At 65.0% G+C, this 56,175-nt stretch carries 56 protein-coding genes and 7 pseudogenes (1 of these 63 only partly in view); 32 read left to right on the top strand and 31 right to left on the bottom strand.

Annotated features, from left to right (window positions below; genetic code table 11):
• From DB708_RS01410 to DB708_RS01385, 6 genes and pseudogenes are all read left to right on the top strand, one after another.
• Positions 1-424, top strand: a pseudogene (locus DB708_RS01410) (amino acid permease) (it extends 1,032 nt beyond the left edge of the window).
• Positions 424-1,521: an alanine racemase gene (locus DB708_RS01405; RefSeq protein WP_108920177.1), complete on the top strand. Its 1,098-nt coding sequence runs from the start codon at positions 424-426 to the stop codon at positions 1,519-1,521. The pseudogene DB708_RS01410 and the gene DB708_RS01405 overlap by 1 nt, the downstream one beginning before the upstream one ends.
• A gap of 28 nt (positions 1,522-1,549) precedes the next feature.
• Positions 1,550-2,032 carry a RidA family protein gene (locus tag DB708_RS01400; RefSeq protein WP_108920176.1) on the top strand — a complete coding sequence of 161 codons (483 nt, stop codon included), beginning with the start codon at positions 1,550-1,552 and terminating at the stop codon, positions 2,030-2,032.
• A gap of 138 nt (positions 2,033-2,170) precedes the next feature.
• Positions 2,171-2,653, top strand: coding sequence for a lipoprotein LpqH (locus tag DB708_RS01395; RefSeq protein ID WP_108920175.1), 483 nt, complete (start codon positions 2,171-2,173; stop codon positions 2,651-2,653).
• 97 nt (positions 2,654-2,750) lie between these two features.
• Positions 2,751-4,466 carry a hypothetical protein gene (locus DB708_RS01390; RefSeq protein WP_108920174.1) on the top strand — a complete coding sequence of 572 codons (1,716 nt, stop codon included), beginning with the start codon at positions 2,751-2,753 and terminating at the stop codon, positions 4,464-4,466.
• The gene (locus DB708_RS01385; protein WP_201263388.1) at positions 4,463-5,818 is read left to right on the top strand and encodes a CHAT domain-containing protein; all 1,356 of its coding nucleotides are present in this window, start codon (positions 4,463-4,465) and stop codon (positions 5,816-5,818) included. Before DB708_RS01390 ends, DB708_RS01385 begins: the two co-directional genes overlap by 4 nt.
• Positions 5,819-5,821: 3 nt before the next feature.
• On the opposite strand, the gene DB708_RS01380 is transcribed toward DB708_RS01385, so the two are convergent.
• Entirely contained in the window at positions 5,822-6,136 is a 315-nt protein-coding gene (locus DB708_RS01380) for a hypothetical protein (RefSeq protein WP_108920173.1), read from the bottom strand.
• An 83-nt stretch (positions 6,137-6,219) separates the two neighbouring features.
• Here DB708_RS01380 and DB708_RS01375 point away from each other — a divergent pair, with 83 nt between their 5' ends.
• The 3 genes and pseudogenes from DB708_RS01375 to DB708_RS01365 all read left to right on the top strand — a co-directional run bounded on the left by DB708_RS01375 (position 6,220) and on the right by DB708_RS01365 (position 9,744).
• Positions 6,220-7,539, top strand: a complete 1,320-nt coding sequence (locus tag DB708_RS01375) for a hypothetical protein (RefSeq protein WP_108920521.1) — start codon at positions 6,220-6,222, stop codon at positions 7,537-7,539.
• A pseudogene (locus DB708_RS01370) lies at positions 7,536-8,659 on the top strand (hypothetical protein). The gene DB708_RS01375 and the pseudogene DB708_RS01370 overlap by 4 nt, the downstream one beginning before the upstream one ends.
• Positions 8,660-8,688: 29 nt before the next feature.
• Positions 8,689-9,744: an NAD(P)H-dependent amine dehydrogenase family protein gene (locus DB708_RS01365; protein WP_108920172.1), complete on the top strand. Its 1,056-nt coding sequence runs from the start codon at positions 8,689-8,691 to the stop codon at positions 9,742-9,744.
• Here the strand turns inward: DB708_RS01365 and lipL are convergent.
• Positions 9,741-11,042 carry an esterase/beta-lactamase LipL gene (gene lipL, locus DB708_RS01360; protein ID WP_108920171.1) on the bottom strand — a complete coding sequence of 434 codons (1,302 nt, stop codon included), beginning with the start codon at positions 11,040-11,042 and terminating at the stop codon, positions 9,741-9,743. The genes DB708_RS01365 and lipL overlap by 4 nt on opposite strands.
• 105 nt (positions 11,043-11,147) lie before the next feature.
• The gene (locus DB708_RS27160) at positions 11,148-11,315 is read right to left on the bottom strand and encodes a hypothetical protein (protein WP_165839697.1); all 168 of its coding nucleotides are present in this window, start codon (positions 11,313-11,315) and stop codon (positions 11,148-11,150) included.
• 179 nt (positions 11,316-11,494) lie between these two features.
• On the opposite strand from DB708_RS27160, the gene DB708_RS01350 reads away from it, so the two are divergent.
• The 4 genes from DB708_RS01350 (at position 11,495) to DB708_RS01335 (ending at position 14,169) form a co-directional block, all read left to right on the top strand.
• A complete protein-coding gene (locus DB708_RS01350) occupies positions 11,495-11,668 on the top strand; it encodes a CsbD family protein (protein WP_108920169.1) in 174 nt (57 codons plus the stop codon).
• A gap of 156 nt (positions 11,669-11,824) precedes the next feature.
• Positions 11,825-12,325 carry a nitroreductase family deazaflavin-dependent oxidoreductase gene (locus DB708_RS01345; RefSeq protein WP_108920168.1) on the top strand — a complete coding sequence of 167 codons (501 nt, stop codon included), beginning with the start codon at positions 11,825-11,827 and terminating at the stop codon, positions 12,323-12,325.
• Positions 12,326-12,486: 161 nt separating this feature from the next.
• Positions 12,487-13,131 (top strand): cutinase family protein, encoded by a 645-nt coding sequence (locus DB708_RS01340; RefSeq protein ID WP_235616601.1) that lies wholly within the window; start codon positions 12,487-12,489, stop codon positions 13,129-13,131.
• Between the two features lie 51 nt (positions 13,132-13,182).
• Positions 13,183-14,169: an NAD-dependent epimerase/dehydratase family protein gene (locus tag DB708_RS01335; RefSeq protein WP_201263387.1), complete on the top strand. Its 987-nt coding sequence runs from the start codon at positions 13,183-13,185 to the stop codon at positions 14,167-14,169.
• Here the strand turns inward: DB708_RS01335 and DB708_RS01330 are convergent.
• From DB708_RS01330 to DB708_RS01315, 4 genes and pseudogenes are all read right to left on the bottom strand, one after another.
• Positions 14,166-14,558, bottom strand: coding sequence for a hypothetical protein (locus DB708_RS01330; protein WP_108920165.1), 393 nt, complete (start codon positions 14,556-14,558; stop codon positions 14,166-14,168). The genes DB708_RS01335 and DB708_RS01330 overlap by 4 nt on opposite strands.
• 151 nt (positions 14,559-14,709) lie before the next feature.
• Positions 14,710-15,093, bottom strand: a pseudogene (locus tag DB708_RS01325) (PPOX class F420-dependent oxidoreductase); the annotation flags it as partial.
• 163 nt (positions 15,094-15,256) lie between these two features.
• On the bottom strand, positions 15,257-16,705 hold the full coding sequence (locus DB708_RS01320) for an aldehyde dehydrogenase (protein ID WP_108920163.1): 1,449 nt from the start codon (positions 16,703-16,705) through the stop codon (positions 15,257-15,259).
• A 43-nt stretch (positions 16,706-16,748) separates the two neighbouring features.
• A complete protein-coding gene (locus DB708_RS01315; RefSeq protein ID WP_108920520.1) occupies positions 16,749-17,459 on the bottom strand; it encodes an SDR family NAD(P)-dependent oxidoreductase in 711 nt (236 codons plus the stop codon).
• 82 nt (positions 17,460-17,541) lie between these two features.
• On the opposite strand from DB708_RS01315, the gene DB708_RS01310 reads away from it, so the two are divergent.
• The 5 genes from DB708_RS01310 to DB708_RS01290 all read left to right on the top strand — a co-directional run bounded on the left by DB708_RS01310 (position 17,542) and on the right by DB708_RS01290 (position 21,756).
• Positions 17,542-18,507 carry a TIGR03621 family F420-dependent LLM class oxidoreductase gene (locus DB708_RS01310; protein WP_108920162.1) on the top strand — a complete coding sequence of 322 codons (966 nt, stop codon included), beginning with the start codon at positions 17,542-17,544 and terminating at the stop codon, positions 18,505-18,507.
• Between the two features lie 107 nt (positions 18,508-18,614).
• The gene (locus tag DB708_RS01305) at positions 18,615-19,502 is read left to right on the top strand and encodes an enoyl-CoA hydratase/isomerase family protein (protein WP_108920161.1); all 888 of its coding nucleotides are present in this window, start codon (positions 18,615-18,617) and stop codon (positions 19,500-19,502) included.
• The gene (locus DB708_RS01300; protein WP_108920160.1) at positions 19,499-20,803 is read left to right on the top strand and encodes an aromatic ring-hydroxylating oxygenase subunit alpha; all 1,305 of its coding nucleotides are present in this window, start codon (positions 19,499-19,501) and stop codon (positions 20,801-20,803) included. Before DB708_RS01305 ends, DB708_RS01300 begins: the two co-directional genes overlap by 4 nt.
• On the top strand, positions 20,800-21,126 hold the full coding sequence (locus DB708_RS01295; RefSeq protein WP_108920159.1) for a hypothetical protein: 327 nt from the start codon (positions 20,800-20,802) through the stop codon (positions 21,124-21,126). The genes DB708_RS01300 and DB708_RS01295 overlap by 4 nt, the downstream gene beginning before the upstream one ends.
• A gap of 60 nt (positions 21,127-21,186) precedes the next feature.
• Complete coding sequence (locus DB708_RS01290; protein ID WP_108920519.1) at positions 21,187-21,756, top strand: TetR/AcrR family transcriptional regulator; 570 nt, start codon at positions 21,187-21,189, stop codon at positions 21,754-21,756.
• 85 nt (positions 21,757-21,841) lie between these two features.
• Here DB708_RS01290 and DB708_RS01285 read toward each other — a convergent pair whose 3' ends face one another.
• From DB708_RS01285 to DB708_RS01275, 3 genes and pseudogenes are all read right to left on the bottom strand, one after another.
• A complete protein-coding gene (locus DB708_RS01285; RefSeq protein WP_108920158.1) occupies positions 21,842-23,044 on the bottom strand; it encodes a cytochrome P450 in 1,203 nt (400 codons plus the stop codon).
• A 12-nt stretch (positions 23,045-23,056) separates the two neighbouring features.
• Positions 23,057-23,890, bottom strand: coding sequence for a mycofactocin-coupled SDR family oxidoreductase (locus tag DB708_RS01280; protein ID WP_108920157.1), 834 nt, complete (start codon positions 23,888-23,890; stop codon positions 23,057-23,059).
• An 81-nt stretch (positions 23,891-23,971) separates the two neighbouring features.
• A pseudogene (locus DB708_RS01275) lies at positions 23,972-27,245 on the bottom strand (helix-turn-helix transcriptional regulator).
• Between the two features lie 232 nt (positions 27,246-27,477).
• On the opposite strand from DB708_RS01275, the gene lysA reads away from it, so the two are divergent.
• From lysA to DB708_RS01260, 3 genes are all read left to right on the top strand, one after another.
• Entirely contained in the window at positions 27,478-28,860 is a 1,383-nt protein-coding gene (lysA, locus tag DB708_RS01270; RefSeq protein ID WP_108920156.1) for a diaminopimelate decarboxylase, read from the top strand.
• Between the two features lie 110 nt (positions 28,861-28,970).
• Positions 28,971-29,765, top strand: a complete 795-nt coding sequence (locus DB708_RS01265) for a rhomboid-like protein (protein ID WP_338103960.1) — start codon at positions 28,971-28,973, stop codon at positions 29,763-29,765.
• 128 nt (positions 29,766-29,893) lie between these two features.
• Complete coding sequence (locus DB708_RS01260) at positions 29,894-30,106, top strand: hypothetical protein (protein ID WP_108920154.1); 213 nt, start codon at positions 29,894-29,896, stop codon at positions 30,104-30,106.
• On the opposite strand, the gene DB708_RS27925 is transcribed toward DB708_RS01260, so the two are convergent.
• The gene (locus DB708_RS27925; RefSeq protein WP_261859453.1) at positions 30,107-30,229 is read right to left on the bottom strand and encodes a hypothetical protein; all 123 of its coding nucleotides are present in this window, start codon (positions 30,227-30,229) and stop codon (positions 30,107-30,109) included.
• Between the two features lie 169 nt (positions 30,230-30,398).
• Positions 30,399-31,439, bottom strand: coding sequence for a non-homologous end-joining DNA ligase (gene ligD / locus DB708_RS01255; RefSeq protein WP_108920153.1), 1,041 nt, complete (start codon positions 31,437-31,439; stop codon positions 30,399-30,401).
• A gap of 37 nt (positions 31,440-31,476) precedes the next feature.
• Between ligD and DB708_RS01250 the strand changes: the two genes are divergently transcribed.
• The 3 genes from DB708_RS01250 to DB708_RS01240 all read left to right on the top strand — a co-directional run bounded on the left by DB708_RS01250 (position 31,477) and on the right by DB708_RS01240 (position 33,614).
• The gene (locus DB708_RS01250; protein WP_108920152.1) at positions 31,477-32,541 is read left to right on the top strand and encodes an ATP-dependent DNA ligase; all 1,065 of its coding nucleotides are present in this window, start codon (positions 31,477-31,479) and stop codon (positions 32,539-32,541) included.
• 182 nt (positions 32,542-32,723) lie between these two features.
• A complete protein-coding gene (locus DB708_RS27155; protein ID WP_165839701.1) occupies positions 32,724-33,035 on the top strand; it encodes a DUF732 domain-containing protein in 312 nt (103 codons plus the stop codon).
• A 249-nt stretch (positions 33,036-33,284) separates the two neighbouring features.
• Entirely contained in the window at positions 33,285-33,614 is a 330-nt protein-coding gene (locus DB708_RS01240; RefSeq protein ID WP_108920150.1) for a DUF732 domain-containing protein, read from the top strand.
• 16 nt (positions 33,615-33,630) lie between these two features.
• On the opposite strand, the gene DB708_RS01235 is transcribed toward DB708_RS01240, so the two are convergent.
• Positions 33,631-34,911 (bottom strand): cytochrome P450, encoded by a 1,281-nt coding sequence (locus DB708_RS01235; protein ID WP_165839700.1) that lies wholly within the window; start codon positions 34,909-34,911, stop codon positions 33,631-33,633.
• A 79-nt stretch (positions 34,912-34,990) separates the two neighbouring features.
• On the opposite strand from DB708_RS01235, the gene DB708_RS01230 reads away from it, so the two are divergent.
• Positions 34,991-36,037 (top strand): DUF2330 domain-containing protein, encoded by a 1,047-nt coding sequence (locus DB708_RS01230; protein ID WP_108920148.1) that lies wholly within the window; start codon positions 34,991-34,993, stop codon positions 36,035-36,037.
• On the opposite strand, the pseudogene DB708_RS01225 reads toward DB708_RS01230, so the two are convergent.
• The 5 genes and pseudogenes from DB708_RS01225 to DB708_RS01205 all read right to left on the bottom strand — a co-directional run bounded on the left by DB708_RS01225 (position 36,034) and on the right by DB708_RS01205 (position 40,485).
• Positions 36,034-36,938 (bottom strand): annotated as a pseudogene (locus DB708_RS01225) (haloalkane dehalogenase). The gene DB708_RS01230 and the pseudogene DB708_RS01225 sit on opposite strands and share 4 nt — an antisense overlap.
• A 22-nt stretch (positions 36,939-36,960) precedes the next feature.
• The gene (locus DB708_RS01220; protein ID WP_108920147.1) at positions 36,961-37,446 is read right to left on the bottom strand and encodes an NUDIX domain-containing protein; all 486 of its coding nucleotides are present in this window, start codon (positions 37,444-37,446) and stop codon (positions 36,961-36,963) included.
• A 5-nt stretch (positions 37,447-37,451) separates the two neighbouring features.
• A complete protein-coding gene (locus DB708_RS01215) occupies positions 37,452-38,807 on the bottom strand; it encodes a WS/DGAT/MGAT family O-acyltransferase (RefSeq protein WP_108920146.1) in 1,356 nt (451 codons plus the stop codon).
• Positions 38,808-38,963: 156 nt separating this feature from the next.
• Complete coding sequence (locus DB708_RS01210; RefSeq protein WP_108920145.1) at positions 38,964-39,599, bottom strand: maleylpyruvate isomerase family mycothiol-dependent enzyme; 636 nt, start codon at positions 39,597-39,599, stop codon at positions 38,964-38,966.
• Positions 39,583-40,485 (bottom strand): alpha/beta hydrolase, encoded by a 903-nt coding sequence (locus tag DB708_RS01205; RefSeq protein WP_108920144.1) that lies wholly within the window; start codon positions 40,483-40,485, stop codon positions 39,583-39,585. The genes DB708_RS01210 and DB708_RS01205 overlap by 17 nt, the downstream gene beginning before the upstream one ends.
• A gap of 93 nt (positions 40,486-40,578) precedes the next feature.
• Between DB708_RS01205 and DB708_RS01200 the strand changes: the two genes are divergently transcribed.
• Positions 40,579-41,244 (top strand): TetR/AcrR family transcriptional regulator, encoded by a 666-nt coding sequence (locus DB708_RS01200; protein WP_108920143.1) that lies wholly within the window; start codon positions 40,579-40,581, stop codon positions 41,242-41,244.
• Between the two features lie 35 nt (positions 41,245-41,279).
• Here DB708_RS01200 and DB708_RS01195 read toward each other — a convergent pair whose 3' ends face one another.
• Entirely contained in the window at positions 41,280-42,137 is an 858-nt protein-coding gene (locus tag DB708_RS01195) for an SDR family NAD(P)-dependent oxidoreductase (RefSeq protein ID WP_108920142.1), read from the bottom strand.
• 107 nt (positions 42,138-42,244) lie between these two features.
• On the opposite strand from DB708_RS01195, the gene DB708_RS01190 reads away from it, so the two are divergent.
• From DB708_RS01190 to DB708_RS01175, 4 genes are read left to right on the top strand one after another with little or no spacing between them, the layout of a single operon-like run.
• Positions 42,245-43,327, top strand: a complete 1,083-nt coding sequence (locus DB708_RS01190; RefSeq protein WP_108920141.1) for an NAD(P)H-dependent amine dehydrogenase family protein — start codon at positions 42,245-42,247, stop codon at positions 43,325-43,327.
• Positions 43,324-43,833, top strand: a complete 510-nt coding sequence (locus DB708_RS01185; protein ID WP_108920140.1) for a VOC family protein — start codon at positions 43,324-43,326, stop codon at positions 43,831-43,833. Before DB708_RS01190 ends, DB708_RS01185 begins: the two co-directional genes overlap by 4 nt.
• A complete protein-coding gene (locus DB708_RS01180; RefSeq protein ID WP_108920139.1) occupies positions 43,830-44,603 on the top strand; it encodes an SDR family NAD(P)-dependent oxidoreductase in 774 nt (257 codons plus the stop codon). Before DB708_RS01185 ends, DB708_RS01180 begins: the two co-directional genes overlap by 4 nt.
• On the top strand, positions 44,600-45,196 hold the full coding sequence (locus DB708_RS01175; RefSeq protein WP_108920138.1) for a TetR/AcrR family transcriptional regulator: 597 nt from the start codon (positions 44,600-44,602) through the stop codon (positions 45,194-45,196). The genes DB708_RS01180 and DB708_RS01175 overlap by 4 nt, the downstream gene beginning before the upstream one ends.
• A gap of 28 nt (positions 45,197-45,224) precedes the next feature.
• Here the strand turns inward: DB708_RS01175 and DB708_RS01170 are convergent, their stop codons facing one another.
• From DB708_RS01170 to DB708_RS01125, 10 genes and pseudogenes are all read right to left on the bottom strand, one after another.
• On the bottom strand, positions 45,225-45,770 hold the full coding sequence (locus tag DB708_RS01170; protein ID WP_108920137.1) for a carboxymuconolactone decarboxylase family protein: 546 nt from the start codon (positions 45,768-45,770) through the stop codon (positions 45,225-45,227).
• A gap of 6 nt (positions 45,771-45,776) precedes the next feature.
• Positions 45,777-46,622, bottom strand: coding sequence for a TauD/TfdA dioxygenase family protein (locus DB708_RS01165; protein WP_108920136.1), 846 nt, complete (start codon positions 46,620-46,622; stop codon positions 45,777-45,779).
• A 22-nt stretch (positions 46,623-46,644) separates the two neighbouring features.
• Entirely contained in the window at positions 46,645-46,980 is a 336-nt protein-coding gene (locus DB708_RS01160; protein ID WP_235616574.1) for a hypothetical protein, read from the bottom strand.
• 2 nt (positions 46,981-46,982) lie between these two features.
• Positions 46,983-48,251 (bottom strand): aromatic ring-hydroxylating oxygenase subunit alpha, encoded by a 1,269-nt coding sequence (locus DB708_RS01155; protein WP_108920135.1) that lies wholly within the window; start codon positions 48,249-48,251, stop codon positions 46,983-46,985.
• A 21-nt stretch (positions 48,252-48,272) separates the two neighbouring features.
• Positions 48,273-49,016: an SDR family NAD(P)-dependent oxidoreductase gene (locus tag DB708_RS01150; RefSeq protein WP_108920134.1), complete on the bottom strand. Its 744-nt coding sequence runs from the start codon at positions 49,014-49,016 to the stop codon at positions 48,273-48,275.
• A pseudogene (locus DB708_RS01145) lies at positions 49,013-49,276 on the bottom strand (2Fe-2S iron-sulfur cluster-binding protein); the annotation flags it as partial. The gene DB708_RS01150 and the pseudogene DB708_RS01145, both read right to left, overlap by 4 nt.
• 95 nt (positions 49,277-49,371) lie before the next feature.
• A complete protein-coding gene (locus tag DB708_RS01140; protein ID WP_108920132.1) occupies positions 49,372-49,827 on the bottom strand; it encodes a MarR family winged helix-turn-helix transcriptional regulator in 456 nt (151 codons plus the stop codon).
• Positions 49,828-49,841: 14 nt separating this feature from the next.
• A complete protein-coding gene (locus tag DB708_RS01135) occupies positions 49,842-51,095 on the bottom strand; it encodes a metal-dependent hydrolase family protein (protein ID WP_108920131.1) in 1,254 nt (417 codons plus the stop codon).
• A complete protein-coding gene (locus DB708_RS01130; protein ID WP_108920517.1) occupies positions 51,092-51,421 on the bottom strand; it encodes a hypothetical protein in 330 nt (109 codons plus the stop codon). Before DB708_RS01130 ends, DB708_RS01135 begins: the two co-directional genes overlap by 4 nt.
• Positions 51,422-51,426: 5 nt before the next feature.
• Positions 51,427-52,704, bottom strand: coding sequence for an aromatic ring-hydroxylating oxygenase subunit alpha (locus tag DB708_RS01125; protein ID WP_108920130.1), 1,278 nt, complete (start codon positions 52,702-52,704; stop codon positions 51,427-51,429).
• A gap of 329 nt (positions 52,705-53,033) precedes the next feature.
• Here DB708_RS01125 and DB708_RS01120 point away from each other — a divergent pair, with 329 nt between their 5' ends.
• Positions 53,034-53,948, top strand: coding sequence for a PPE family protein (locus tag DB708_RS01120; RefSeq protein ID WP_165839699.1), 915 nt, complete (start codon positions 53,034-53,036; stop codon positions 53,946-53,948).
• Positions 53,949-54,009: 61 nt separating this feature from the next.
• Complete coding sequence (locus DB708_RS01115) at positions 54,010-54,246, top strand: WXG100 family type VII secretion target (protein WP_409347542.1); 237 nt, start codon at positions 54,010-54,012, stop codon at positions 54,244-54,246.
• Between the two features lie 61 nt (positions 54,247-54,307).
• On the opposite strand, the gene DB708_RS01110 is transcribed toward DB708_RS01115, so the two are convergent.
• Positions 54,308-55,552, bottom strand: a complete 1,245-nt coding sequence (locus DB708_RS01110) for an MFS transporter (RefSeq protein WP_165839698.1) — start codon at positions 55,550-55,552, stop codon at positions 54,308-54,310.
• Between the two features lie 355 nt (positions 55,553-55,907).
• Positions 55,908-56,175: pseudogene (locus tag DB708_RS01105) on the bottom strand (arylsulfatase); the annotation flags it as partial.

Here is a 56,175-nt window from a genome sequence, read left to right as displayed (position 1 = left end):
CCCCGCGCTCGGGCTGACCGCCGCCTTGCTGCTGATGTCCATCCCACTGCTCTACGCCGGCGGATCGGTGCTCGAAGCCTTCACGCTCATCACGACGGTGTCATCGCTGCTGTTCATGTTCGTGTGGGTGATGATCATCGCCAGTTACCTCGTGTACCGTCGCCGCCGCGCCCAGCGTCACGCCGAGTCGATTTACAAGATGCCCGGCGGTGTACCGATGTGCTGGGCGATCCTCGGCTTCTTCACGTTTGTGATCTGGACCCTGACAACCAATCCAGATACCGCGACCGCACTGGCGTGGTTTCCCCTTTGGTTTGTCGTGCTGGCGATCGGGTGGCTGGCGGTCCGCCGCCGCCCAGATCGCGCAGGCCAGTATGCCGATTCCAGGCAGAGATGGACCAACCAACTAGACAGGAACCAATGATGACGCGCATTCCCGAGGAGATCGATACACCTGCCGTGGTCATCGATCATGACGCGCTGGAGCGCAACATCGCGCGGATGAGCGCCGCTATCACCGAACGCGGGATCGGGCTGCGTCCGCACGTGAAGACCCACAAGGTGCCCCAGATCGCGCAGTTGCAACTGGATGCGGGCGCAACGGGCCTCACCGTCGCGACCATCGGTGAAGCAGAGGTATTCGTCGACCATGGCGCCGACGACATCTTTATCGCCTACCCACTTTGGATCGGTCCGCGCCAAGCCGACCGCCTGCGCCGGCTGAGCGGGCGTGCCCGCGTCGCGATCGGGGTCGATTCGCCGCAGGCCGCGTTGAACATTGCTGCGAAGTTGGGGAATGACCGTGCGGCAATCGATGTGCTCGTCGAAGTCGATAGCGGGCAACACCGTAGCGGCATCGCACCGCAGCGGGCGGGCGAAGTCGCCAGCACCGCCGTCGACGCTGGCCTGCAAATCACCGGCGTGTTTACCTTCCCGGGGCACAGCTACGGCCCAGGCAAAGCCGCCGAAGCCGCCGCGCAAGAACAGCACGCCCTCATCCAGGCCACTAATGCACTTGCCGCAGAAGGTATTACGGTCACTTGCCGAAGCGGTGGATCCACCCCGACGGCACTCCTAACCGCCGCCGACGGTGCCACCGAAGTCCGCCCGGGCGTCTATGTTTTCGGCGATGCACAACAGCTCGAGCTTCAACGATGCCGATCCGAAGACATCTCGCTGACGGTTGCCGCAACGGTGGTCAGTCGGCACGACACTGCCGATGGCCCGCGCCGGATCATTTTAGATTCGGGCAGCAAGATCCTCGGCAGCGATCGCCCAGCATGGACCAGCGGCTTCGGCCGCCTCATCGACTACCCCAACGCCAGGATCACCGCACTCTCCGAGCACCACGCCACCGTCGCGTGGCCCGATGAGGCGCAGCTGCCACCCATCGGCACACGTCTACGCGTAATCCCGAACCACGTCTGCTCGGCCATGAACCTCATCGACGAGGTCACCGTCGTGCGCGACGATGCCGTCATCGACCGATGGCAAGTCGCGGCCCGCGGCAAGAATAGTTAGTCAAATCCCCTCACCTGAAAGGCTTTTGATGCCCAACATCACCTCGTCGAAGTCCACAGTGGAACGCCGGCTCGCCGAACGGGGTCTGACCCTGCCACCGGTCGCCGCCCCGGCCGGGACCTACGTGCCCGCTGTCGCCGACGGTGCCCACGTGTATACCTCCGGACAACTTCCGCTCGTCGATGGTGCGCTCACACTAACCGGCAAGGTCGGCGCTGACGTCACACCCGACCAGGCGCGGGCACAGGCGCAGATCTGTGCGCTCAACGCGCTCGCCGCGATCCGTGCCGAGATAGGCGACTTGGACCGCATCACTCGGATTGTCAAGGTGACCGGGTTTGTCGCATCCGAGCCCGGTTTCACCGGACAACCCGACGTCGTCAACGGCGCATCCGAGCTTCTCGGCTGGGGCTTCGGACCCGCAGGCGTACACGCCCGTTCAGCCGTCGGCGTCGCCGCGCTACCGCTCGACGCCCTCGTCGAAATCGAGATCGCCGCAACGTTCAACTAGACCGATACCAGGTTTGGTCCCGTTCCCGCGACGGAGCCCGGTTTGCACCCAAAAGTTGGGATCGGTAGCAATTCGGGCGTTCTGTACTTGCTCCCATGACGACGCCAACGGGGCGGAGCATGAAGGAAGGAACCACCAGTGAAACGTCTTCTCGTGGGCGCAATCGGAACCCTCGGCGTGGCAGCGGCCGTGGTGGGCTGCTCGAGCGGCGGCCACACAGCCAGCCCGGCGTCGAGCTCAGCCCCTAGGGTGGCCTCCGGGAGCGGTGCTCAGATCAAGGTCGGTGGTGCCGACTTGGCAGGAGTCAACCCAGCCTCGGTGACCTGTGTGAAGCAGGGCGGCAAGATCGACATCGGTAGCGGATCCACCGGCGGTGCGCAGCAGGCGCTGGCAGTCGTGATGACCGACGAAGCAACTCCGAAGGTCGAGTCGCTGGCACTTGTGGTGGACGGCAACGCCTTGTCGGTCGCCAGCAACATGGGTGCCAATGTCGGGTCGGCCAACGTGGCGGTGGACGGCAAGACCTACACAATCACCGGTCAGGCGCAGGGCGCCGACCTGAAGAACCCGATGGCCGGCATGATCACCAAGGACTTCAGCATCAAGGTGACGTGCGGTTAATCGGCTTCACTCCGGGCGGCGGACGTGCTTCACTCACACGTCCGCCGCACCGGGCTGTCCGGGGCAGACTCCCGGTAAATGGATTTATGATGCAGCCGTGTCGATCTCCGGCGAATTAGAGCGAGCCCGCCGCATGACACTGGACGCCGACGAGACCGGCGCCCGGGATCTGCTGCTGTCGCTGATACCCGCAATCGAACGCGAAGATCGCGACGAGGAGATCCTGGAAGTCTTCGCGCAGCTGGGCGAGATCTATCTGGCGCGAAACGCGAATGACGGAGTGCACGAGTGCATCCGGCGTATCCGCGACTGCCTGGACATCTACTCCGGAATCCTGGCCGGCAACCGGCCGGAAACGACACCGATGCCCGCGGCCGACGTGGCAAACATGATCCGCCGCTATTCGCGCCGAGCGCAGTTCCTGCAGAGCGGCCTGGCCGCCGCACACGGCGATCACGAAGGTGCCGCAACGGCACTGACCGAGTTGAGCCGGGCCGACGACGCGTTCCCCGAGCTGGCCGGCGAGCACACCCGCCTGATCATTCATGCGCAACTGCTGTGCGCGAACGCGCTGTGCGACGACGACCTACATATGCGGTCGGTTCCGTTGTGGGAGCAGGTGGTCGACGCGATCGACCTCCTGGGCGACGACGAATTCGACGACCGGCTGCGGGTGGATGCATCCACCGCGTACGGCAGGTTCTGCGTCGAGACCGGACGCCTGAGCGAAGCCGAGCCGTGGCTGCGCCGGGCCGGGGCCCGGGCGAAGGCGCGTAGCTGGGAATTGGCCGAAGCCAGAACGCAATTGGAGCGTGCGGCCGCGCGTTGGCTGGTCAGTGACCACTCGACGACCGAGCAGCTGGTGTCCGAGGCCTACCCGGTGATCACACGGTATGAGCGCGCACACGACGACGCGCGGTGCTGGCTGTACCTGGGACTCACCCGGCTGGCTCGCGGGGAACTCAAAGCCGCCGACGAGTGCTGGGAGCATGCCGAACGGCACTGGCGCGAGCTGGCAAAGCCCTTGCATTTACATCGAATCCTGTTGCAGCGCAGCTGGATAGCAATATCCTGGAGCAAGTTCGCCGACGCGGTCGAGCTGATCGCCCAGGCCCGCGAACTGCTCGATTCGTCGCCACGCAGCAGTTGGCTACAGTACGCCCAGCTGGACAGCCAGCTCGGCACCGTGTGGCGCGCGGATGCGTTGGCGGACCTCGGCTTCGACAGCTCGGGCGATCCCGACGAACCGCTGGAGGAAACCGAGGCAAAGCATGCCGAGGGACTCGGCATCCTGAAGGGCGAGGTCGGCACGCCCGAATACTGGCGCGGCATGACCAAACTCGAACAGGCCGCCGAGCTCAAGGTGCCGGCCGCGCTGGCGGTCGATTCGGTGCGTTTCTCGATCGCCGACGCCGACGCGAGGGCGCGCTGGGCGGCCAGCATCTCGGCACCGATTCTGGCCGGTGCCTTCGCCGTCGCGTACGAATGGGAGAACACCCAGCTGATCAGCGAGCTCATCGAATATCACAGCGCACGTGGCACTTTCGATACCGATCCGCAGCGGCCGGCCATCGGCGAATGGGCGTCGACGGGCACTGCCACGGTGCTCGTCGACGCCGAGCTCCAACCGGCGCTGGCCGCCGCCGGTCCGCCGACGTCGGCCGGCCGTTCCCTTACCCGGCTGGGCCCGTTGCCTCCGTTGCAGATGCAGCCCGACAGCCCGCCGATCATGAGTCACTATCGCGCCCTGGCGTTGCAGCGCTACGGCCGCGACGTCACCGCCGCCGAGCCCGCCTGGTCGACCTGGCCATGAGCGACCGGCTGACTCTCGTCCTGCGCTACGCCGACCTCGGGATCGCCACTTACGGCAGCTTGCGGATCATCGGGCAGCCGGCCCGGACCGTCACCTGGGTGGTGGAGGAGCCCCTGCTGCTGGCCGCGATCGAAGAACTGACCGATGCCATCCCCGAGCCGTACGGCAGCGAGAGCAGGCGCGATGCGATCGAAAGAGCCTTGGCCACCGGGCCTTTCGCGAATCCGGACGCCGAGCTCACCGTCGCCTACATTCTAGGTGTGCTGCTGATCTCGACGCAGGGCTGGCAGCTACTGAACGAGTGTGTGTCCTCGCCACGCGCCACGCTGTTCGTGGCCCCCAGCGCGCGGCTGGCCCGCGTCCCCTGGGGGCTGCTCGCGGTGCCGACATCGGGACCGAGCAAAGAGGAACTGGTGCGCGCCCGCCAGGACGCCATCACGGCAAGCGGAAGAGTCGCGGCCCGGATCCCCTGGCAACTTGCGAATATCGGCGAACACACCGACGGCCATCGGCTGATGGAGTTGGTGGACGTGCTGATGGCGGTGCCGGCGAACATCATGCACGCGCCCCGCACCCCGGCACGATGGGACGCCCGCCAGGACGGCCCGCCGGTGCTGGTCCTCGACCCTCGGGTGCCCGGACAGCGCCCCGACTCCGCACTCGGGTCGGTGCTGGGCAGACCTTCGACGGAAACCCCACTGGCACAACACTTTGCCGAACTGATCAAGCGACGAGCGACGCTCCCCGCGGTCGACGGGGCGGTCGAACTGTTCCGCCGGCAGGATGCCGACCGCACCTGGCTGGCCAACTTGCTGGCCCAGCACCCGAGCAGGCTGCTCTACGTCGGTCACGCGAGTTCTGCTGACGCGCAGCCAGATCACGCCGCCCAGGCCGACCGCGCGGCCCTGCACCTGGCCTGTACGGCGGCGAGTCGCGGCGATGCCGACACCATCGGCGACCACCGTCCGCTGACGGCGTCGGACCTAATGGCGTTGCGATTGCCGATGCCTCCCCGGGTGGCCCTGCTGGCCTGCGGGTCGGGCGGCGACTATCGATTCGACGAAGCGACCGGCTTGGTGGCGGCGATGATTCTAGGTGGCGCACAGCTTGTCACTGCCACGCTGTGGTCGCTGCCTACCACGGCCGCCTACCGTCAATTTGCCAGTACGGACGCCGATCCGATGACCGATGTCGTCGCCGCCGTCGACCGCGCCCACGAAGGCGACGATGCGGGCTGTGCGGTGAACCGATGGCAGCGCGAGCAGATGCGGCGCTGGCGCGATGGAAACCACGCGGCCAGCCCGCTGTATTGGGGCGCACTGGTCAGTTTCGCCGTCGACGGCGCGCGCTAGTACTCAGACCGCGGCCAACCACGACGCGTGTACCGCCAATACATCGTCGGGCAACGAAAGTTCCTCGCGGGCAGCCGGATCGAAGGCCACCAGAACGACAAGGCCGGGCCGCAGCGTCGACACGTCGGGACCGTCCCCGCTGCGCGCCAATCTGCCGATGAATGTCTCACCCGATACGGCCACCACTTCAACGAAAACCTGTCGCTGACCGGCGACCGCGCGCACGGTACCGACGCCGACAGTACGACCTTCGGCATTCGGGTGCCGCCAGAACGCGAGACGCTCGACGGCCGCCAGCAATGTCCTCAGCTTGTTCATGCAACAAGGATCTGCGTGCCGGCCGGCTACCGAACCCAACTTTTTGGCTGCCGGTATCTTCCGAAAGCCCCTATCCTGTGCTGATGAGCGCGGATCCGCAGCTGGCCACCGCCGTGGCAGCAGGCCATCCACGCCGGTCGGTGATTGACCAGGCGTGGCGGGCCATCGGGCCCGGCGTCGAGGTGCTCAGCAGTGACGATGGCGGTCCGCTGACCCGGACCGTCAAGCGAATCATCGACCCGTTGGTTCTGCGGTTGCGGTCGAACCCGCAGTATTCGGCCCCGGTGGTCGCCCCGGATACCGCCGCGGCGATGCATGAACTGATCATCGGCGGTGCATCCGAATTACGCTCCACCGCAGCATGGTTCGCGGTTCTCAAGCTCGAGCGGCGCAGGCAGCGGATCCGCGCCGGAAACGCCCAGGAGCTCTACTTCCCGGCGTGTTTCGAACTCGCGGTCACCAAAGGCTCACCGGCGCCCGAAGATCGGGAGACCGCGGCCACCATCCTCGGTGAGATACACCAGGGCCGCGACCGTGCCGGTATCGAGGTCCTGCACCACTACGTGGCCAGTGCGGATGTCGTGGCCGCCCTGACCGATCAGCTCGAAGGCAGTTGGGCTGACGTGCGGGCAGGTGAGACGGTGACGGGTCCGTTCCTGGCTGAGCTTCCCACCGTGCTCGGGCCCGCTCACGGGCACCGTGCCGCGACCACCCGGCAGCGGGTCTGGGAGGCCATGATCAGCGACACCACCCCGTACAACCTGGGTGCCCTGGCCCGTGTCGGATCGGCAGAGCTGCCCTGGTCGATCGTCGGGCTGGGACTGAGTTCGGTTGCACCGCAACGTCCTCCACCCATTGCCGGCGGGGCGGACGGCGACCGTCCGCTGGATCGCACTGTGGTGGACCGGGTCCGGGCGACCCTGCGTCGCGCCCTGGACCGCGACGCCCTGCCCGACATCCCGCTGCTCTGCGAAGAGGAGGTCGACCGCGCCTGCGCGCCGTGGGGGCTGCTATCCGAAGACAAGCAAGCCACGCTGGTAGCCGGCATCGAGGTCGCCGTCGAGCTGGCGCCGCTGGACCGAGCCGTGGCAAGCCGTTACGCGCTGGCGGCGCAGATCCAGGCGCGGCTGCGCAAGGAGGCGTACGTGCTGCACGCCCGGCGCTATCTCGCCGAGGGCGGCCCGATCCATCCCCGGCAGCGACAAGTGGTCGACGACCTGGCCGCGTACGCGCCGCCCTACCTGAGCCGGCTGTGGGCCCGGCTGCACGGGCGCGACGTGTGGCAGGAGCCCTGCGAAAACGTCGACGAGATGCGGTCGCTACTGGAGGGCGTCGCGCGCTCGGTGAGCCTCGATCACCGCCAGCGGATCAAGTCGATGCTGGAATTGCAGGTGGCCCGATGAAATTGGTTGCCGATTCCGGCCTTTGGACCCTCGGACCGGTTAGCCCCGAGTCACCGCTGGCCGCGGTGCTGGAAGTCAGCGGCGCCGTGCTGTCCTGGACGGTCGACGATCCGTCCGGCGACGGGCGAGCCCGGATCACCTTCACCGATCTGTCCCGCACCGACTGGCTTTGGCGGGTGTTCGGCGAAGCCGGGCATGTCGCGCTGGCGGGTGCCGCGGCCGCGATGGACGGCGCGACCAGCATCGAGCTCACCGGCGTCGACATCGTGGCGGGGTCGATGGATCCGCTGCGCCGGCTGGCCATCGGGCATTGGCTGCGGCGCTGGTGGCCGGCGAGCCGCCAGGACGGCATCGCCGGCCTGGATCGTGCCTTGCTCGACGTCGAGATCGCGCTGCTGACCGTCGGGGCGCAGGGCTTCTTCACCGATGACACGCTGGATTCGGATGCCGCCGAGTTGCTGGCGCCGCATGCCGCGGCGTTGTTCACCCATGTCCGCAGCGACGATCCGCGCATCGCGGACCTGGTACGTGCCGGTGCCGGGCTTGCCGAAGAGATCGGCGTGGACGACGACGCGTGGGCGGAACTGCTTGCCGTTCTTGATGATTCGGCTAGCGAACCAGCGATGCCGAGCGAACGGCGCGACGACTACGCGCTAGCCGCCGGTGCCGGCGCGGGCCCAGGGGCGCGACTGAAATCGCCAGGGGCATCGCATCCGTCAACTGGACCGCGGTGCCCCCCGCGATCTTCGATGCGGGCGAAGACACCGTCGAGTGGACGGTCGAGGCGGGGGTCGCCGCCGTGGTGCGGGCGGCGATTGTCGGACCCGACCCGGCCACCGGTGTCCCGGTGCGGTTGCAGTCCGGAGCCGTCAGCGGGGCCGGGGTGCTGGACGGCGATGGCCACGCGACCCTTCCCCTTCTCGACGCCGAGGCGCGGCCGCTGACCGAATCCGCGGCCTGGGATCACGATTGGTCGCAGACCGCGGTGATCGTCGGAGCCGACACGGCCGAGCCCCGCGACACCCGCGAACGGATCCGCCGCTGGGTGCACGCCCGCCTGGACCGGCCGCCCGCGGACGCATTTCTGGCCGAGATTTTGGCTTCCGAATCCGCCTACTAAGCCCCACTAAGAACCCCTATGCTGAGCGAGTGCCAAACAACTATCGAGTCGTTCAGTGGAACACCGGGAACGTGGGCAAGAGCTCGCTCAAGTCGATCGCCGACAACGCCATCCTGGAACTGGTCGGATGCTTTGCCTGGTCGCCGGAGAAGGTCGGGCGGGACGCCGGCGAATTAGTGGGCATCGCTCCGCTCGGGGTCGCCGCCACCAATGACGTCGACGCACTGCTTGCCCTCAAACCGGACTGCGTCGTCTACAACCCGATGTGGATCAGCGTTGACGAGCTGGTGCAGATCCTGTCCGCGGGAGTCAACGTGGTGACCACGGCGTCCTTCATCACCGGGCACAACCTGGGCGAGGGCCGCGACCGCATCCTCGAGGCCTGCGAGAAGGGCGGGTCAACGATCTTTGGCTCCGGGGTCAGCCCCGGCTTCGCCGAACTGCTGGCGATCGTCTCGGCGATGGTGTGCAACCGGATCGACAAGGTCACCGTCAACGAGGCTGCCGACACCACGTTCTACGACTCGCCCGAGACCGAGAAGCCGGTGGGCTTCGGTCAGCCGATCGACCACCCGGACCTGCCGGCGATGGCCGCCAAGGGGACCGCGATCTTCGGCGAAGCGGTGCGGCTGGTGGCCGACGCGCTCGGCGTCGAACTCGACGAGGTCAAATGCGTCGCTGAGTTCGCCCAGACCACGGCCGACCTGGAAATGGCGTCGTGGACGATCCCGGCCGGACACGTCGCGGGCACCTACATCAGCTGGCAGGGCATCGTGAACGGCAAGACCCTGATCGACCTCAACGTGCGGTGGAAAAAGGGTCAGACCCTCGAGCCGGACTGGCAGATCGAGCAGGACGGCTGGGTCATCCAGATCGACGGGCAGCCGACGGTGACGACCAAGGTCGGCTTCCTGCCGCCGCCTTACTTCGAGGCCACGACGCTCGAGGAATTCATGGACCTCGGCCACATCATGACGGCGGTGCCCGCCATCAACGCGATCCCCGCCGTTGTCGCCGCGGCGCCCGGAATCGCCACCTATGCCGATCTTCCGCTGACGCTCCCGCGCGGCTTCGCGAAGATCTAGTCCCCCGACGCGGCCCTGGCCGGCGTGGCCGCCCGGCGCCGGGCGGGTTTGGCGTAGGCCGCACCCAGCTGGGGCACCTCGATCGGGCCCTGGTGACGGGCGGCCTCCATCGCGGATCGCAGCGGACCCGCCAATCCGGCGAACGAGCCCATGTCGAACACCCGGGACGTCAGCAACCGGTTGTGCACGTAGCCGAATGAGCCGCCGACCTCGGGGTCGGCCCAACCCAGCGTCCCGCCAAGGCCCACGTGGCCGAACCCGTGCAACAGACCCGGCACCGGCGACTCGTGGTAGCCGAGGTGAAAAGGCATGGGCACCACCATGTTTGCGTCCGGCCACTTGATTCGAGCTTGCCCGGCCAGCCCGCGTGCCAACTCCTCGGACAGGTACTTCTTGCCGTCAATGCGGCCGCCGTTGGCCAGCACGGCATACATCTTGGCCAGGCCGCGACCGGTGACCACGCCGTTGGCTGCGGGGATCTCACCGTCCAGAAACGGGGTGTCCCCCTGCATCAGCGACATGATCCCCGGGAAGTACATGGCGCCCAGCGCGCCCGAGTACCGCATGTTGGCCACCCGCGGCGCAATGAAGTTGAGCACCGGGGTCGGCATGATTCTTTTCTGCGGCATCAGGATCTGCGCCGGCGTGGTGGGCGAGCCCTCCGGCGGGCGGCCGAGATGCAGGCCGTCGGTGTTGAGCGGACGCGCGACCTCCTGACGAATCAGTTCTCGCATGCCTTTGCCGGTGACCGCCCGGGCCAGCCCGGACAGCAGCCAGCCGTACGTCAGCGCGTGATAGGCCTGCACACCCCGCAGGTGATCGACGGGCGCCGCGGCAAGCCGCTCCTCCATCGCCAGGTGATCCATCAAATCCGTCTTGGTCACCCCACGCAGATGCGACAACCCGGATCGGTGCCGCAGCACGTCGCGAACCGTGATCTCGTCCTTGCCGTTGGCCCCGAACTCCGTCCAGTACTCGGCGACCGGGTCGTCGTAGGACAACAGGCCACGATCGGCCAGCCGGTGAATCACCGTCGAGGCGACGCCCTTGGTCGCCGAGAACACCATCGCGCCGGTGTCGGCGGTCCAGGGCTGGGTGCCGTCCCGGTCCGCCCACCCCGTCCAGACGTCGACGACGGGAATGCCGTCGACGTAGACGCTCAGCGCTCCCCCGCCCAGACGCCGCCCCGGGAACTGCTGGGCAAATTTTTTGACGACGTTCGCGAAATGCGGATCGGCGGCGCCCGACACACCGGGCGGCAAGCCGTCGTCGGTTACGAGCAGTGTCGACGGTGTCATGGTGCCCCCGGGCTTGTGCGCATCGGCAGCAACCGCCGGAGCGGCCCCTCGCCGATGAGGTGCGATTATCAGAACGAAGCTATCAGTCGAGCAGAGGCCAGAAAATCATTCGGGCAGATCGCGTTCTGGAGGCTCACCGACATCCGCACCAGGCAAATGCCCGGGAGGCGACTCGTTCAAATACTTGCGCAGCCGAAGCAGCTGATTGATCACGATGCCGAGGCCCAGCAGCATCAGCACTACGACTATCGCCACCACCGTTGCGGTGCTCATGGGATCCATTGTGATCCATCCCATGCCGAATGGACGAACTGGTTATTTGCCAGCCTGACCTCGTAACGCGGGCAACCGCTCCGGCCGGGCGGCGGCCCGATCTCGATGCAGGGTTTTGAAGTCGACGGTTCGGGGGTAGCCGAATCGATAACAACATCGTGCGAGGAGGAAGCGAAACCATGAGCGCCGAAGACAAGATCAAGAACAAAATCGAGGACCTCGGCGGCCGGGCCAAGGAAGCCATCGGCAAGGCCACCGGAGACGACGACACCAAGAATGAGGGCCGCGGCGATCAGGCCAAGTCCAGCCTGAAGGACGCCGGCGAGAAGGTGAAGGACGCCTTCAAGAAATAGCTTTCACTCTCGACCAGCAGGTTTACTGAAGCCAACGGTAAACCTGCTGGTCGTCTTTCTCGGGAAAGCAGAACGGGCACCGGCACTCAAGCCGGTCCGCAAGCAGGTTGCACGGAAGCTACCCGCGCACCCCTAGGTCGGGATTATCGTCGTTTCATGTCGCTACCCCATGTCGACCCGGAGCGCCACGTTTCGGCTTTCAACCGCACCATGACGAAGTTTGCTCGTAGTGGGCTGGGGAAATTCCTCGCCCAGCACGTCGCCGCGAAGACCGATCCGTGGCTGATGCGGGTGTCCCGCGATAAAGTGTCGTGGGGAATGTTTGCTGTGCCGTCGGCGACGCTGCACATGAGGGGCGCTAAAACCGGTGAGCCACGTCAGGCCCAGATCTCGTACTTCCACGACGGCCGCGACGTGATCGCGATCGCCTCCAACTTCGGCGGCAGCTCGCACCCGAATTGGTACTACAACCTCAAAGCGCATCCCGACTGTGAATTGGGCGGGGAGAGCTTCCTGGCCGCGGAGGTCCTCGATCCCGCCGATTGGGCGCGGCTCTACGGCCTCGCCGAATGCTCGTACCCTGGCTACAGCGACTACCGCGCCGCGACCGTGGCGATCGGCCGCAAGATCCCGGTATTGCGCCTGGTTCCCCGGTAGCGATTGAGAATGCACGGTTTGGGCAATCCGTATCGCCGTCTGCATCGAATACAGACAAAAGGGAGACCTGGACTCGACTGGGTGGGATGAAGGTGAACGTCGTGAAGTTGATCAACACTCGGATGCGCAAGCTGGCGGCGGCCGCCGGGGTCGCCGCGCTGATGACGGCCGCCGTCCTGTTCAGCAGCCACGCGCCGTCGGCAGATGCCGAGCCGTGTCCCGACGTCGACCTGGTATTTCCCCGTGGCACCAGCGAGCCGCCCGGTGTCGGCGGCATCGGTTCCGGCTTCGTCGACGCACTGCGCGGGCAGATCGGTGGCCGGTCGCTGGCGGTGTACCCGGTGAACTACCCAGCCAGCAACGACTTCAGCAACCCCGATTTCCCGGCGACGTTCATCGACGGGATTCGGGACGCCACCTCGCACATCGAGTCGATGGCGGCAAGCTGCCCCAAGACCCGGGAAGTGCTGGGCGGTTTCTCGCAGGGCGCGGCGGTGGCCGGTTTCGTCACCTCGTCGGCCGTCCCGAAGAACGTTCCTGCGGCGTCGGTGCCGGCGCCGATGCCATCCGACGTCGCCAACCACGTCGCGGCCGTCATTCTGTTCGGCACGCCGTCGAATCAGTTCCTCGAGCATTACGGCGCACCGGATATCGTCATCGGCCCGCTGTACCAGCCTAAGACGCTGCAGCTGTGCGCTCCCGGCGATCCGATCTGCGGCGGCGGCAACGACGGCGCGGCGCACGCCTCCTACGTCGTCAACGGAATGACGGGCCAGGGTGCGAGCTTCGTCGCCAGTCACCTGTAGTTAACGCCCGCCAGGTTGCCCCGCGAGCGACAAGCCTTGCAGAATCGCTGCGTGCGGATTCTGATAACGGGCGGTACTGGACTTGTCGGTGGGTGGACCGCGAAAGCCATCGCTGACGCGGGACATTCGGTTCGGTTCCTGGTGCGTAATCCCGATCGGCTGCACTCCTCGGTCGCCAAGCTGGGTGTCGACGTATCGGACTACGCCGTCGGGGACATCACCGTTCGTGTCTCGGTGCGGGAAGCCTTGCAGGGATGCGACGCCGTGGTGCACAGCGCCGCTCTGGTGGCGACCGATCCGCGCCAGACCAACGAGATGCTGACCACGAATATGCAGGGCGCTCAAAACGTGCTCGGTCAAGCAGTCGAGCTCGGTCTGGACCCGATCGTGCACGTATCGAGCTTCACCGCGCTGTTCCGTCCGGATCTGGAGACGCTGTCGGCGGACTTGCCGGTGGTCGGCGGGGCCGACGGCTACGGAACGTCCAAGGCCCAGGTCGAGATCTACGCCCGCGGGCTGCAGGACGCCGGCGCGCCGGTCAACATCACCTATCCCGGCATGGTTCTCGGGCCGCCGGTCGGCAATCAATACGGTGAAGCCGGCCAAGGGGTGAAGTCGTTGCTGGACCTGCATTTTGTACCCGGGCGAGGAGCGGCCTGGTTGATCGTCGACGCCCGCGATCTGGCCGCGCTGCACGCGGCGCTGCTGGAACCCGGGCGCGGACCGCGACGCTACATGGCGGGCGGGCACCGCGTCTCCGTCAGCGAGCTGGCGAGCATGTTCGGCGAGGTGGCTGACACCACGATGGTCGCTGTGCCGGTTCCCGACACCATAATCCGCGCCGCGGGAGCGGTTCTCGACATTGCGACGCCATATCTACCGTTCAACACGCCGTTCACCGCGGCCGGGATGCAGTACTACACGCAGATGCCGGCGTCGGACGATTCACCCAGCGAGAAGGAGCTCGGCATCACCTACCGGGATGCTCGCGACACCGTGACCGACACCATCGATGCGCTGCACGGCACCGACAGCTAAGGCTGCCTGCCCCTTCCGAAGCTACGGACGAAGCCGCGCACACCCGCGCCGACGAACGGCACGGGCGCCAGCGTGGCGATCATCGCGCTCTTGGTACCGACGAGAGGCCGGCTGCGCAGCCCCAGCAGCAGGTCGGCGCTATCGCTGATCAAGCCGAAGGCCGCCCAGCGCCGGAACTCGGTGTCGCCTCCGCGTAACAACGCGGCGCACGCACCCGACCCGATGACCAGGTCCCGGATCCCGATCGTCTGCATCAGCAGCGTCTCGGTACCCGACTCGGGTTTGAAGAATCGATCGGGCGCCAGCAACATCGCGGCTCCGACGCCGACGCGCGCCGCCGCGACCAACACCAAAATCGGCGATGCCGTGCGGGTAAATTCTTGTGCCACCGGTCAACCCTAACCGCGGCGTCGCACGCCGGGAAGCGTTGGTGACGGGCGTCTGCGACTGCCGAGCGCCCGGCTGGCGGGGCGCTCGAACTCCTGGGCCGGCTGGCCGGGCGCTCGGCGAGAATGAGTGGACGAAAGCCGGGAAGCGTTGCTAACTGGCGGGTTTGATCTCCAGGCCGACGTGGACCTTGTCGATACCGCCGCGCACGATCGAGTGCACGTAGAACCACGGCGCGTGATACCAGTACCGCTTCAGCACGGCGTTGTAGACCCGCTGCGTCTCGGACTTCGGCAGCACGCGGGCGACGCCCTCGACCTCTTCGCTCTTGGGTTTGCCCAGGACCCCGCTTTTAGCGATCGTCACGCGCGGCGTGTTGTTGATCCGCTTGGTTTTCCACGAGCCGCCGTCGGTGATGACGAGCAGCTTGTCGCCGTCGGGCACCCCCCAGATCGCCGTGGGCTTCGGGCGACCGTCCTTGGTGAAAGTGGTCAACAACAGGTACTTGGACTTGATGACGTCCTGAAAACTCGAAGCCGCGCGTGTTCCTTATCTGTGGATGGTTCCCAGGACCATTCCCCGATCAGCGATTCCCTAACCATGGCGATCATCACGCGGCTAGCCCGCGGCCACGTCCTGACGAGCGTGAAGCCAGCTTCACGTTGGGCGTCGAGCGCGCGGCTAGCTTCACGCTCGACGATCAGCCTGCGGTCGAAATAGATTGGCTCACAGTGTAACTGTCGATTCCCTCGGTTCCGAGCTCGCGACCGTATCCGCTGTTTTTGACGCCGCCGAACGGTGCGGCCGGGTCCATGATGTAACCCTCGTTGACGCCGAAGGTGCCGGACCGGACCCGGGCCGCGACGCCGTAGCCCCGCTCGACGTCGGCGGTGAACACCGATCCGGCCAGCCCGTATTCGGAGTCGTTGGCAATTCGAAGCGCCTCGTCCTCGTCACGGTAGGAAATGACCGTCAGCACCGGACCGAAGATCTCCTCGCGCGCGATGCGCATGTCGTTGGTCGCGTCGCTGAACAGTGTCGGGCGCACGTACCAACCGGTGTCGAGTCCGTCGGGCATCTCGGCGCCGCCGGTAACCAGCTGCGCCCCTTCGCTTTTGCCCGATTCGATGTAACCGCGGACCCGCTCCTGCTGGCGCTGGGCCACCAGCGGACCGATCTGGGTGTTGGCATCGGCCGGGTCACCGACGGTCATCGACGCCATCCCGGCGGCCAACGCGTCGACGAATTCGTCCTTACGCTTCTGCGGCACCAGAATCCGGCTCAGCGCGTTGCAGACCTGGCCGCTGTTGGCCAGGCTGGCCATCTGGATGCCGGTGGCGGCGTCCGCGGGATCGGCGTCGTCCAGCACGATCGCCGCCGACTTGCCACCCAGTTCGAGGCTCACCTGTTTCAGTCCTTCGGCACACGCAAGGGCGACTTGCCGGCCCGCCGCCGTGGAGCCGGTGAACGAGACCTTGTCGACGCCGGGATGGCGCACCAGCAGCTCACCGACTTCCCGGCCTCCGGGCAGCACGTTCAGCACGCCCGGCGGAAGATCCGCTGCCGCAACCAGATCGGCGAGCAGCTGCGCATCGAGCACCGACTCGGGGGCCGGCTTGAGCACCACCGTGCAGCCGGCCAGCAGCGCGGGCACCACCTTGGTCACGGTCAGGAACTGCGGCATGTTCCACGGCACCACGGCGGCGACGACGCCCACCGGCTGCTTGCGGATCCGGATGTTCTTGCCGTACAGCCCGGGTCGTTCCTGCTGCCATTCGTAACCCGCGGCGAAGTTGCAGAACGCGGACATCATCGTCAGCGGCAGCCGAACCTGCGCCATCTTGGCGAAGGCGATCGGAGCACCGATCTCGGCCGAGATCAGTGCGGCCATATCGGCGCGCCGCTCCTTATAGATGCCGGCCAGCCGGGTGATTGCCTCGATGCGTTCCGCCGGTTGCATGCGCGGCCACGGTCCGGTGTCGAAGGCTGCCCGGGCGGCGTCAACCGCGCGGTTGACGTCGGCAGGTCCGGCGCACGCCGCGTGGCCGATGACGGCCGCACTGTGCGGGGAGACCACCGAGATGGCTTCCCCGCCCGAAGCCGGCGCGGCCCACTTCCCGTCGATGAAGAGTTGGTCCCTGTCGTACATCAAACTCCTTGGATCTATTGGGATCTGGCCGAAAGCGTCGGCGTCAGGTATTGCGGCCGCCGTTCACGCCGAGAATCTGCCCGGTGATGTAGCCGGCCTCCTCGGAAGCGAAGAAGGCACACGCGGCGGCGATATCCTCGGGCTTGCCCACCCGGCGAACCGGTGTGCGAGCGATGTGGTCCTCCACGGTCCCGCCGAGGAGATGCCGGCTCTCGGCGCTGCGCAGCATCGGTGTGTCCACGAATCCCGGCGGCACGGCGTTGACGGTGATCCCGCTCGGGCCGTACTCGAGGGCCAGCGACTTGGTCAGCCCGTTGACCGAGGACTTCGCCGCGACGTAGTGGGCCATGAACGGTTGGCCGGAATGCGTGCTGGACGACGAGATATTGACGATGCGTCCCCAGCCGGCCTCGACCATGTCGGGCAGCACCGCCTGAATCGTGTTGAACACGCCGTTGAGGTTCACGTCGATCACCTTCGACCATTCCTCGAACGACATGCTGAGAAACTTCTTGAAGCCCTCCACCCCGGCGGCGTTGACCAGCACCAGGATCGGGCCCAATGCGTCGCGGATCGCGGCCATCGCCGCGTCGACCTGCGCGCGGTCGGTGACGTCGGCGACGTGGCCGAACCCGTCGTCGGTGGGTGTGAGATCGAGGACGGCCACCTGAAATCCGTCTTTACGCAACCTTTCGGCGCAGGCACGGCCAATCCCCGAGGCACCGCCCGTCACGACCGCTGTCTTCGCGCTCAAGCCGTCATCCACCTTTCCTGAGCGATCGCTCAAACGGTTGGCTTCACATGCCTATCACCCGGTATCGATTACGGTCAAGCCTATGGACCGGCCTCCGTTTCGCTTCGCGGTGCAAGCGACCAACGCCACCGGCGGGCGCGAATGGCGCGATACCGTCCGCAAAGTCGAAGATCTCGGCTATTCAACGCTTTTCCTCGCCGACCACTACCTCGGCCCGGGACCCGCGCAGCGAGCCGCACGCACGCCTCGCCAGGACCTGGCGCCGATCGCAGCGATGGCGGCAGCCGCCGCCCACACCGAGACGCTGCGCATCGGCTGCCGGGTGTTCTGCATCGACTACCACGTGCCGGCGGTGTTGGCCAAGGAAGCGGCGACACTCGATCTGCTCTCCGATGGCCGTCTGGAGCTGGGCATCGGCGCCGGCTGGAGCGAAGTCGAATACACCGCGATGGGAGTGGAATTCGACCGTCCGGGTCGTCGAATCTCCAAGCTGGCCGAGGCCGTCGCGCTGATCAAGGCGCATTGGGAGGGCGAAGAACTGGACTACGCGGGCGAGTTCGTTCAGGTCCGCGGATACGCGGGACGGCCGCGGCCGGTGCAACAGCCGCATCCGCCGATCATGATCGGCGGGGGTGGGCAACGCGTGCTCTCGCTCGCCGGCCGCGAGGCCGACATCGTCAGCATCTCCGGCGTTCCGTTCGTGGCTCGCGATCCCGACGGCCTCGATCCACAGGCGGTCGCCGAGCGTCGAATCGGCTTCGTACGTACCGCGGCCGGTGACCGCTATCGGCGACTCGACGTCGAGAGTTCGCCGTACTTCACCGAGATCACCGCCGATCCCGAGGCGGCTTTGGCCGACATCGCGAAAACGACGGGCATCTCGGCCGACCTGCTCCGCGACCATCCCAACGTCCTGATCGGCACGCCGGAAAGCGTTGGGGAATTGCTGCGTTCACGCCGCGAAAGCCTCGGCGTCAATTACGTGACGGTGCAGCAGTCGCAGATCGAATCCTTCGCACCCGTGGTGGCGCTGCTGCACGGTCGCTGAACCTTGACCGCTGCTGGCTGAGGTGCAAGCATGGCAGCTACCTCATTTGGGCGATCGCTCAAATGGTGCCGGCGCCACTTTCACCACCGCGGAAATGAGACAGCTCAATGGCAAAGCGGACGAGATTTAGCGAGTACCAGAACAGCTATGCCAACTACAAGTTCGAACTCACAGACGACGGAATCCTGTTCATGCAGTGCCACACCGACGGTGACAGCCTGGTGTGGAGCTGGAAAGCGCACGACGAGATGTCGGATGCGTTTGCCGATATCGCGGGCGATCGCGAGATCAAGGTGCTCATTCATACCGGCACGGGCGAGAACTACAACGCCAACTGGGGTCGCCTACCCAACGGCGAACCCCCCGAACACCCCATCTATCAGGCTATGCCCAACGACCGCGGGACGCACAAGCTCGACGAGAAGGCCTGGTACGCACGCCATCTCATCTTCAATGTGCTCGACGTCGACGTACCGATGATCAGCGCGGTCAACGGGCCGTGCAACATGCACTCTGAGGTGCCGATCATGGGCGACATCGTGCTGGCCTCCGAGGACGCCTACTTCCAGGACGCCTCCCACTTCCCGCGCGGCCAGGTGCCTGGCGACGGTCAGCATGTGATCTGGAGTGTGCTCGCCGGGCACAACCGCGCGCGCTACTTCCTACTCACGGGTCAGAAACTCAGTGCGCAGGAGGCCAAGGAGTGGGGCGTGGTCAACGAGGTGCTGCCCAAGGACAAGGTGTTGGACCGAGCCTGGGAGCACGCTCGCGAACTGATCAAGCGACCACCGCTGACACTGCGGTACACGCGACAGCTGTTCACCAACCCGCTCAAGCGGGCCTTCGTCAACGAACTCGGCCACGGCCTGGGCCGCGAGACCTACGCCCAGCGCGTGTTCTTCCCGTTCGGCGGCGAGATGGCCCCGCTGGATCGGGCATGGGACCAGGAGCCCTGGAGCAATGGCGCACCGTCGCATGAAGGAGTCCCCTCGTGACCAGCATTCAGCAACGACTGTCGACCGGTCGGGGCAAGTTCACCACCGACTATCCCGAACTGGGCACCGCCCCGGTCAACTACGAGGACTCGATCTCCGAGGAGTTCTTCGCGGCCGAACGCAAGGCCGTCTTCGAACGAAACTGGTTGTGCGTCGGGCGTATTGAACGCCTACCCCGCAAAGGCTCCTACTTCACCCGCGACCTGCCCGGCCGCCTCGCCTCGATCGTGATCGCCCGCGACGCCGACGACACCGTGCACGCCTTCCACAACGTCTGCGCGCACCGCGGCAACAAGGTTGTCTGGCAGGAACACCCCGGCCGGGAAAGCTCGGGGACCTGCCGGGCGTTCTCCTGCAAGTACCACGGCTGGCGGTACGGCCTGGACGGCAAGGTCAACCACATCACCAACGAGGACGAATTCTTCGACCTCGACAAGAGCATGCTGCGGATGCCGCGGGTGCACTGCGACGTGTGGGCGGGCTTCATCTTCATCAACCTGGCCGAGGACCCGGTGCCGCTGCGCAGCTTCTTGGGCGACGGACTGCTGCCGATCGAGGGGTGGCCGTTCGACAAGATGACACAGCACTACGGCTTCTCCACCCGGATCAACGGAAACTGGAAGTTGGCGGTCGACTCGGTGTGCGAGTGGTATCACCCGCCGTATGTACACGGGCGCTTCATCGATCCCGATGTGTCCAAGGCCGAGAAGATGGTGCCGCCCGTCGACTCGTACCACTACGAATTGTTCCGGCCGCACATGCTCACCTCGGTCCCCGGGCCGCCGCCCCTGCCGGCCCGCGACCCGGGCACCGCGGGACCTGCGCGCCAGGACCAGCGCTGGGTATACAAGCTGTTCCGGGCCGGGCTATTCGGGCCCGATGACGTTCCGGATCTGGGCCTCGACGACGAGAGCGCCGCTTTCCTCAACCGAGGCAATATCGCCTCCTGGGGCAACGACCAATTCTGGCTATTCCCAAATATTTCGGTCCAGCTCTGGGCGCGCGGCTACTACATCACCTACACCTACTGGCCGGAGACCGTCGACTCGCACATCTACGAGATCGACATGTACTTCGTACCACCGGAAAACGCACGGGATCGGTTGGCGCAGGAGTTGGTGGTGGACAGCACAATCGAGTTCGCGATGCAGGACGTGAACACCATCGAAGCGACACACTCGGCGCTGAAGACACGGGCGCAAAACACCTTCCACCTCAGCGACCAGGAACTGCTCATCCGTCAGTTCCACACCGTCATCCGTGACACGGTCGACGCCTACCGGTCCGGGGAGTCGTCATGACACTGCCCGAAGGTTTCGCCGATCTCGAGCCGTTTGTCGCCGATTGGGCTCTGCCGACCCGGGCGCAACGCTACGAGGCGCGGCTGTCGAAGCCCTACGACGAGCTCGTCACGTTCTACGACGCCATCGCGCTGAGAGCCGAGGCGGCGATCGCCCACCTGAATACCCTCGACATCAACGAGTTACCCGAGGACGCCGAACGGCTGCTGCACCTGCTGTATTCGATGATTCTGGTCTCCTACGCCGTCAACGTGTTCAAGCAGAACCGCATCCCAGACTCCGGTGCCGCGTTCTTCGACATGGTCGCCGAACCCGCGGTGTGATATGACCGGACTGTGACCGCATCCGAGCGACCTAAGGCGCGCGACTCCACGACGCGCGACATGCTGGTGGCCGCGACGAGTCAGATTATGGTCGAGGAGGGCTACGCCGCGGCCACGTCGCGACGGGTGGCCGCCAAAGCCGGCGTCAAGCCGGCGCTGGTGCACTACTACTTCCCGACGATGGACGAGCTGTACCTGGCTGTCTTCCGCAGCGGTGCCGCCGTCTACCTGGAGCGTCAGCAGCAGGCGTTCGCCTCCGACCGACCGTTGCACGCTTTTTGGGAGACGCTGATCGCACCCAAGGACACCCGGTTGCTGCTGGAGTTCATGGGACTTGCCAACCACCGCAAGGAAATTCAGGCGGAGATCGCGGCCTGGTCGGATCGGTGGCGCGAGCAACAGATCACCGCGCTGAACTTCATCATCCGCGAACACGACATCGATACCGACGAGTTCCCGCCCGCGGCCATCGCGGTTTTCATCGCCTCGATCGGCCGCACGCTGATCTTGGAGCAGGGGCTGGGTTCCTCGGGGGGTCACGAAGCCGCCGTCGCGCTGGTCAACCGGCTCCTGGATCGGTTCGAGATGCCGGAGCCGAAGGCGCGCCGCGATCGCGGCAGGCAGGGCTGAGCCATACGCTAATCGCCGAACGTCGACTTATCGGGCAATATCGGGCGGAATCGCAACAACAAGTCGACGTTCGGCCGATATTGAATTAGGGCAGTGCGACCCGTAGTCGCTCCCAGCCGCGCACGGTCGATGTCGGGCTGAGTTGTGCTGTGTCGTAGTCGATATCCCATTCCGGCCAGCGGTTGAGCATCTCGTCCAGCGCGACGCGACCCTCCAGGCGGGCCAGGTTCGCCCCGAGGCAGTAGTGCACACCCTTCCCGAAGGTGATGTGCGAGATGTTGTCGCGGTGGATGTTGAAGGTGTCCGGGTCGGTGTAGCGACGGGGGTCGCGGTTGGCGGCACCGAACAACAGCAGCATCGCGCTGCCGGCCGGAATGGTGGTGCCGTAGCACTCGAAATCCTTTGCCATCCAACGTGCTACGTGCGGTCCGGTGGGTTCGAAGCGCAAGGTTTCGTCGACGGTGCGGTTCAGCAGGGAGCGATCCTGGTCGATTTCGCGGCGCTGGTCGGGGTATTCGGCCAGCACCTTGGCCAACCAGCCGATCAGCCGACCGGTCGTCTCGTTGCCCGCGCCGGCGACCACCTGGGTGTAGTGCAGCACCTCTTTGCGGGTCAGCTTTCGGTGCACCCCGTCCTCGTCGTCGAACTCGACGTTGAGCAGTGTGGTCATCAGGTCGTCGGACGGGTTCTTCGATCGCCATTCGACATAGTCCGCATAGATGCGGCCGTCGGCGATGGAGTCTGCGTTGGCGACCTTCAGCGGCGCACCCGGTTTGGTGCGCAGATTGGCGTCATTGGCGTCGCGAACCGAGATCTGCTCGGACTCAGGGATTCCCAACAGCATGCCGATCACTCGCATCGGCATCATCGACGCGAGCTCGGCAATGATGTCGAATCCCGATGACCCGACGTGTGGATCCAGGCAACGGACACAGTATCGCCGGATCTGGTCTTCGATTTCGGCCATCCGGCGCGGGGTGAACACCCGCGACATCAGCCCGCGCAGCATCGTGTGCTCGGGCGGATCCTGGAACATCATGACACCGCGGGGCATATCGAACTTCGACTGGACCAACTCGAGAATATCGCTGCGACGGTTCGAGAAAGCCTGCCAGTTGGCCAGCCCTTGTTCGACATCGGAATGCCTTGATACCGCCCAGAAATCGTATTTCTCGTTGTAGTAGAGGGGGGCCTCCTCCCGCAACCGCGCGTAGGTCGGGTACGGGTCGGCATTGATGCCTACGTCGTAGGGGTCGTAATAAACCTCAGTGTCATTGGTGACAGTCATCGATGCTTTCCCTTACTTCAGGCAGCTGCCGGCGTCCACCGGCAGCGCCACGCCGGTGATGTAGCGCGCTTCGTCGGAGGCCAGGAACAACACTGCGTTGCTGATGTCTTCGGGCTCCACCCACGGGATCGGCAGATAGTGAAAGCTCTGACACACCGGCGCAAGATCTTCGGGCCCAGGGTTTTCCAGTTCCGGCCGAAAGGCGCGGTAGGTGGCCTCGTTCAACAACAGCGGTGAACCCACGTGTGTCGGCAGCACGGCATTGACCCTGATCATGTGCTGCCCCAATTCGACGGCGAACGAACGCATCAGGCCGATGACACCGTGCTTGGCCGCGACGTAGTGGCCCACATGCGGATAGGCCTTATTTCCAGCAACCGAAGACGTCAGGATGATCGCACCGCCGCGGTCTCCGGCCAGCACATGCGGCACTCCGGCTTTCACGGTCTTCCATACGCCGCTGAGGTTGACGTCGATCATCTCTTGCCACAGTGCCTCTTTGGCCTTGTGCAGCTTGCCGGCGGTAGTCCCGATGCCCGCGTTGGCCACGATGACGTCAAGGCGGCCGAGCTGCTCGACGCCACTGTCCACGGCGGCTTTCAATGCGTCGAAATCCCGCACGTCGACTTCGGCCGTCACGACGCGCCCGCCGGCGTCCTTGACCATTCCGGCGGTCATGTCCAGGTCTTCCGGCGTCGCACCATCGACTGGGGAGTTCTCGAAGTCGCGGCAGATGTCGACGGCAATGACGTCGGCCCCCTCCCGCGCGAGCCGAACCGCGTGGCTTCTACCCTGCCCGCGCGCCGCACCGGTTACGAATGCGACCTTGCCGCCCATCCGGCCCATGGCAACCTCCACCGAATCCTATTTGAGCGATCGCCCAAATTAGTGACGCAGGCCATGTCTAACAGCCCCGGGACGAGGTCGTCAAGAGTTCGGCGAAGCCTGGGCGTGCCGGGCTGCTTCCTGGGCGAGCTGCACGCGAGAGGTCAAGCCCAGCTTGGTGTAGACGTGCGTGAGATGGGATTGCACGGTACGTGGTGAGACGAAAAGTCGTGTGGCGATGTCACTATTGCCCAGCCCTTCGCTGACCAGCCGCACCACGTCGCGCTCAGCCGGAGTCAGCGCATCCCAGCCGCTGGCCGGCCGCTTGCGCGCCCCCCGACCGCGCTGCGCGTAGGCGATCGCCTCCTCGGTGGACAGCACCGCACCCTCGGCCCAGGCCGCTTCAAAATCCGCCTCCCCCATGACCTCTCGCAGCGCAGTCACCGAGTCCTGGTAGGCGGCATCCCAAGTCTTGAACCGCACGGTGCCGATGCGGTCGCGGATAGCGGCGGCCGCACCAAAAATCCGAACCGCCTCACGGTGGCTGCCCTTGCGACCGGCCACGGTGGCCGCGCACTCGAGGGAGTCGGGGATGGCCAGGTGCGGGTAGCCCTCGGGGATGCAGGCCAGCGCATCGTGAGCGTCGCATTCGGCTTGCTCCGGCTCGTCCTGCGCGAGCGCCACCCGCGCGCGTGGTCAGTGCATACGTCCGGAGCAGCCACTCGGTCGACACCGCGACGGCTTCGTCGGCCCAGCGCCGGGCCGCGGCAAGGTCACCGCTCGCCAGTGCGGCCAGTGCGATGATCGGGCGCTGATGCACGCCGTACCCAGGCACCTGGCTCCCATACTCCCAGGCCGCCACGGCCGCCTGCTGCGCTGTCGCGGCATCGCCGGCGGCAAGAGCGGTTTGTAGCAACGCTATCTGACACAGACCGGCGATGACGGGGCCGAATTCCAGGCCGCATTCGAAGCTTTTGTCGCTGGCGATTCGGGCTGCGTCCGTCTTGCCTTGCCACGCGAGCGTGCTCGCCTGGTGCGCATAGCTCCCCGACGCGAGAATCCCGTCATGTGCCGCGTCGGCCTCGGCGGCCACCCGCTGCAATTGGTCCAGCCCACCGTCCAGGTCACTCGCGTACAGCTGTGCCAGAGCGAGAGCCACGCGGGAGTGGCGTGAATCGAACCGGTCACCGAGGGCATCCGCGAGCTCGCGCCCCTCCTCGGCGGCTACCCGCGCGGCTACCGGGTCACCGGCAACGAGCACTGCGTGCGCCTGCCAAGCCAGCATCTGGGCCAGCCGCCACTTGTCGTTGGAAGTGCGGGCCAGCTCGATCGCCTCGGCGAAGTACTTCTCCGGCAGCTCGCCACGGTAGGCGGCCGTAAAGCCATAGGCGGTCAGCGCCCTGGCCAGCACGGCGGCGTCATCGATGTCACGCGCGAGATCGAGTGCCTGCCGCGCGTGATCCACGTTCTCGGGATGGCCAAAGGCCGTGGCCAGCACGGCCTTATCGGCCAGCGCCCGGGAGCGTACCGCCGCCGGCACCTCGTCGTCGTGCGCCACTTCATCGGTGAGGACTGAATTGAACCAGGCGAGGCCTTCCAGGACGCGTCCGCGTGCGAACCAGAGCGGCTGCAGCGACGACGCCAGCGCCAGCGCACGCTCGGAACCGGAGTTTTCCCGGCTCCACGCGAAGGCGGCCCGCAGATTGTCGATTTCCAACTCGGCCCGCTCGACGTGCTGTTCGTAATCGCGGCCCGCCGGCGCGTCGACGGCGACCGCAATCGATGTGTAGTAATCGCGGTGTCGGGACCGTACGGCATCGGCCTCGCCGGATTCGCCGAGTTTTTCCTGCGCGTACTGGCGCACCGTTTCCAACAGCCGATACCGGGTGCGGTCCCGGCTGTCGTCGGCCAGCAGCAGAGATTTGTCGACCAGCAGGGTGAGTTGGTCGAGCACCTGGTAGCGCTCCACGTCCCCGCCGCCGGCGACCGCTTGGGCTCCTTCGAGGTCGAAGCCCCCAGAAAATGCCGCCAGCCGGCGGAAAAGCACCCGTTCGGGTTCGGTCAACAGCGCATGCGACCAATCCACCGAGGCACGCAACGTCTGCTGGCGGCGCACGGCGGTACGAGCACCGCCGGTCAACAGCCGGAAGCGGTCATGCAAACTGCCGAGAATTTCGGGCAGCGACAGCGCCCGCACTCGTGCGGCCGCCAGCTCGATCGCCAGCGGCAAGCCATCGAGGCGAGAGCAGATCTCGGCCACAACGGGGGCATTGTCTTCGGTGACAACAAAGTCCGGCCGGGCACGCCGTGCCCGATCGCTGAACAGCTCGGTGGCTTCACCGCCGAACGACAACGACGGCACCCGCCAACCCACTTCACCGGCCACCCCGATCGCCTCGCGGCTGGTCGCCAGCAGCGTCAACGCGGTACCGACGCCAAGGAGTGCGACCATCACCGCCGCGCTGGCATCCAGCAGGTGCTCGCAGTTGTCCAGCACCACAAGCATCTTGCGGTCGGCGACGAAGCGGCTGATGGTGTCCATCGTGGAGCAGCCGGGCTGATCGGGTAGCTCCAGCGCGCGGGCCACCGCGATGGGCACGACGCCGGGATCGGTGATCGGCGCCAGATCCACGTACCACACGCCACCGGGGAACTCGGTTGCCAGCTGCCCCGCGATCTGCACCGCCAGCCGGGTCTTACCAACCCCACCCGCGCCGGTCAGGGTCACCAAGCGGTTGTCTGCCAACAGCTTTCGGACCTCGGCCAGCTCGGCGTCACGGCCCACAAAGCTGGTCAACTGCGCCGGAAGTCGCTGCGATACAACGGACGTGGAGATCCGCAACGGCGGGAATTCGTTGACCAGATCCGGATGACACAGCTGCACCACGTGCTCGGGGCGAGGCAGATCGCGCAGCGGATGCGTGCCCAGATCCGTCACCCACGCATCGTCCGGGAGCCGGTCGACCACCAACTGCTCGGCCGCACCGGACAGCAGGGTCTGGCCACCATGCCCCAGGTCGCGCAACCGCGCGGTCCGGTTGATCGTCGGACCCATGTAATTGCCCTCATCGCGCAGCTGAATCTCCCCGCTGTGGATCCCGAGCCGCAGCCGGATCGGCGCCAGGGGTGCACGCTGCAACTCCAACGCGGCCGCGACCGCATCGGAGGCACGAGCGAACGCCGCCACAAAGCTGTCGCCCTCACCCTGCTCGACGGGGCGCACCCCGTCATGCGCGGCGAGGATGTCCGACACCGCCTGATTCAGGCGGGCGATGGCCGCGGTCATCTCCGCGGGCTGGGTTTCCCACAGCCGCGTCGAGCCCTCGACATCAGCCAACAGCAACGTCACCGTGCCGGTCGGCAGCAGCCCGCTCACGCCAAGTTCACTCCAATCCACCAGCGGCTCCCCCGCACGTGGATCAATCTCGCTCATGCTAGCCAGGATGCGGCGTCCATGAGCAGCAAAACATCAGCAGAAACGCGCAGATTGCCGCGCGCCGTAGCGGAGATCGCGTCGACGGCGCGAAAATCGTGAAGATTGATCACCCCGGTGTGAAAAATTCGTTAAGACCGTGGCAGGACAACGCCGCAGACCTCAACTTGGAAACATGACGCTGTTCGAGCTGCTTGGATCGGCACAGCACGAACTGCGCCCGCAACTCGATCGCACCATCTGGCCGTTGAGTACCTCCATCGACGAACTGGGCCGGATCTGTGTCGGCGGGGTGGCCGCGACCGACATCGCCGCCGAGTTCGGCACCCCCGCCTATCTGCTGGATGAGCAGGACTTTCGGGCCCGCCTCCGCGGCTATCGCGCCGCGCTGCCCGGGGTCGAACTGGTCTACGCGGGCAAGGCACTGTTGAGCACCGCGGTGGCCGAATGGGCCGCCGCCGAAGGTGCCGGCCTGGATGTCTGGTCGTCGGGAGAACTGGCCACCGCATTGGCCGCCGGGGTGGCACCGTCGCGGATCATCCTGCACGGCAATGCCAAGACCGCCGCCGAGCTGGACGGCGCGGTCGACGCCGGAGTAGGCCGCATCGTCATCGATTCCCCGAACGAGATCGCGCTACTGGCCGCGCGGGTTCGCCGTCGCCAGGGCGTGCTGATCCGGGTAATTCCCGCCGTCGAGGCCCGCGGCCAGCGCGACGACGGCTTCGGCTTCACCGTGGCGGACGGCCTGGCCACCGGTGCCGTCAAGCGCGCGCTGGATCAACCGTCGCTCAACCTGCTCGGATTGCACTGTCACCTTGGATCACAACTCACCGACGCGCAGCTCTACGGTGCGGCGATCCGGGAATTGGTGGCCCTGATGGCGCAGGTGCGCGACCACCGCGGCGTGGTACTCGGCGAGCTCAATCTCGGCGGCGGATATGGGGTCCCCTATGTTTCCGGCGATCCCGACTTCAGCCCGTACACACTCGCCGCAGTCATCGAGGCCGCGCTGGCCTCCGCCTGTGCCGACTACAGCTACCCGCGGCCGCGGATCGTGATCGAGCCAGGCCGGGCGATCGCGGCGCGCGCGGGAATCACGCTGTACCGGGAGATCGCCGTTAAACACCAGCCCGAGGGGCGCACCTTCGTCGTCGTGGACGGTCAAATGGCCGACAACCCGCATGAGGGATTGCGCGGCATGAAACATACTGTGGCGCTCGCGAACTGGCACGAACAAACCTCAACCACACCCGTCACGATCGTGGGCCGGCATTGCGAGGCCGGGGAAGAGATCGCGCGTGACATCGAGCTGCCCGACGACGTCCATCCCGGCGATCTGCTGGCGGTGGCGTGTACTGGCGCCTATCACTATTCGATGGGCGCCGCCTGCAACTTGGTGGGCCGCCCGCCCCTGATCGCGGTCACCAACGGCCGGCCTCGCGCACTGGTGCGCCGAGAAACCCTCGCTGACCTGCTGGTCCGTGACTGTGACTGGTCTCACCCGCCACACCGCTCCGGCTCCGTCACAATGGATATCGACGACGCGAAGGGGGAATAGGCATGTCTGACATGGCTGTTGACCCGTACGGCGGCAGTTGGCCGCCGATCGCAACCCGGAACACCCACGAAGGTGCAACCACAGTGCTCCGCGAAAATCGTTGGACGACGATGAGATCGCGGCTGGTGTCGGTGGCGGCGTGGTTGCCTGTCACCATCGGGTACGCGGCCATGCTGCTGGGGGTGTCTTTCCTACTGACGGCGCTCGGCCCGCACACACACGACGTCGCGGTGAGTGAGATGAGCACCAACGTGCACAATCTGGCGAACGGCCACGTGGCCACGTTGGTCGGCAGCGCATTTCTCAGCGACGGCGGACATGTGCTGCTTTGGCTGCCGGGCCTGGTGTGCTTACTGGCCCTGGGCGAACTGATCTGGCGCAGTAAGGGTTTGGTCGTCACATTCACACTCGGCCACATTGGCGCTACCTTGGTCGTCGCCGCTTGGCTGGCCACTGCGCTCACGGCCGGCTGGTTGCCGATGTCCTTGGCGCGCGCCACCGACGTGGGGATGAGTTACGGCGCGGTGTGTGTCCTGGGGGCGCTCACCGCGTCTATACCGTCACGCTGGCGGCCCATCTGGATCGGTTGGTGGCTCGGCAACGCCATCGCCGCAGCCTTGAGTGCGGACTTCACAGCCGTTGGTCACGTGGTTGCGCTGCTACTCGGCATCGCGTTGTCGTTCCGGCTGCGCTCGATCTTGAGCTGGACACTGCTCCATTCGGCTTTGCTTGTCGTCGGTTCGGCCTTTGGCTACATGGTGCTGTGTGGACCGGCAGGGCCGGCGCCGGTGGCCGGCGCGACCGGTGCGCTGATCGCTCTAGTCGCCGCCTGGGCGTTGCCGTCGCGCAGCGGCGCAACCCTGGTGAGCCACCGGGGGCTGCTGCCGCGGCCGGCACAGTCGTAGTCGGCCAGCCGACAACAACGGACCCGGAAATGTCCCCGTTATCTTTGAAGCCGCGCTGACCATCGCACCTTGATTTAGTGAAAGTGTTGTGCAACAACACCTTTCAACGCAAGCGTAGAGTCGGGTGGATGAACTTGGTCGATTCAATCCAACGCGGCCTCAACTGGCTTGCAACCCCGCACTACCTCGAGCCCCACCTGGAGATGGAAACCCGCCCGATACGGCAGGCGCCGCTGGAAATGGAAATCGTGTACTGCACGCTCTCCCGCGGCAGCGCGGCGCTGAAATTTCCGGTGACGATGATGATTCTGCCGACAGGCGCCTCGCCCGTCAGGGACTAGTTAGCCCAAAGAGCAGGTGAAAGTGCCGCAGTCAACCGTGAAAGGCACCGTGCATCCCGCGGTCGCGGTGGCGGCAGCGGTGAGGATCGCCGCGAGGATGAGCTTGCTCTTGAGACCAGACATGCCGCTCCATTCGTTAGGCCCCCGGCCGTCGTCGCGTAGACCGCAGTAATTCCCGTACCACGGCGATACGCGACGATTTGACGACAGAATGCCAGAATGTGGCATGCACGCGGACGGTAATTGCAGAGGTTAATCACCACCGGCATGCGCACCTATCGCGCAGCTTCATTCAATTCGACTTATTTTTCCTGGTCAGATCGGTATCCCGACTCGGCTGCACTCGTTTCGGTTCGCCGGGCATTTTCGGGTAATTCGGCGGATAGGGCATATCGCCCAGGCCGCGCTCTTCATCGGCCTCGACCATGTCCAGCAACCGGGTCAGGGATTGCACCTTTTCGTCCATGCCGGCCCATGGGTCGTCGCGGCCCGACACCAGGTCGGGCACGGTCGCCATCGTGTAATCGTCCGGCTCCGCGCCGGCTAACTCGTCCCACGTCAGCGGCATCGACACGGTCGCGATCGCCGTGCGTCGCACGGAGTACGGCGAGGCCATCGTGCGGTCCCGGGCGTTTTGGTTGAAGTCGATGAAGATGCGCTCGCCGCGTTCCTCTTTCCACCACGACGTGGTCACCTCGTGAGGCGCACGGCGTTCGACCTCGCGCGCCAGCGCGATACCCGCCCGGCGGACGGCGATGAAATCCCAGTCCGTGGCGATCCGGAGGAACACGTGGATCCCGCGCTCCCCGGAGGTCTTGGGATAGCCGACCAGGCCGAGCTCGTGGAGCAACGGCCGCAACACATCGACTGCAACCGAGCGCGCCTGCTCGAAGCCGACGCCGGGTTGCGGATCCAAATCGATGCGCAGCTCGTCGGGGTGCTCGGTGTCGGGGCAGCGCACCTGCCACGGGTGCAGCGTGACCGTGCCCATCTGCGCCGCCCAGACGATGGCCGCCGGGTGGGTCACCATCAGCGCGTCGGCGGTCCGTCTCGACGGGAAGGTAACCCGGCAGGTCTGCAGGTAGTCGGGATGATGCTGCGGTATCCGCTTCTGATAGATCTCCTCGCCGTCGATGCCGTCCGGAAACCGCTGCAGGTGGGTGGGCCGGTTGCGCAGGGCGTCCAGCATCGGGCCGCGCGCCACCGCGAGGTAATACTCGACGAGCCGCCGCTTGGTGCCGTTGGATCCCAGTTTCGGGAAATACACCTTGTCCGGGTTGGAGAGTCGCACCGAGACGCCGTCGACGTCGAGCTCTTCTGCTGCCGCAGCCATGTCTCGATTCCAGCACGGCGCACGTCAGAATGAACCAATGGACTTGCCCGTCATGCCACCGGTTTCGCCGATGCTGGCCAAATCGGTCAAGGCAATCCCGCCGGATGCGTCGTATGAGCCCAAATGGGATGGATTCCGATCCATTTGCTTCCGCGACGACGATCAAGTTGAACTGGGCAGTCGCAACGAGCGCCCGATGACCCGATACTTCCCCGAGCTGGTCGCGGCGGCCCGGGACGAGTTGCCGCAGCGCTGCGTGATCGACGGTGAGATCGTGATCGCCACCGATCGCGGCCTGGACTTCGAGGCGCTGCAACAACGTATTCACCCGGCCGATTCGCGAGTGCGAATGCTCGCCGAGCACACCCCGGCGGCATTCATCGCGTTCGACCTGCTGGCCCTCGGCGACGATGACTTCACCGGGCGCCCGTTCAGCGAGCGGCGCGCCGCCCTCGTTGAAGCCTTGACGGATTCCGGGCACTCGTTTCATGTCACACCGGCGAGCACCGATTTGCACACCGCACAACAATGGTTCGAGGAATTCGAGGGGGCGGGTCTCGACGGGGTGATCGCGAAGCCGCTGACCGTCACATATCAGCCGGACAAGCGCGTCATGTTCAAGATCAAGCACGAGCGGACGGCTGACTGCGTGGTCGCGGGTTATCGAGTGCACAAATCGGGCGGCGACACGATAGGGTCCCTGCTGCTCGGGCTTTATCAAGGTGACGGCCAGCTCGCGTCGGTCGGCGTGATCGGCGCGTTTCCGATGGCCGAACGGCGGCGGCTGTTCACCGAGCTGCAGCCACTGGTCACCAGCTTCCAAGACCACCCGTGGAACTGGGCCGCATCCGAAGCCGGCGAACGAACCCCACGCAAGCACGAAACCTCCCGGTGGAACGCCGGCAAGGACCTCTCATTTGTCCCGCTGCGGCCCGAGCGGGTCGTCGAGGTCCGTTACGACCACATGGAAGGTCGGCGGTTTCGCCACACCGCGCAATTCAGCCGGTGGCGTCCCGACCGCGATCCGCGCTCATGCAACTACGAGCAACTCGAGCAACCAGTCAGCTTCAGCCTCGGCGATATCGTGCCGGGCCTCGGCTAGAGCCGGTTGCGTTCCCGCAGCTCGGGCGGGCTTCACTACACGTTCGGAATCCGCGCGGGAGGCCACTTCGCGCGAGGTCCACACAGCGTTTGCACAGCTACCTAGAAGCGAAAATCCGTTGCAGTGCCCGCGGCGAAAGCGGATCGTTGATGTCTAGACGGTTAACGGAAAGAAGTCAACGGATGAACTCATCGACATTCATGAGGTCCTTGCCCCTAGGAATCTTGGCGGCCATCGCGCTTTCGTCGGGCACCCCGGTCGCACATGCAAGTGGCACGGATGACTTCCTTCGACAGGTCCGCGCAAATGGAGTTGGGCTGCACAAATCAGATGCCGCCTTGGTTGAGGACGCCGAGGAAGTGTGCGCCATGCTCGACTACCAAGAGTCGGCCTACCAATACCTTGACCAGAACTCCGGTCTGAACGACAAGCAATCCGCCATGTTCGTGGCCGTCTCGGTGCAATACTTCTGCCCGCAATACACCCCCGGATAGGCCCCGAGCAGCAGGTCACATTTAGCCGCAGCGACATCTTCCCGGGCCTTGGATATAAGCGGCGGGATCGAAAGCCGCTAACCCATGCCGAGCCGTGCCTTTTGGCAGGCAGGCAAATGGCGTCGTGATAGGTCATAATTCTTTACCGCTTGTTTGGTCCACGTGCACTGAGGCCGCTTATGGTCTCCCTCCGTATTGACCGGCGGTGGAAGCAGATCCTTGATCGATAGGCCGAAAGGAAGTCAACGAATGAACGCTGCGGCGGCCGTGCGGAAGCCCCTGGGAATCTTGGCGGTTAGCGGGCTCGTGTTGGTAGGGGCGGCGCCGGTCGCGCAGGCAACTCCAACGGATGACTTCCTCCGTCAGGTGCGCGCAAATGGGATCGGGGTCAACGCACCGGATGCCGCCGTGATCGAGGATGCCCAGGAAGTGTGCGCCATGCTCGACTACCAAGAGGCTGCGTACCAATACCTTATTCAGCACTCCGGTCTCGACCGGAATCAGTCCGCCTTCTTCATCGCCGCTTCGGTCACCTATTACTGCCCGGAGTTCGCGCCCAGACTAGGCCCGGGTCACTGATCGCAACCCGCAGCTTTCAGACGGCCACCGTCAGCTCCGATAGTCCGCGCAGCGTGACGTTCGCCTTGTACTGCGGCTCGCTGTCCAGGCGCGCCTGCGGAAAACGCGCCGTCACCTCCGATAGGGCAATGCCGGCTTCCATCCGCGCCAGCGAGGCGCCCAGGCAATAGTGGATCCCACACCCAAAACCCAAGTGCCGCAGTACTCCCCGATCCGGGTCGAAGATGTCGGGCCGATCGAATTCGGTGGGATCCCGATGCGCCGCGGCCAGTAGCAGCATCATCACGTGGCCTTCGGGCACCTCGGCGGTCCCGATTGTCATGTCTTCGAGGGCAGTTCGGCCAACCATCTGCACGGGTGGGTCGTAACGCATGGTCTCCTCGACGACCGCCGAGGCTCGGGTGGGGTCGGCGCGCAGCGCCGCCCATTGCGCGGGTTCTCGCAACAGCGCCAGGATGGCGTTGCCGATCAGGTTGACCGTGGTCTCGTGACCGGCGACCAGCAACAGCAGGCAGGTCGAGACGATTTCCTCCTCGGTCAGCTGATCGCCGGACTCCTCCACCGCGACCAGACCCGACATCAAGTCGTCGCCGGGCTGCGAGCGCCGCCGATCGATTAAGCCGTGCAGGTACTCCCGCAACCGCGCTCCAGCATCGAGGCTCTCCTGCAGACCGTCGGAGACCGAACCGGTGAACTCGACGAACGGGTCCAGTGATTGTGCGAGTAGTCCTGATGCGTGGCTGAATTGCGGTTCATCTTCCAGCGGCACGCCGAGTAGCCGGCAGATGACCGCTACCGGCAGCGGATAAGCGAAATCTTCGACGACGTCGAAGCGCCGCTTCTCGGCGATCCCGTCGAGCATTCCGTCCACTAGATCGGTGATGTCAGGTTGCAGCGCATTGACCACTTTCGGTGCGAACGCCTTGCTGACCAGTTTGCGCAGCCGGGTGTGGTCCGGGGGATCGAGGAACAGAAATCCCGGCGGGACCTGCGCGGGCTGCGGCGCACCGGATGCGGTCAGTTCACGGATCTGCGCTTCAATCTGCTCGCGAGCGCGCGCCGACTTCATCCGGTCACTACTCGACGACGGGTGCCGCAGCACGTCGTCGCAGTCGCGGTAGGTCGAGAAGACGGCGAGGTGGGACTCGGGCAACAAGATTGGTCCATGCTCACGAAACTGGACACCCAGCCGATAGGGATCGGCCCGGTTGGCCGGATCGAGGAACTCGAACAGCAACTTTTGTAATTCGGCCTGCTCGGCGGGTTCTGGGGGCTGCTGAATCGACGCAGTCGTCATGCTCACATTGTGCATGCCGCACCCTAATGCGCACTGAGAACGGCGTGACCGTACCCGCTTCAGCAACTAGCATGTCGCCATGAAGGTGCCTCGTACATGCGGGTTGGGCCTGATCGCCGTTTTCTTGGCTACCCTGGCCAATGTGGCCGTAGCTGCTCCGGGTCATGCCTGTGCGTGCGGTGCGGTGGTCCCTCCCGCCGGCGGCCAGGCCACCATGAATCACGAAGTGGCGCTGGTACATTGGGATGGATCCAGCGAGACCGTCGTCATGCAGCTCGCCCTGAACGCCGACACGAACAACGTCGCCCTGGTAGTGCCCACCCCCGCGCCGGCGACCGTCACGGAAGGCGACAAGGCGACATTCACCGAGCTGGATACCCTCACCGCCCCTCGTGTCCAACAGCGCCGGCACTGGGTGCTGGGGCAGACGGGTTCGGCTGCGCTCGAGGCCGCGGCTCCCAGGGGACCCACGGTGGTGAACCAGGTCCACCTCGGGCCGCTGGAGGCCATCACGCTGGCCGGGGGTGACCTGAGCGGATTGCAAAAGTGGTTGGGCGACAACGGTTATGCCATCAGTCCCGCCGTGTCGGAAGCACTGGGCCCTTACCTACGTGACGGCTGGTCGTTCGTCGCGATCCGGCTGACCAGTTCAAACCCCATCGTGGGTGGCCTCAACCCGGTGCGGATGACCTTTCCATCGACGCAATTGGTCTATCCCATGCGCCTTTCCGCGGCCGCCGCGGGCCCACAACAAGTCACGATCTTCACGCTGTCCGATCATCGACAGCAGCGCACCGACGCCGATGCCTCAGCCCAGGCCGTCCAAGTTCAGTTCGCGGGCAACATCGCTGCCGCTGTTCAGAATTCGCTGCTACGTGAATTGACGGCGAATCACGGCGGCTATCTGACCAAGCTAGCGGTGAATATCCCTAAGCCGGAACGAATCTCCTCAGATTTTACGTTCGGCAACGCCACCAACGATGACACCTACCGGCAAGTGATCTACGTCGACCACGACGTCGTCATCCCGATCGAGCTCATTCTGTTTGCCGGATTCGTGTTCGCGGCGATCGCGGTAACGGTGATCGTTCTCGTGGTCCGTCGCCAGCGGCGCCGCAGCGCTTAGCGACGCAGAAACTCCACGATGTGGTTGGCCAACTCTTCGCCAGCATCCTCCTGTAGGAAGTGCCCGGCCCCGAGAATCAGCGGATGGTCGACGCCCTGCGCGCCGCGCATTTCGCGTTGAAAGATCTCGGCCATCGGCCCCGTAATCGGATCGCTGTCGCTGAACGCGACCAGCATCGGCGTCGGGCTTTCCGAAAGCGCCGCCCAGGCGGCCTTGTTGGCCGGCGACGCGGGATCGTCCGGCGCGGTCGGTACCAGACCCGGCATGGCGCGCGGCGCGGCGCAGTATTTGTCATCGGGGAACGGCGCATCGTAGCCCGCCCGCACCTGGTCGCTCATCCGCTGGCGACAGCCCGACTGGACGAACGAGCCGATGTTCAGCTCCGGCACCGTCGTGATGGCCTCACGGAACTGCCACCAGACATCGGCCATCGGCTGTTCCCCATTGGGTAGCCCGGTGTTCGCGACGACCAGCCGGGCAAACCGATCGGGATGCTCTGCCGCCAAACGCAATCCGATCAGCCCGCCCCAATCCTGACCAAACAGGGTCACGTTACGAAGGTCGAGCACGTCGAAGGCCAACGCCCGCATCCATTCGACGTGGCGCGCATAGCTGTGATCTTCACGACGGGTCGGTTTATCCGAACGTCCGAACCCGCCCAGATCGGGGCACACGACGCGGTGGCCGGCAGCGACCAGAACCGGGATCATCTTGCGGTACAGGTACGACCAGGACGGCTCGCCATGCAGCATCAGGACGGGATCGGCGGTTTCCGGCCCGTCTTGTACCCAGGAAACCCGAAGCGTGCCGCCGTCATTGTCGGAGACATCGGAATACCTTGGTGCATAAGGAAACCCGGTAAGTCGTCGAACCGATCGTCGGGTGTTCGCAGCGTCTTCACGTCTGGAACATCCTTCCGCTCGTCAAACCCCTTCGGTGCAGCCCGTCAACTCTCGATGCGCCATCAACGCATCGAGATAGGCCAGCTGTCCCTTGAGTAGTTTCCTGCGTGCCTGCGCCACCGGGAACCACCCGACCCGATCGACTTCGGGGAACTCCCGCATCGTGCCCGAGCCCTTCGGCCACTCCAGTTCGAAGGTGTTGCTGCGGGCTTCGGTAACGTCGAGGTCGCTGCGGACGGCGAAGGCGGTGACCACCTTGCCGCTTGGTTGTTTGAGCGTGCCGAGGTCGAGGCGTGGCCCATCCGGAACGGCTAAGCCCAGCTCCTCGGAGAACTCGCGCTGCGCCGCGGCCCAGGGATCTTCGCCGTCGGTGTACTCACCTTTCGGAATCGACCACGCCCCGTCGTCCTTGCGGGCCCAGAACGGCCCGCCCGGATGCGCGATCAAAGCTTCGACGACACCGTCGCGGATCCGGTACAACAACACACCCGCACTGAGTTTTGGCACCGGGCTCAGACTCCGACGGCGCGTTCCAGATCTTTCAGCGACGACTCCAGGTGCGCTAGCAGGCGCTGCATGTGCGGGACGCTGCTCCGACACCCGACCAGACCGAAATCCAGCTTGTCGGCGTTGCTGACCAGGGTGATGTTCAGCGCTTGGCCGTCGAGAATCGCAGACAGCGGATAGCTGCCGTCCAGGCGGGCACCGCCGTAGTACATCTGCTCACGGGGGCCCGGCACGTTCGAGATGATGACGTTGAAAGGCGGCGACGTCGAGCTCACCCATCCGGGAACCATCGACATCGCCAGCGCACTCATGTTCACCGCGGAAAGCGCCAAAGCTTGAACTCGCGGCAACTGGGCGAACACCGTCTTGTTCTTGTACATCGACTCGCTGACGGTCTCCAGCCGCTTGGCGGGATCGTCGATGTCGGTGGCCAGGTTGCACAGGATGGCTCCGACCAGGTTGCCGCCGGCGTCGGCCTCGTCCTCGTGACGCAGGCTCACCGGGACCATCGCCAGCAGCGGTGCTTCCGGTAGGGCGTCCTGCTCTAGCAGGTAGTACCGCAAGGCGCCCGAACACATCGCCAGGACGACATCGTTGAGCGTCACCCCCGCCGCGCTCTTGACGTTCTTGATTCGGTCCACCGACCATGACTGCGCCGCGCAGCGGCGGGCGCCGCCGATCTTGACGTTCAGCATGGTGCGCGGGGCTCCGAACGGCAGCGTGAGCTGCTGTTCGAACAGCGCCGCACGGGCCAGTGACACCGTCGACGGGGCAAGTGCGGCAAGCGATCCCGCCGTATGCATCAGCGAACGCAGCCGCGACGACGGCGCAGCGTCCGGTTTGGGTTTGCGCAGGCTCCAGGGTGCCCGGATCTCATCGTCGTCGGGGTCGTTGGACAGTGCGCGCTGCATCAGCTTCAGTGCCGACACGCCATCGATAAGGGCGTGGTGCATCTTGGTGTAGATCGCGAAGCGGCCGTCCTTGAGGCCTTCGATCACGTACGCCTCCCACAGCGGGCGGTGGCGATCAAGCAGGCTGCTGTGCAACAGCGAAGTCAACTCGAGCAGATCGCGGACCCTCCCGGGAGAGGGCAGCCCGGAGCGCCGAACGTGATAGTCGAGGTCGACATCCTTGTCGTAGGACCACCCGAGGTTGGCGATTCCGCCAAAGAAAGTCGCCGGGCGCTTGAGAAAGGTGGGCTGGAAATCCTGCTGCGCGACGAGGCTGTCGTAGAACTCTCGCACGAACTCCCGACCGGCGCCGGCGGGGGGCTCATATAGCGACAGACCACCGACGTGCATCGGGTGCTCACGGGATTCGCCCAGCAGAAATACCGAGTCGGTGGGGTTCATCAGTTCCATCCGCCAATTAGACGCCCACCGGGGCGCGACCCGCCACCGCGCCCCCGGTCGTGTGCGGGTACGGCTCCGAGCGTGCGCTGCGGGTGGACTCGGTCGGCGTGTCACCACCCGAGACACACAGTCAACTCCGACGGCGCACGCCGCCGTTATGCGATCTCACATTCGAGACGAAAGTACTGCGACGCCGTCGCCGCTCAGGTGCCGCAGCGCCCAGGGTCTTCCCGCGAGAACGGATGCGAGGTGGGCGGCTTGCCCGGTGACCGCGGGCCCATCGGCGCGACGAGACCAGTCGGCGTCGCTGGCAAGCAGATTGAGGCCACGAGCCCGCGCTGCTGCCGGGACGAAAGGGTTGGGCACCCGAACTTGAGTGTTCAGCACAGCGACGACGGTCGATACGGGCACCGCCGACGCTCTGCCCAACGCATACGCGATATCGAGTTCATGGATGACGTGGTCGCCCAGCAGCAGCCGCCTCGGGAAAAGGCGGCCGATTCCTCGGGGTCGGCGCGCCAGCTGCACAAAGTCGCCGAGCAATTGGTCTGGACTGCGCCGTGCCGCCAGGCCATGGGCCAGTTTGGTGTTCGCGGCGTCGAACGAACCGCGATGCCGCAGCATGCTCGCGGCAACCGAGGACAGCGCGACACTGTATCCGATAACGAGATGAGCCAGTACTTCGTGATTGGTCCACTCGGTGCACAGGCTCGGTTCTGCCCACTGCGTCGCGCTGATATCGGAAGCCAATTCCGCGAGCCTTGTGTCGTTGTCCCGCAACGCGTTAGCCGACTCGGACACCCAAGTGCTCCTGTAAAAAGGCGGTCTGATCGGCGAGCAGCTCGCTGCGCAGCGGCGGGTGATAGATCTGGAAGTGATCACCGTCGTAGTGCCGCGCGATTCCGCGTGGTGCCGCAGCGGCGACGTCTTCGGCGTGGCGCGGGTCCATCAAGGTTTCCCGACGTGAAACGCAAACCAGCAGCGGCACTTTAATTTTCGCTGCCCCGCGTTTCGCGCTGCTCGACGCGATGCCGAGCACGTCCATCGCCGCCATCCGGTTGTCGAACGTGCACCCGGGCGACACGGTGGAATACCAGCCGTCCAACGCGCCCGCGCCGGTCACCGCGGCCAAGCCGCCGGGCTCGCCAACGATGGGGACGTAGGTTCGGCCCATCCTTCGAATCCGGCCGATGGCGTCGGCGACGATCGCCGGCGTGAGCCGCAAGGCGGGTAGCAGGCCGCTTCGCAGCAGCGTTCCCGGACCGTGCACGATCGGGCATTGCACCACCACCGCCGCGACGTCGAGCCCGTGTTCCGCCGCCTGTAGCACGTGCATCGCACCCAGGCTGGTTCCCCACAATCCCAGCCGGGCAGCGTCGATATCGGCGTGCCCGCGCAGATAGTCACAGGCCGCGGCCACGTCCTGCCGCCCGCGCATGCTGAACTGCTGACGCGGCTCACCGTCCGACTCGCCGGTGTAGCGATAGTCGAACACCAATGTTGCGACCCCGGATCTCGCGAAATGCTGCTCGTACCCGGACAGCGACATGCCGTGCGTGGCGCCCAGGCCGTGGGCCAGCACCAGGCCAGGATGCGGCCCAGGCCCGTCGGGAAGAGTGAGCCAGGCCGCGCAACGGTTGCCGCGCGACATGAAGGACACCCGGGTGGTGTCGTAGGCAGCGGTCATGTGAGATCCTTCCCTAGATACGTACACCGTACGTTTTAACTTACGTACGGTGTACGTGTCAATGGGTACGCGTAATGAGGAGGCCGGCCGCAGATGCGGGCACGATTCACTCTCGCCGAGGTGCGGGCGCAGGCGATTTCCATCGTCGACAAGGATGGACTCGCCGGCCTGAGCATGCGATCGCTGGCGGCCGCACTGGGCACCGGGCCTATGACGCTCTACAACTACGTCAAAGACCGCGAGGAGCTCGAGGGCCTCGTCGCCGAAGCGGTGCTCGCCGACATCCGCCTGCCACGCCATTCCGACGATTGGCGTGCCGACGTCAAAGCCATCGCGACCGCCTGGTGGCTGGGCGTGCGTCAGCACCCCAATGCCGCGCTGCTGGTATTGACTCGCCGCACGGTATCGGTCGCCGGCTACCTTCCCGCCGAACGCCTCGTCGAGGCGCTCCGGCGCGCGGGATTGAGCGACCTCGATGTGCTCGCCGCGTTTCGCGGAGTGCTCAGCCTCGTAATGGGCGCTGCCCAAGTCGAATTGGCCGGCCCGCTCGCTGGAGCCGACCGCGAACAATCCAATGCGGCGGTCGCGAAGCGCATCGGCGACCTCGCCGGCGCCGAGCACCCGCACTTGGCCGCGCTGTCCGAGACCAGCCGGCGTTCGACGATGGTCGACGACTTCGGCGGCGCCCTCGAAATGCTGCTCACCGGCATCGAGGCCCGATCGCATGCCGCGTCACGCGCGCCCAAACACCGACGGTAGCCGTTGCGGGCCTTGGGAACTCGCCGTGCGGAGGACTAGAGCAGGTCGGTGATCGTCTTGAGGCCCGCGTCGTAGAGCACGCCGGGCAGCATGCCGCCGTCGCATTCGATGGTCGTGCCGTTGACGTAGTCGGCCTGCCCGCCGGCCAGGAAGACGCAGACCCGTCCGACTTCCGCGGGCTCGCCGGCCCGGCGCAACGGAACGGCGGCGAAATACTTCTCGCCGGTCGGATCGTCTTTGGGCAACACGAACGACCGGAAGTTCTCGGTCATCGTCGGGCCCAGTGCCACACAGTTGACCCGGACCTTCGGCCCCCACTCCTGCGCCAGTGACCGAGTCAGGTGGTTGAGGCCGCTCTTGGCCGCGCCGTAGGAGACCAAGGTGGGTGATCCCGCCGGGTGCCCGGCGCCGCTGGAGACGTTGATGATGCACCCGACACCATCCTGCGTCGACATCTGCCGGTAGGCGCGGATGGCGAACCAGAGCGGGCTGATCAGGTTCATCTGCACCGCGAACGCGTGGAACAGCGCGGTGCGTTCGTAGTCGTCGTCGCTGGGCGGAGCGCCCTGAATGCGTTGCACGAGTTCGGGAATGTCCTCCACGTGTGGCGCCGGGACGGTACCGCCCGCGTTGTTGACCAGGATGTCGACGCGACCGTGGGTCGCCACCACCTCGGCGATTAAGGCGTCGATCGAGCGGCAGTCGCCTTGATCGCAGACTCGTTGCGAAGCACGCGCCGCCCACTGCGATTCGATGCCGGGAATGGTGTCCAGCGGCCCGCGCGAACAGCCGATGACGGTGGCGCCGGCGCGCAGCAGTTCATGGGCGATGCCGACGCCCACGCCGCGGCTGGTTCCGGTGACTATCGCGATCTTGCCGTCCAGGTCGCTCATGCACAGGCCCTTCCTACCCGAAACCATTGTTGACAGTCACTGCCAGCGGGTCATACTGTGCCATTTCGATCGTTGACGTGTAAAGGCGTGCAATCGAAAGGACAGCGATGAGTAGTTCGTCCAAGCTTCGCGTAATTCAATGGGCGACCGGCGGCGTCGGCAAGGCCGCCATCGAATGCGTGCTCAACCACCCGCAGCTCGAGCTGGCGGGCTGCTGGGTGCACAGCGCGCAGAAGAATGGTGTCGACGTCGGCCGGATCATCGGGACTACAGACCTTGGTGTCACCGCTAGTTCGAGCATCGAGGAGATACTCGCGCTGGACGCCGACTGCGTCATGTACAGCCCGCTGGTACCCAACGACGACGAGGTCATCGCGATCCTGCGGTCCGGCAAGAACGTGGTCACCCCGGTCGGCTGGGTATACCCCGATCCGGGCAACGCGCGGCACCAGGCGGTCGCCGACGCCGCGACGGAAAGCGGTGTGACGCTGCATGGTTCAGGCATCCACCCCGGGGGCATCACCGAGCGCTTCCCGCTGATGATTTCCTCGCTCTCGTCCGCGGTCACCCATGTGCGCGCCGAGGAGTTCTCCGACATCCGCACCTACAACGCACCCGATGTGGTGCGCCACATCATGGGCTTCGGCGGCACCCCGGAGGAAGCCACCCAAGGGCCAATGGCCAGCCTGCTTGAAGCCGGCTTCAAGCAGTCGGTGCGGATGATCGCCGATCACATGGGATTTCTGATCGATCCCAACATCGTCACCATCCAGGATGTCGCCGTGGCGACCGCCGACATCGACTACGAACCCTTCCCGATCACCACTGGCACCGTGGCCGCACGCCGGTTCCGCTGGCAAGCTACCGTCGACGGCCAGCCGGTCATCACCGCGGCGGTGAACTGGCTGATGGGTGAGGAAAACCTTGACCCGGCTTGGAATTTCGAGGGGCGGGGCGAACGCTTCGAGGTGGAGATCACCGGCGACCCCGACGTGAGCCTCACCTTCAAGGGGCTGCAACCGGAGACGATCGAAGAGGGACTGGTGAAGAACCCGGGCGTGGTGGTCACCGCAAACCATTGCATCAACGCCATCCCGGACGTCTGCGCCGCCGAACCAGGCATCAAGACCTACCTGGATCTACCGCTGTTCGCCGGGCGCCCGGCTCCCAATCTCGCGAAGCCATCGTGACCGGCGAAGGCGTCCTCGACGATGTGTCGTTCTGTCACCTTGTCGTGGGCGTCACGGACATGGACCGTGCACTGGTGTTCTACCGGGACCTGCTCGGTATGGACGTCGTCTTCGAATCCCTGATCTCCGGGGAGCCTTTCGACGCGGTACTGCACGCGACCCGTAAGCAGGAAGGCCGGGTGGTCGGCGGTTTGTTGGGCGGCCTGATGATCGAGCTGCTCTCCCTGGGCAATAAGCCAGCTGGGGAGCAGCAGCCGACCCATCGGGGTATCACCGGGATCCACAACGTGTCGTTGTCGGTTACCGACCTCAACGACATCCATCGCCGTGTCGTCGACGCCGGCTACACGCCGGACCAGGATCCGTTCGAAATCGGCGGAGTTCGAATGTTTTTCGTCAAAGACCCGGACGGGACGCCGGTGGAGTTCATCGAACTGCCGGGCGGTGCGCGCAGCACTTACGAAATGCACCGCGGCGTGCAGCTGCAGATGGGACCCGTCAGATGAGCTACAGCCATCCCGATTCGATGCGCGGGCACGCCGCGATCGTCACCGGTGCCGCTCAAGGCGTCGGCAAGGGCGTTGCGACCGCACTGCTCGAACGCGGCGCGCAAGTCCTGTTGGTCGACATCCAGGAAGAGGCCCTGGGCACGACCACCAGGGAGCTCGAGGCGATCGGACGGGTGGAACAGTTAGTCGCCGATCTGCGCGACCCGGACAGCGCGCAGCGGATCACCGCCGCCGCAGTCGGTGCCTTCGGCACGGTGCACGGCCTGGTCAACAACGCCATCGCCACCAATGAGCCCAAGGCATTCGTCGACATCACCCTCGAGGACTTCGCGCTCGGCCACGACGTCGGTCCCCGCGCGACCTTCCTGCTGATGCAGGCCGTGCACCCGCTAATGGTCGAAGCGGGCGGCGGGTCCATCGTCAACCTCGGCTCGGGGACGGGAACAGGTGGTGAACCCAAGTGGGGCGGCTATGCCACCGCCAAGGAAGGCATCCGCGGCCTGTCGAAGGTCGCAGCGCTGGAATGGGGACGCGACAACATCCGGGTCAACGTCATCTGCCCGTTCGCTGAATCCGACGGCGTAAAGTTCTGGAAGTCGTTCGCGCCCAAGGAGTACGACAAGGCCGTGGGGCGTGTTCCGATGAAGCGCATCGGCGACGTGCACACCGATGTGGGGGCGCTGGTCGCATTCCTGCTCGGCAGTGACGCGACATTCATCACCGGTCAGACCATTCACGTCGACGGTGGGATCGGCTGCTTCCGGTGACCACCGAAAGCGAGTCGCTCCGGGATCGCCAGCGCGCACAGATCCGCGCCGATATCCGGCGAGCGGCCTTTCGGCTGTTTGTCGAACGCGGATACGACGCCGTTACTACCGAGGAGATCGCCACTGCTGCAGGCGTTTCACCGCGCACCTTCTTCCGGCATGTGCCGACTAAGGAGGAGCTGCTGCTGGCACCCGTGCGCTATGGCGGTGCCGCGATCGTCAACCACTTGGAGAAGCGGCCCGCCAGCGAGTCACCCGATGTCGCACTGGTCAACGCCATCATCACGCGGACCCGGTCATTCGACCGCGCCGACTGCGAGGAGTGGCGGGCAGCGCTGCTGGTCGCGCCCGGCCTGCTAGACAAGGCAACGATCCACACGCCCGCCGACAAGGAACGAGCGATGAAGCTCGTCGCCGAGCGCATGGGTGCCGACCCCGAGACCGACATGCGTCCCGGTTTGTTGATTCAACTCGCTTTTGGTGCAGCCGATTTCGCCTTCCAGCAGTGGGTGTTGCGGTCGACCAACCGGCAGCCACTGGATCGCTACGTGACCGAAGCCCTTGAAGCGGTTAAGAACCCATACTGGAAATAGTGCCTATCGGGACTTGTTAGGCCGAGTGTCACAGTTCCTCATCTTCTATGCCAAAGGCGTTGACCGCCATGGCCAATAGGCAGTAACCCCCAACGGTGAACACCAGGTCCATGCGCTGGTCGTCGGCGAAGTGGCGACCCAACTCACGCCAGGTTGGCGTGCAGATGGTGCCCTCGTCAATGAGGTCGTCCACTGTGGAAAGCACCGACTGATCACTGTCGTCGGCGAGTTGACCGTCGCGAATGGCGTCGATTTCCTCAGCGCTCAACCCGGCTCGCTGCGCGATCGGGAGATGATGAGACCACAGGTAGTCGCAGCCGCGCCGATGCACCACACGCAGCAGGGCCACCTCGCGCACCCGCGCCGACAGCGTGGAGCCGTTGAGCAAGTAGGTATTAAACGGCAGATACGCCCGCGTCAGATCGGGATGTCGCACCAGGGTCGACAAGATATTGCCAGCGCCCATCGGGTTGGCCCGCTCAACGGGTATCAGCGAGGCGATTGCGCGGCGGCTGCGGTCGTCCCATTCGTCGGCGGGCAGCGGGGCAAGCCGCGGCGAGTGCTGGTCGGTCACCGGGGTCTACTGAATCGGCTCGTCACCCAGCACTGTGGTGCGCAGCATTTCGCGCTCCGAGCTGGAGTCGTAGGGAGCGGCCCGGTGCAGCACACCGCGGTTATCCCAGATGACGGTGTCGCCGATCGACCAGTTGTGGCTGTAGACCAAGGCGGGCACGGTGGCGCGGTCCAGCAGCTCCGCCAACAGGGCACTGCCTTCCTCGCGGCCCATGCCCACCACGTAGTCGGCAGAAGCGCCGAGCACCAACGACTTACGGCCGCTGCGGTGCGTCCATACCAGGGGGTGTTCGTGATTGCGGCGGGACCGCCACTGCGCCAACTGCTTCGGAGTCGGGTCGGGGGTGATGCGGCGCTGAGATGCCTCCAGCGAGTGCACTACGCGCAATGCGCCGTAGCGGTCCCTTTCGTCGTCGGTCAGCGCATCGTAGGCCGCGTATGAGGAGGCGAATTCGGTTTCTCCGCCGCGCTCGGCGACCTGCTTAGCCGACAGGACAGTTGCTTTTTGCGGATAGTCGTCGCCGGTGGGGGTGCAGCCGTCGATATGCCAGTCGAAGGTCGCCTTCAGATAGGCGGCCGAGGAGTTCTTCGACTTATCCAGCGTCACCGGGTAGATGCCGGCGACCGGATGATGACCGTCCGAGGAGTGGTCGATGGCGCCGAGGCGGCGACAGAATGCGACTTGGGACTCGGGGTCGAGATGCAGCCCGCGGAAGACCAGAACACCGTTGTCCTCCAAAGCATCCAGGATGGTTTCACCCACTGGATCGTCGGCGGCCAGGTGCGCGGGATCCAGGCCGGTGACCTCGGCGCCGACGGAGTCGCTGAGCTTGGTGATGGTGAGCAGACTCACGGTCTGTCCTTTCTTGTGGATATCAGGGAGCCGGCTCGACGGTGCGGATCATCACCGCATCCGCGGCGTCGGTCGGGACGGGTTGATGCATGACCTCCACGGCCATGGCGACCATGATCAGCGAATAGATCATGTACAGCAGGTTGAGCGCATCGCCGGGCAGGTCCTCGAGCGTGAACTTGTCGCAGTAGTCGATGGCCTCTTCGAGCCGCGGGAAGAAAGCGTCGTAAAACTCGTGCATTTCGGCCATCGTGCTGGCCATCCGTGCGTTCCAGCGTTCGGTTTCAGTGGCCAGGCACCAGACGCGGGCGTAGCTTTCCAGCTCGGCGAATCCGGTGGGCAACAGGGCATCCGGCACGATCACACTCCCGCCGGCGCCGGGACATTCTCGCGTCGGTATGCCTCGACCCAGTCGACGACGACCTTGTGCAGGTGGCGGACCAGAATCTCTTGGTCGTTGAGCGGAAACTCCTCGACGATTCCGTATTCCAGCGCGGCCTGCGTCCCGCCGAGCATGCCCGCGTCTTGCAGGGCAAATTCCTTGAGAACCACTGCGGCGACTTCGTGTTCGATGCGCTCACGCACGCTGCGCGCCGGGCTGAAGTAGGTGTAGGCCTCGAACCGGTGCGTGTTATGCGAGGTGGGCCAGTAGCGGTACAGCAGGTACCAACCGCCGTATATCAGTATCTCGGTGTTCGGGAAGATCTGGAAGTTGCTGATTCCCCAGGGTTCAATGCCACCGGGGTTGAGCCCCGCCGGTAGTTCGCCGATGTCCGGAGTGCGCCAGGGCCCGACCAGCCCACTCTGGGTGGCCCGCTCGATCGGATACATGTACTCGTGCGGCAGCAGCCAACGGCGCCTCCCCGCGGTCGACACCAATCGGTGTGGCCCGTCGAGTTGGAAATGGCCGCAAGTGAATCCGGCCTTCGGGTCACGCACCTCCGGGGGTACCTGCTGCGGGTGCAGCGACGGCACGTGGTAGTACTCCTGAAATGCGTCGGCGAAGATCTTCCAGTTGCTGTTGTTGTGCGCGACCCACTCGTAGCGTTCGGTCAGTTTGTCAAAGGGATAACCGTCCAGGCCGGTGACCATCGGGCCCAGGAACTCGCACAGGCTCTGCCGCGGCTCGGCGTCAAAGTTGATGAAAATGAAGCCATTCCAGATATCGCAGGACACCGGTCTCAGGCCGTAGTCGGCGACGTCGAGGTCGAAGAACTCCGATTCCTGCTGTACGAATTTCAGTGCACCCTCCAGATCGTAGCGCCAGCCGTGGTACTTGCAGGTGAACTGACGGCATGTCCCGTGGGTTGGATCATTGGGAAAGTCGTTCCACACCAGCTTGTTTCCACGGTGCCGGCAGACGTTGTAGAAGGCTCTAATGTATTCGTCTCGGCCCTTGACCAGGATCACCGAAGTCCGGGCGACCTCGATTTCCTTGGTGAGATAGCTGCCGATGCGCGGCAGCTCTTCGACTCGGCCAACGTTGAGCCATGCACGTTTGAAGACCGCTTCGCGTTCGTCCTCGAAGAACTCTTTGGAGGTAGAGTCGGCGAAAGATATATCGCCGGTGCCCAGTTCGGGATAGTGCTCGGTCCAGGAGCCCTCCGGGGGCCTACCTTCTCGCGTCATCTGAACCTCCTCGTCTCACAGTCACATCACCGCTCCGCCGTTGACACCCAGCACCTGGCCGGTGATGAAGCCGGCCTCTTCCGATGCCAAAAACCCGACCGCCGCCGCGATGTCGGCTCCGGTACCCAAGTGGCCCAGCGGGATATTGGCGGCGATCTCATCGTTGGACTTGAGGTGCCCCTCGGCTTGCGCCTGGTGCTGCATCGGGGTTTCGATGCCCGACGGAGGAATGTTGTTCACGGTGATTCTGTGTGTGGCGTATTCGCGGGCCAGCGACTTGGTGAGGGTGATGACCGCGCCCTTGGATGCCGCATAGTGCGCAGCAAAGGGCGAGCCACGCTGGGCGCTGGACGACGAAATCATCACGATCCTGCCCCAATTCGCGGCGACCATGTCGGGCAGCGCCACTTGGCAGCAGTGGAACGTACCGGTCAGATTGACATCGACGATCTTCGACCAGGACTCTGGAGTGATCTCGGCGAACGGGGAGAACCCGAACATCCCCGCGCTGGTCACCAGCACCACCACCGGCCCCAACTCGCTGCGAACTTTCGCGAACGCCTGCTCAACGGCGGCCCGATCGGTGACGTCGGCGCCGATACCGATTGCTGTGACCCCGCCCGCGCGCAGATCTTCGGTAACACGCTGCGCTGCTTGCTCATTGATATCGAGGACAGCGACGTTGAGCCCACGGCGGCCCAGCTCGTGGCACGTCGCCTCACCGATGCCAGAGGCGCCACCGGTCACCACCGCAACCCTGTTCATTCGTAAACCACCCGTACCGTCGGGCTCGTCGGCAGGGCCTGGCAGGTCAGCACCCAGCCGTCGGCAACCTCGTCGTCTTCGAGCGCATCGTTATTGAGCATCCGCGCACTTCCCTCGGTCAGCCGGGCCATACACGTTCCGCAGGAGCCGACTTCGCACGACGATGGCGGAGACAGGCCTGCCATCCGCGCGGTCTGCAGCAAGGTATCCCGTGCGGAGTAGACCACCGTCGTGGTCGACCGATCCAGCTCGATCATCACCTTTTCGGTAGCAACACCGTCGCCGGCAGGTCCGGCATACGACGGAGCGCGGGAATCCTGCATGAGGACAGAGTATCAAGTACTTGTCATTCATCTCAAGTACTAGATATATCGCGCTGAGTGAGCTCGTGGCCGGTGCCCTTTTCGACCACCCGGCCCAGCAATTCGCGCAGCGTCTTCTGCTCCTCGGCAGTCAGCACGCCAAACACCTGCTCGTGAGCGGCGATTGCATCACCGAGTACCTCGGCCACGACGTCTCGTCCCTGATCGGTCAGGTAGGCCCGCAGGATGCGCTTGTGCTGCGGATCTTGCTTTCGTTCCACCAGGCCGCGCCGTTCGAGCGCCGTGACAGCCAGTTGCACGCCTTGCGGGCTGATCAGCAGGCGCCGGGCCAGTTCGGCACCGGACAGTCCGGGTTCGTTGGATAGCTGGCGCAGCACGCCGATCTGCGCTGTGCTCACACCGTGCGCGCTGATCGCGTCGTTAACGGTGGTCAGCGAGAAGTAGAAGGCCTGCTTGAGCAGCCACAGGATGTTCTCGGTGAGTTCCATACCCGCGCTCCGGTCTACGTAGTCGGTGTTTTGTAGATCTGGCCATCCTTCATCACAAACGACACATCGAGGGTGGCGGCGATGTCCGCCGAGGGATCGCCCGGGACGGCGATGATGTCGGCGAGGTAGCCGGGCGCCAGCCGCCCGAGTTCGTGGTCGGCCTCGATGAGTTGGGCGGCCACCACCGTGGCGGCCCGGATCGCCTGCATGGGGGTCATCCCGCGGTCCACCAGAGCCCGGATTTCCTTGGCGTTTTGGCCGTGCGGAATGGCCGGCGCGTCGGAGCCGCATGCGATACGCACACCGGCGGCAATCGCCTTGGGCAGCATTGCTTTTGCGCGGGGGAATACTTCCTCGGCCTTTCTGCGCAGCTCCGGTGCGATCCGGTCGATCGCCATCGCCTCCGTCAGATATGTGGTCGAGACCAGGAAGGTGCCGTGATCGACCATCATCTGAATCGTGTCGTCGGTCGCCAGGAATCCGTGTTCGATGCAGTCGATCCCGGCGCCGATACACGCGCGGATCGCGGAGTCGCCGACGGCGTGCGCGGCCACTCGCACGCCGGCTCGGTGAGCCTCGTCGGCGATGGCGGCGAATTCCGCGTCGGAATATTGCTGGGCGCCCGGGGCGGTGCTGTGCGACATCACCCCGCCCGATGCCGACACCTTGATCAGCTTGGCGCCGTGACGAATCTGGTAGCGGACGCACGCGATTACGTCGGGCACCCCGTTGGCGATGCCCTCGGCGACCGACAACGGCATGATTCCCGGCGCCAGCCGCTGGAACACCGTGGGATCCAGGTGTCCGCCGTAGGGCGTCACCGCATGCCCGGCCGGATAGATACGCGGGCCGGCGTGCCAGCCCTGGTCGATAGCCCGCTGCAGCGCGACGTCGAGCAGATAGCCGCCGGTCTTGACCATCAGGCCGAGGTTGCGCACGGTGGTGAAGCCCGCCTCCAGCGTGGTGCGCGCATTCACGGCACCCCGCAGCGTGCGAAACGCGGGGTCGTCTTGAACGCCGTGCATCGGAGCCGGCAACCCCTCTGGCCCACCGGGGCCGCCGATGAGCAGGTTGAGTTCCATATCCATCAGACCCGGCAGTAGCGTGGTATCCCCGAGGTCGATGACGGTGGCCGAATCCGGCACTGGTCCTTCGGGATTGATCGCGGTGATGCGGTTGCCGTCGATCAGCACGACCGCTGGTGCGCGGACCTGGCCGGTATCGACGTCAGCCCAGCGGGCGGCCCGCAAGACGGTCAGCTCGGTCATGGCACGGGCTCAGACACACAGTCCAGGGTGGCGGCCCCGGAGTCGGGTACTCGCGGCTGCTTCCAGCACTCCACCGGAAACGACACCATGATCATCGAGTACAGCAGGTGCATCAGGTTGAGAACGTCCTCGGGCAGGTCGTCGAGGGGGAACTTGTCGCAGTAGGTCAGCGCTTCCTCGGCGCGCGGGGTGATCGCGTCATAAAAGGCTTTCATCTCGGGCATCGAACTGGCCAGCCTCTTGGCGTAGCGCTGCGACTCAGCGGGCAGGCACCACTGCGCGAAGGGTTCAAGCTCGGCGAATTCGGTTGGCAGTAAAGACGACATCGCGGTCACACCCCTGCCTTGAATTGGTCCGTGGTGCGGCGGTAATCGTCGATCCACGCCGCCGTCTCCTTGTGCAGGTGCCGGATCAGAATCTCCTGATCGCAGAGCACGAACCGGTCAAGCACCCGGGACTCGATCATCGACTGGGTGGCTTCCAGCGTATTGGCGTCCTGCAGACCATATTCCTTGAACGACACCGCGGCGAGTTCCTGCGCGACCCGTTCACGCGGCGTACGTGGCTGCGGGAAGTACAGAGTCCCCTCGAAGACGTGGCTGTTGTAGGAGGTCGGCCAGTAATGATAGGTCAGATACCAGCCCTGACCCCAGATCAGGATCACGAAGTTCGGGAACAGCTGGAACGAATCCAGGCCCCACGGCTCGCATTTCGCGGGGTTCAGCCCAGGCGGCATCTCCCCCAACTCCGGCTTGTCCCAGGGCCCGAACAATCCGCTCTGGCAGATGTCCTCCATCGGCTTGCGCATCTCATCAGCCATCTCCCAGGCCCGGATACCCGACGTGCTCACCAGCCGGTGCGGACCATCCAGGCGATAGTGCGGCGCCTCAAAACCGGCCTGGGCGGCCGCCTTTGAATAGGCGGTCGGCGATTGGTTCGCGTGCAACACCGGCGCGTGATAGAACTCCTGGAACGCGTCCATGTACAGCTTCCAATTGGCCTTCACCTCCGATCGGTAGGACCACCGCGAGGTCATCTTGTCGAACGGATAGCCCTCCAGCCCGCTGACCATCGGCCCCAGAAATTCACGCAGCGACTGCTCGGGATTCTTGGCGAAGTTGACGAAAATGAATCCTTCCCAGACCTCGCAATGGACCGCGACCAGCCCGTATCGGCTCTTGTCGAGGTCGAAGAATTCCTCCTCCTGCTGGACGAAAGTCAGGTTGCCGTCCAGGTCGTACCGCCAGGCGTGGTACTTGCAGGTGAATTGCCGGCACACACCGTTGGTCTCCTCGTGCGGCATGTCGTTCCACACCAACTTGTTGCCACGGTGCCGGCAGATGTTGTGATAAGCCTTGACCTCACCAGCGGCGTTGCGCACCAGGATGATTGAGGTGTTGACGACCTTGAGTTCTTTAGTGAAGTAGCTACCCTTGCGTGGAACCTGTTCGACGCGGCCGACATTCAGCCAGGCGCGTTTGAAGATGGCATCGCGCTCCAGCTCGTGGATCTGGGGGTTGATGGAGTCCTCGTAGGACACCGGCTCGGTGCCCAGTTCGGGGTAATGCTGTGTCCAGCTTCCCTCCGACGGCTTGGGAAATCGGGGCATGACCGCGCTCCTGTCCGCTTCGATCCGGCACGGGATTCCTCGGGCAGCCCGCAGGACTCCGTCGGGCCGACCGTATATCCTCATCGCGGTAATCACAAGTAGTTGATACTGACTGGTCCGCACGACATCAGCCATAGACATCGCGATCGGCCGCTGGTGCCGCGACAGCTATCGCGAAGCTTGCCGCAAGAGCCTGGGCTGCCGGCCGCGCCCACCACAGTCGAATCATATATTTTTCACCCGGCCATATATTCCAAGTGGTAAGGTAGGCAAAGTAACGATCTCTATTTGTCGAGGTCTGACGGCTTGTCGCGAAGGAGTAGATGGTGGTGGGGATTGCGAATTTGCCGCCCGAGGTGAATTCGGCACGGATATATGCCGAGCCGGGTGGGGAACAGTTGCTGGCGGCGGCGGTCACCTGGGATCGACTCGCTGCGGAGTTGATCGCAGCTGCGGAGTCGTTCGACTTGGTCCGGTTGACGGCGTCGGCGTCTCGAGCCTGGTCCGGTCCGGCGGCGGAGGCGACGGCCACTAGCGCCGTGGCGTATGTGCAGTGGCTCAAGGCTGCGGCAGGCTGTGCGGAACAGTCGGCGATCACTGCGCGTGAGGCTGCCGAGGTGTTCGATCGGGCGCGTCAGGCAACAGTGCATCCACTGGAGGTGGCCGCGAATCGTGAAACGGTCGCCGCGTTGGTGGCGGGCAATATCCTGGGTCAAAGCGCGACTGCGATCGCAACCACCGAGGCTGCCTACGACGAGATGTGGGCACAGGATGTGGCGGCGATTATCAGCTATCAGGTTGGGGTCAGTCGCCTCATTGGGACTTCCGTTAGTCCAGCCCCATCAGATGGTTCGTCATCGCTGATGATGATGTTGTTGTCCAACGGCTTTGACACGGCGCTCTTGACAGGCAGCATGGCAACTTCGGCGTTGCTTTCGATGGAGCCAGAGGCAGCGGCTGGTACAAGGTCGACCGGCGATGTCTCCGAGCCACTTTCGACCCCTGCTGCGCCGGTGCTGGAATCGCTATCGGTGCCACGATCCTGGGCTACGGCGGCGACAGAGGTTCGGTCGGGTGCGTCCGCCGGGGTTGGTGTTCCCACTGCGGGTAAGTCCTCGGGCACTCCCCGCCCGCTGCACGGGGGTATGGCGACCGGCGGTGTGGCCGGCGCGGACCGCCGTAGGGCGCGATGGCCTGCGTCGGAGCAGGCGTACCCGCCCCTGATGCCGCGGGAGGGGGCCTAAAAGTCCGTAGAACTGCGGCGGTATTCATTGACATTGGTGTACCGAATGGAGGAATAGGTAAGTGACTGAACGGCTTACGGCGGATCCGCGCGCGATGCGGGATATGGCAACCCGTTTTGATACACATGCTCAGACTGTGAAGGACAAGGCGCGCAGAATGTGGGCGGCATACCACACTACGGGTGAGATGGATCAGGCGTTCATCAATATCGTAGATATGCTGCACTCGGTGCGAGACGGACTGGTTCGGGCTGCCGATCAGTACGAGCAGACTTCCCGGCAGAGCTTAGGCAGTTAAAGCCCAGCTCGGGACATCGGGCGTCGCCAGCGCTCCGCTGCATCAACATCGGAGAAGACCACTAAGTTGCACTGGGAATGCGGTCACGGCCAGCGAGCAGGCGCAGCATCCACATCAACAATCCGATTATTCCGAATATGATTCCAGCCAGCACAACCGCGCGCCACCCGCGGTGACCATAGGCGATGGCTGCGATGGTCGAACCTGTTGCGCCGCCGAGGAAATAGAACGCGATATAGGCGGAGTTGATGCGGCTGCGTGCAGCCAGGTCTAGCCGATAGATTGCCGATTGGTTAGCGATATGGACGCCTTGGACACCGATATCGATCAGGATAAGCGCGGTGAGCAAAGCGATGATGTTGTGCGCACCGAAGGCGGCGAACACCCACCCCATGAGGATGGCCACGAGGAAGATTCCGGTCGCCGTGTGCAGTCTTCCTCTGTCGACGAGTCTCCCAGCACCCTGGGCACACAGCGCGCCGGCCGCCCCGACTAACGCGAGTAATCCTATGGTGGCTTCGCCGTAGTGATATCGATCGGCGGCGAGCAGAGCGACGGTGGTCCACAAGCTTCCGAACCCAGCGAAAGTGATGGCGCCATAAGCGATCCTCACCCGCAACTGGGGATGCTCCACTAGGAGGCTGCCGATCGATTTCAACAGTCTCGGGTAGCTGAGGGTGCTGCTGGGTGCGACGTCAGGCAGGCTAAACACGAGCACGATCGCTATTGCGGCGACGAGAGCGGCTGCAACGCCATACATTAAGCGCCACCCTCCGTGCGCAGCGACTAGACCGGCGATGGTACGTGCCAACAGAACTCCGACTAAGAGCCCACTCATCACCTGGCCGACGACGCGTCCTTGCCGGTCGGGGCTGGCCAGCGTTGCGGCCAATGGCACCAAGATTTGGGCGGCGACCGAGCACAGGCTGGCTAACAGCAGCGCACACGCCAGTGCGGTCAAATTCGGCGCTGCGGCTGCAAGTGCCAAGGCGCCGGCAGTCCCCCCAAGCAGCAGGCAGACGAGCGGTTTCCGACGCACCAGATCTCCAGCCGGGACGATGAAGATGACGCCGACTGCAAAACCTATCTGTGCCAACGTCACCAATAGTCCGACCGTTGGCCCGGGCTCGTGGAGGTCCGTCGCAATCGCCGGAGTAAGTGCCTGAATGTAGTAATTCGTTGCAACCGACAGCGCACACGCGGTGGCAAACACGCCAACCTGCCAGCCCGGCAGCGCCGGATGGGTCTGGTGGACCGCATCAGTCATCGCCGGCTTGATAGGCGCTTCAGGCAGTTCTTTCCGCATCTCAAACTCCCGGGAGTGTTCAATGTTCTTGCAGCACAGCGGCATCGTCGCAGACGCGATTGCAAGACCGGAGTCCGCAAGCAAGTCTGGCGATGTGACAGCTCGGCTCAACACTGAAGCCGCTCCAACGCACACCAAGACGACGACAGTGGCGGTGGCGGCGCGCAGTCTGACATCCATCCAGGATTCAGTACCCGCTCGGGTCAATATATATTATTTAGCAGGATATATATATCGATTTATTCGGTAGCACGCAGGTGTGGTCCAGAAGCGCGCCGCTTAGGCCGGGACTCGGTTCCCGATGCGTTGCTTTCGTTCGGTATCGGCTCTGTGCCGCATTGGCATCGGTGATGCTTTAGTCTCGCGAGAATGCCAGTGCAAGTTCTCTTTCCACGTCCTGATAGGGCCGCCCGGACAAGTCGATAGTGACCGCAGCGATGGTGCCGCCGGTGAAGGTGAATGGGGCTTTGTAGTGGCTGGATACTGCCGATCCGCCGTTTCGGCCGACGGTGATGCCGGCACCGGCCAGCCCGAACGTACCCGGGTGGGTGACGACGCCCGCGAGCGTGCCGACCACCTCGTCGTCGATGAACAGGGTGACGTCGCCCAGCGGCGTGTGGCTG

Source organism: Mycobacterium montefiorense (assembly GCF_003112775.1).
GTDB classification, from domain to species: Bacteria; Actinomycetota; Actinomycetes; order Mycobacteriales; family Mycobacteriaceae; genus Mycobacterium; species Mycobacterium montefiorense.
This window is presented reverse-complemented; position numbering and strand designations above follow the sequence as displayed.

Excerpts from the sequence above, each read along its gene's own strand:
- DB708_RS01380 (WP_108920173.1), bottom strand. The coding sequence starts at position 6,136 with ATGAACAAGCTGAGGACATTGCTGGCGGCCGTCGAGCGTCTCGCGTTC.
- DB708_RS27155 (WP_165839701.1), top strand. The coding sequence starts at position 32,724 with ATGAACTCATCGACATTCATGAGGTCCTTGCCCCTAGGAATCTTGGCG.
- DB708_RS01305 (WP_108920161.1), top strand. The coding sequence starts at position 18,615 with ATGGCAAAGCGGACGAGATTTAGCGAGTACCAGAACAGCTATGCCAAC.
- ligD (WP_108920153.1), bottom strand. The coding sequence starts at position 31,439 with ATGGCTGCGGCAGCAGAAGAGCTCGACGTCGACGGCGTCTCGGTGCGA.
- DB708_RS01215 (WP_108920146.1), bottom strand. The coding sequence starts at position 38,807 with ATGGAACTGATGAACCCCACCGACTCGGTATTTCTGCTGGGCGAATCC.
- DB708_RS01260 (WP_108920154.1), top strand. The coding sequence starts at position 29,894 with ATGAACTTGGTCGATTCAATCCAACGCGGCCTCAACTGGCTTGCAACC.
- DB708_RS01195 (WP_108920142.1), bottom strand. The coding sequence starts at position 42,137 with ATGAGCGACCTGGACGGCAAGATCGCGATAGTCACCGGAACCAGCCGC.
- DB708_RS01130 (WP_108920517.1), bottom strand. The coding sequence starts at position 51,421 with ATGTCGTCTTTACTGCCAACCGAATTCGCCGAGCTTGAACCCTTCGCG.
- DB708_RS01375 (WP_108920521.1), top strand. The coding sequence starts at position 6,220 with ATGAGCGCGGATCCGCAGCTGGCCACCGCCGTGGCAGCAGGCCATCCA.
- DB708_RS01205 (WP_108920144.1), bottom strand. The coding sequence starts at position 40,485 with ATGACCGCTGCCTACGACACCACCCGGGTGTCCTTCATGTCGCGCGGC.
- DB708_RS01200 (WP_108920143.1), top strand. The coding sequence starts at position 40,579 with ATGCGGGCACGATTCACTCTCGCCGAGGTGCGGGCGCAGGCGATTTCC.
- DB708_RS01235 (WP_165839700.1), bottom strand. The coding sequence starts at position 34,911 with ATGACGACTGCGTCGATTCAGCAGCCCCCAGAACCCGCCGAGCAGGCC.
- DB708_RS01125 (WP_108920130.1), bottom strand. The coding sequence starts at position 52,704 with ATGCCCCGATTTCCCAAGCCGTCGGAGGGAAGCTGGACACAGCATTAC.
- DB708_RS01190 (WP_108920141.1), top strand. The coding sequence starts at position 42,245 with ATGAGTAGTTCGTCCAAGCTTCGCGTAATTCAATGGGCGACCGGCGGC.
- DB708_RS01285 (WP_108920158.1), bottom strand. The coding sequence starts at position 23,044 with ATGACTGTCACCAATGACACTGAGGTTTATTACGACCCCTACGACGTA.
- lipL (WP_108920171.1), bottom strand. The coding sequence starts at position 11,042 with ATGACACCGTCGACACTGCTCGTAACCGACGACGGCTTGCCGCCCGGT.
- DB708_RS01345 (WP_108920168.1), top strand. The coding sequence starts at position 11,825 with ATGTCGCTACCCCATGTCGACCCGGAGCGCCACGTTTCGGCTTTCAAC.
- DB708_RS01280 (WP_108920157.1), bottom strand. The coding sequence starts at position 23,890 with ATGGGCCGGATGGGCGGCAAGGTCGCATTCGTAACCGGTGCGGCGCGC.
- DB708_RS01240 (WP_108920150.1), top strand. The coding sequence starts at position 33,285 with ATGAACGCTGCGGCGGCCGTGCGGAAGCCCCTGGGAATCTTGGCGGTT.
- lysA (WP_108920156.1), top strand. The coding sequence starts at position 27,478 with ATGACGCTGTTCGAGCTGCTTGGATCGGCACAGCACGAACTGCGCCCG.
- DB708_RS01340 (WP_235616601.1), top strand. The coding sequence starts at position 12,487 with ATGACGGCCGCCGTCCTGTTCAGCAGCCACGCGCCGTCGGCAGATGCC.
- DB708_RS01140 (WP_108920132.1), bottom strand. The coding sequence starts at position 49,827 with ATGGAACTCACCGAGAACATCCTGTGGCTGCTCAAGCAGGCCTTCTAC.
- DB708_RS01290 (WP_108920519.1), top strand. The coding sequence starts at position 21,187 with ATGCTGGTGGCCGCGACGAGTCAGATTATGGTCGAGGAGGGCTACGCC.
- DB708_RS01230 (WP_108920148.1), top strand. The coding sequence starts at position 34,991 with ATGAAGGTGCCTCGTACATGCGGGTTGGGCCTGATCGCCGTTTTCTTG.
- DB708_RS01150 (WP_108920134.1), bottom strand. The coding sequence starts at position 49,016 with ATGAACAGGGTTGCGGTGGTGACCGGTGGCGCCTCTGGCATCGGTGAG.
- DB708_RS01350 (WP_108920169.1), top strand. The coding sequence starts at position 11,495 with ATGAGCGCCGAAGACAAGATCAAGAACAAAATCGAGGACCTCGGCGGC.
- DB708_RS01250 (WP_108920152.1), top strand. The coding sequence starts at position 31,477 with ATGGACTTGCCCGTCATGCCACCGGTTTCGCCGATGCTGGCCAAATCG.
- DB708_RS01180 (WP_108920139.1), top strand. The coding sequence starts at position 43,830 with ATGAGCTACAGCCATCCCGATTCGATGCGCGGGCACGCCGCGATCGTC.
- DB708_RS27160 (WP_165839697.1), bottom strand. The coding sequence starts at position 11,315 with ATGAGCACCGCAACGGTGGTGGCGATAGTCGTAGTGCTGATGCTGCTG.
- DB708_RS01400 (WP_108920176.1), top strand. The coding sequence starts at position 1,550 with ATGCCCAACATCACCTCGTCGAAGTCCACAGTGGAACGCCGGCTCGCC.
- DB708_RS27925 (WP_261859453.1), bottom strand. The coding sequence starts at position 30,229 with ATGTCTGGTCTCAAGAGCAAGCTCATCCTCGCGGCGATCCTCACCGCT.
- DB708_RS01385 (WP_201263388.1), top strand. The coding sequence starts at position 4,463 with ATGAGCGACCGGCTGACTCTCGTCCTGCGCTACGCCGACCTCGGGATC.
- DB708_RS01135 (WP_108920131.1), bottom strand. The coding sequence starts at position 51,095 with ATGACCGAGCTGACCGTCTTGCGGGCCGCCCGCTGGGCTGACGTCGAT.
- DB708_RS01295 (WP_108920159.1), top strand. The coding sequence starts at position 20,800 with ATGACACTGCCCGAAGGTTTCGCCGATCTCGAGCCGTTTGTCGCCGAT.
- DB708_RS01310 (WP_108920162.1), top strand. The coding sequence starts at position 17,542 with ATGGACCGGCCTCCGTTTCGCTTCGCGGTGCAAGCGACCAACGCCACC.
- DB708_RS01155 (WP_108920135.1), bottom strand. The coding sequence starts at position 48,251 with ATGACGCGAGAAGGTAGGCCCCCGGAGGGCTCCTGGACCGAGCACTAT.
- DB708_RS01265 (WP_338103960.1), top strand. The coding sequence starts at position 28,971 with ATGAGATCGCGGCTGGTGTCGGTGGCGGCGTGGTTGCCTGTCACCATC.
- DB708_RS01320 (WP_108920163.1), bottom strand. The coding sequence starts at position 16,705 with ATGTACGACAGGGACCAACTCTTCATCGACGGGAAGTGGGCCGCGCCG.
- DB708_RS01110 (WP_165839698.1), bottom strand. The coding sequence starts at position 55,552 with ATGCGGAAAGAACTGCCTGAAGCGCCTATCAAGCCGGCGATGACTGAT.
- DB708_RS01405 (WP_108920177.1), top strand. The coding sequence starts at position 424 with ATGACGCGCATTCCCGAGGAGATCGATACACCTGCCGTGGTCATCGAT.